The sequence below is a fragment of the Actinomadura decatromicini genome (assembly GCF_008121305.1).
GTDB classification, from domain to species: Bacteria; Actinomycetota; Actinomycetes; order Streptosporangiales; family Streptosporangiaceae; genus Spirillospora; species Spirillospora syzygii.
This window is the reverse complement of record NZ_VSRQ01000009.1, coordinates 115,343-173,013: the sequence shown is the minus strand read 5'-3', so window position 1 is coordinate 173,013 and position 57,671 is coordinate 115,343. Positions and strand designations below refer to the sequence as shown.

The window sequence follows — 57,671 nt, the reverse complement described above, 5'->3', positions numbered from 1 at the left end:
CGCGTCCTGAACGCCGAGGTTGAGGCCCTGGCCGCCGATCGGCGGATGGATGTGCGCCGCGTCGCCCGCCAGCAGGACCCGTCCGACCCGATACCGTTCGACCAGCCGGGTGGCGTCTCCGAAGCGGGACAGCCAGCGCGGGGAATGCACGCCGAAATCGGTTCCGGCGATGGCGCGCAACTGCCGCTTGAAATCCTCGAGCGTGGGCGGTTGCGCGCGATCGCTGACTCCCTCGGCGGGGACCACGACGCGGTAGACCTCCTCGCCGAAGGGCGCGAAAATGAACGTCCGGTAGGTCTTGCGGACGTCGGCCACCTTGGCGGCGATCTCCTCCCGCGGAGCTCCCACTTTCAATTCGCCCATCAGCGTCTCGGTGCGGGAGGGCTCGCCGGGGAAGCCGACGCCGAGCAGTTTCCGCACCGTGCTGCGCGCGCCGTCGCAGCCGACGAGATAGCGCGAACGCAGCCGTTCCCCGTCGTCCAGTTCGACGGTCACGCCGTCGTCGTCCTGCTCGAAACCGGCCACCGCGCAGCCGTGCCTGACTTCCGCCCCCAGTGCGATCGCGTGTTCTTCGAGCAGGCGGACGATGACCGGCTGCGGGATGCCGAGCAGATAGGCGTGCGCGGAGTCCAGGCTCTCGGGCGCGGGTTTGTCGATGGCGGCGAAGAATCCGCCCGCCGGGCGCCGCCTTCCGTGTGGGAGGACGCGGTCCAGCAGGCCGCGCATCGCCAGCAGTTCGAGGCTGCGAATGTGCAGACCGACTATGCGGACGAACGACCCGGGCTCGGTGTCCTTCTCCAGGACGAGGACCCGCACATCGTGCAGCCGCAGTTCGGCGGCCAGCATCGCGCCGGTCGGCCCGCAGCCGACGACGATCACGTCGTAGTGCAGAGAGTGCATAGATGGTGCCTTTCGGGAGTGCCTTGTTGTCGAGGCGCTCCCGGCGACACCTATGTCGATCGCCGACCATGACGGGAACGAGGAGCACCCACGTCGATAGCGTTCATGGGTCTCACCTCCTCGGACGGCGTCACGGCCAACGGCAAGCTACAAGCCCGGCCACCGTCCCGTCCAACCTTTTTCGCCGAGGCGGCTCGGCGGGCCCGCGAAGCCGGATGCGAACGGCTGCACGTCGACTTCGAGGACGCCCTCCGGCGGTTCTCCGTCGACGCCTGCGGCTCCGACCCGGCACCGGCAGGTCTCATCGCACTGTGACCCGGCCTGCCGGGTTTGCGAACCCAGGAGTATTCCCTACTTAATTGGTATATATAGTTCTATCACTGCCGAGGTCCACGGGGAGGACGCGATGGCTCTGCCGGACTTTCTGGTGATCGGTGCTCCGAAGGCCGGGACGACCGCGCTGCACGCGGCGCTGACCGGTCACCCTGAGCTGTACCTGTCGGAGGTGAAGGAACCCAAGTTCTTCCTCACCGACGGCGCGCCGCCGACGCGGGGCGGGCCGGGCGACGCGCAGACCTACCGCGAGCACGTCTGGCGCAAGGCGGACTACGAGGCGCTGTTCACAGGCGCCCCGCCCGACGCGCTGCGCGGGGAGTCGACCCCGTTCTACCTGTACGACCGGGCCGCCCAGCGGCGCATCAAGGAACTGATCCCGAAGGCCCGGCTGATCGCCGTCCTGCGGGATCCGGTGGAGCGGGCCCACTCCAACTGGACGCATCTGTGGTCGGCCGGGCTGGAGCCCATCGACGACGTGGTCCGCGCCTGCGAGGAGGAGGAGAGGCGGATCGACGCGGGGTGGGCCGCCTTCTGGCACTACGTCCAGCTGGGCCGGTACGGCGAGCAGTTGGAGCACCTGTACGGGTTGTTCCCCCGCGAGCAGGTCCTGGTGTTCCGGTATCGCGAGCTGCTGGAGCGCCCGGGGCCGACGCTGGACCGCATCTGCTCGTTCCTGGACGTCGAGCCGGGCGTCCTCACCGAGGTGCCGCGAGAGAACGTCACGGTGCATCCCGGCCGGACGGTGCGGCACCGCGTCCTGTCGCGGGCGCTGCGGACCGGCGTGGCGGCGGGCGCGGCGCTGCCCGGCGACCTGTCCGCCCGGGTCACCGCGCCGCTCGAACGCGCGCTGCAGCGCAACGGGCCGTCCCGGCGGCCGCTGACCTGGGAGCAGCGCCAGGCCCTCATCCCCCTGTTCGAGGACGACATCAAACGGCTGGAGGAGGTCACCGGCGAGGACTTCGGCGACTGGCTGGAGCCGAAGGCTGCGTCCGGCGGACGGGTGGGCGCGAGGCCGAGCGGGCAGCGCCAGGCCCGCAACGGTCGTCCGCGTTCACGCTGACGACGCGGGACGGGTCAGCGCAGCTCGGTCCGCAGCTCGTGTGCTCCATCGGCGCGGGTCACCTCGTAGAACAGGCGGAGGCGGCCGTCCTGGGTGGGCAGGAAGTCCAGGTAGCGGAACCCGCCGCCGTGATGGGGCGAGAAGGCCCACGGGTCGGAGCCGACGGCCGAGAGCGCGGCGGGGTCGTCGCCGATGGCGAAGCCGGTGCGCTCCTCGAAGTTCTCCGCCGCGTTGGCCCGTCCGTCGTAGGCGGCCACGATCCCGTCGGCGGTGAAGCGGACCGCGCTGACCCGCACGCCCCGCGCGTCCCAGTGGCCGGGACGGGGCGTGAGCGCCGTCCCGTGCCAGACCCATTCCAGGCCGTCCGCGCTGGTGGCGTACTCGGTGGTCATCTGGTCGGCCTCGGCGGGGACGGCCAGCGGATGGCACGAGGCCCACAGGTGCCAGCGGCCGCCGTGCCGGACGATTACCGGGTCCTTCACGCCCGTCTTCTCGTCGCCGGGCAGCACGACCCGCCGGTCGCGGGGGCTGAACCCGTCCGGGGCGTCGGACTGGAGCACCTCCACGCGCCAGTGCTTGGTGCCCGGCGTGGCGCAGCTCAGGTAGAGCCGCCAGGTTCCCTCCGGCGTCCGGACGAGGGTGGGCCGCTCCAGCGACTCGGCCTCCATCGCGTCCTTGCTGATCACCGACAGCGGCTCGAAGCGCTCCCCGTCGGCGGAGCGGGCGACGACCACCGCGTACCCGCGTCCCTTCCCGATGGGCCGGCGCAGCCGGTAGGCCAGGTAGATCCATCCTTCGCTCTCGACCGCGCTGGGCGCTCCGGCCCAGTACCCGTCGCCGTCGCCCGGCGGTTCGACGACGACCACGGAACGGTCCGGACGTGGAAGCAGCGCGGCGACCCGCCGGTCAAATTCCCCCAATTCCATGTCGGAATAATAGGGCACGACGCTCCGGGTCACACGTCCGCCGTCCGGCGCGTCCGGCCCGCTTCCGGATCAAGCCAGGTCAGCCGGGGCGGCCGGGCAACTTGGCGCCTGACGAACCCCCTGGTCTACACGCGGCGCTGGGCGTGGCCGTTCGAGCGGACGGTGGGCGAGTCGGCGTCCGGGATGAGCAGGCGCGGCGGGGTGCCGCGCAGGGACGTCACCCAGACGTCGGCGTTGCGCCCGCCCGCGCCGCCCTTGGGCACCGCGTACATCACGTCGTCGTCGTCGAGCCACGCCGCCTGGTCGTCCACGCTGCGGGTCTCCGCGAGCGGGGTCTCGATGCCGGTCGCCAGGTCGAGGACGTGGAAGCGCCACACGTCGGAGTTGGACCCGGTCCGCTTCTTGTAGACCAGCCGCCGGCCGTCCGGGGACAGCGACGGGCATTCGACGTTGTCGCGCACGGCGGTGAGGGTGCGCCGCCCGATGTCGCCTTCGACGAGATATCTGCGGTTCTGGGTGGCCACGGTGGCGAAGAAGCGTTCTCCGCCGGGGACGAACGTCACGCCCCACACGTTGCGGTCCACATTCTGGGTCGGCTGGCCGTTCAACAGGAACGTGAATTCCTCGACGTTGCCGACCGGGTCGCCGCCGACCCGGCCGATGACCGTTTCGGTGGAGAAGCCGTCGGAGAGATAGGAGTGCCCTGTGACGAAGGTGGTCGTGGCGTAGTAGCGGCCGTCCGGGGAGACCCGGGCGCGGCTCGGGATCCCGTTGACGGGGACCTCCTTGCCGGGCCGGAACCGTCCGTCCAGGAGGACGGCGGAGTAGAGGTGCATCGGGTTGCGCGTCTGGCGCAGGCAGAGACCGCCCTTGGGCGAGGCGGCCGTCCGCTCGCAGCGGGTCGAGAGGACGGTGCGCTCGCGCCGCACGTCGGCCGCCGGGAGGACGGCGATGTGTCCGAACGCGGGTCCCGGGCGCAGCGACCGGAAGACGACCTGGCGGCCCTCCGGCAGGTCCGCCGAGCCGCCGCCCTCTCCGCCCGTCGTGCTCGCGCGCAGCGCCGAGGAGGCGACGCAGCTCGCCGCCACGGCCATGACGAGGACGGCGATCCCCAGCATGATCCTGCCGTCGTTCAGTCTGCGCGGGTCGAGGCGGATCATCGGACCTCCGTTCGGCGGACGCGGGCTCGCGCGATCAGCGGCGCCGCCGCGAGCAGGGCGGCCGTGAGGGCGGCGGCGAAGGCCCACACGGCGGCGTCGCCGTCGGCGGCGGACCAGACGACGCCGAACGCCACCGCCCCGAGCGCCCGGCCGGCCGCGACCGCCGCCTGGACGATGGAGATGCCGGTCGCGGTGAGTTCGGCGGGGAGCAGCGGCGCGGCGGCCGCGGGCAGGACGCCGTCCGTCGCCGCGTAGTAGGCGCCGAGGAACACCAGGCACAGCACGGCGCCGGAGGCCCCGCCGGTGAGGATCGCGGCGAGGTACGCGCACAGCAGCAGGCCGTACCCGAAGGTGAAGACGCGGTGCCTGCCGAACCGGTCGGAGACCCGGCCGAACGGCACGGCCAGGGTCAGGTAGACCAGGCTGGTGCCCAGGAACAGCAGCGGGAACCAGCGGGTCCCGACCGAGTCGTTCCGCAGCAGGACGAGGTAGAGGAAGCTGTCGCTGATCGTCGCCGCGGACAGGACGGCCGCCGCGCCGAGCAGCCGCCGGAACCCGGCGATCCGCAGCAGGGCCGCGACGTCCTCAATGGAGATTGCCCGCGCGTCCGGTCGCTTCTCCGGCGCGTCAGCGGCGGCCGTGCCGCGCCGCGTCTCGCTTTCCGGGACGCGGTTGACGAACAGCAGCACGCCCAGGACGCCCGCGCAGAACGAGACGACGAAGACCATGTCGAAGTCCCCCGGCGCGAGCGCGAGGAGGCCGAACGCGACGACCGGGCCGAGCAGCGCGCCGGTCGCGTCGAGGGCCCGGTGCACGCCGAAGGCCCTGCCGAGCCGGTCCGGCGGGGCCGCCGTGGCGATGAGCAGGTCGCGCGGCGCGGTCCGCAGCCCCTTGCCCATGCGGTCGACGGCCACCGCCGCCGACAGCGCCCCCGCGCCGCCCGCCGGGAGCAGCAGCAGCTTGGCGGCGGCGCCGAGGGCGTAGCCCGTACCCGCCATGAGCTTCGGACGGCGCAGCCGGTCCGCGAAGAAGCCGCCGACCAGCCGCATCAGAACGGTCGCGGCCTGGTAGAGGCCGTCCAGCAGCCCGTACGCCGCGGGCGTGAGCCCGAGCGCGAGGGTCGCGAACAGCGGCAGGACGACCGTCACCATCTCGGTTGAGATGTCGGTGATCAGGCTCACCATTCCGAGGACGACCACGACCCGCGGTACCCGGACCGCCGACCTCGTCCCCTGCGGAATGCCTCGTACCGATATGTACACGTCAGCCGGTGCCCGGAAGCGGCTTGTCGGTGGCGAAGGCTCTCAGGACGTTCCCGGTGATGGTGGAGATGTCGTTGTCGTAGTGGTTGTAGAACAGGCAACCGGACCAGGCGATGGAGCTGGCCGAGAAGACCGCCCCTCCGTGCGGGTACTGGGTCAGGGCGACGTCTCCGCGGACGAGCCAGTTGACGGTGCCGCCTTCCATGAGGTTGGCGGTGTTGTTCTCCTCTTTGACGAACATGTACTCGTCGCCGAAGCCGGTGCCCGAGCCCAGCACGATCGTGTTGTCGGCGGTGCCGAGGGCGTAGTCGGCGCGGTCGAGTTCCTCTCCCATGGGACCGCCCGGACTCTGCAGGGTGTCGAAGTCGCCGATGGGACCCGTGGCCTTGACGCCGTCGAAAACCCAGGCGGCTCTCGGATCACGGCTCTCGGCCGAGCGCTCCAGGGGCCGGTTGTAGAGACCGGTGCCGAGGCGGGAGCCGAAGCTCTGCGCGGTGAAGCCGACGCCGACGAGCTGCTGCGGGGGCCGTCCGCGGAACCGCCACAGCCCGCCGAACTCGCCGGTGAGGTCGTGGTAGTACTCGCCAGGCGCGCTCTGCCAGGCTTCGGTGCCGTCGTGGCGGCGCAGCTCGGTGTAGTTGCCGGTGCGGTCCAGCGGGGTGACCCAGTAGAAGCCGTTGCCGCCCAGGTACATCAGGCGTCCGCCGTCGTTCAGCCAGCCCTGCAGGGCGTCGAGCATGGGCTCGGACGTGTACTCGGGATGGCTGCCGGTGACGACGACCTTGTAGTCGTCCAGCAGTTTCCTGCCCTCGCGATGCAGGTCGTGGTCGGTGATGTAGTCGACGTTGTGGCCGGTGGACTCCAGCCAGTCGAAGATGTGGGTGTCCGCCTCGAACTGCCACGGTCTGCCCTGCCCCTTCGGGCCGGTGGCGAGCGGACGCAGGTTGGTGATCGGGCGGAGCCCCGACGAGTAGACGACGCCGCTTCCGTCGGAGTGCCGGGAGTACTGGCTCAGCCCGCTCTGCAGGCTGCCCGTCCAGCCGTAGGCCAGGTAGCTGAACGTCGGGACCAGCATGGCGATCTTCGACGTGGGCTTGCCGCGCTTGGGCCGGACCACGAAGGTCGCGTGGTAGACCTGCCCGTTCGCCTCCAGCTTGGCCGCGTAGACGCCGCTGCGCGCGTCGGCGGGCACCCGCCAGGTGAAGCTCGGCTTCCATGCGGCGTCGCTCACGTCGTCGTCGTGGAAGTACATCGCGCCGTACTGCCCCGGCGCGCGTGTGAAGTTCTGCTCGTCGGCGCGCCAGTTGTGGCCGGTGACGGCCCGCACCGGCAGGTTGACCGCGCGGCCGCGCAGCCCGTTGCCGGACGTGTCCACGACCTGGTCGGTGCCCATCTTCTTGGAGAAGTCGAAGGCCGCCGCCGCTCCGGAGGCCGGGCCGCCGAGCCGCAGGGCGCGGATCTCGCGGTCGTCCAGCGCCCGGTCGAACACCCGCGGGGCGTCGATCTTGCCGTTGTAGAACCCGGTGGGCCGCCGGTCGGCGCCCTGGTAGGCGGCGATCAGCAGCGGGGAGGCGGCGTTCTTCAGCCCGTGGGCCCCGGTCGACCGGGTGACGACGGCCTCGGAGGTGTTGGGACGGCCGCTCAGCGGCTGCTGGTACAGCTTCACCTTCCCGGTCCCGGCGTCGTAGGAGACGGCGGCGAAGTACCAGCCGGACGAGTTGACGTTCTGCGGCCGGACGGTCCCGCCGGGCTCGACCCCGCGCAGCGCCGGGGCCCACGGCTGGAGCTTCACGCCGCTGCTCACCGTATGGACGTTCCCGGACCGGTCGGCGATGCGCAGGCCCAGCCCGCCGTCCCGGTCCACGACCATGCCGTATCCGGCCTTCTCCGCGTCCGACCACTTGGTCACGATGCCCTGCACCGCTCCGGTGACGACCGGGGTCCGCTGGTAGGCGATGGGGTTGAGCTTGGAGCCGGGGACGGTGGTCGGCGCGATCCACGCCGTGATGGTGAAGCTTCCGTCCGGCCGGAGCTCGTCATCGTCGGGGACGGTCACATACGAGCCGGGCGGTAACGTCTGATATTGGCCCGGGTACTCCTTGTTGACGTCGGACGCGATGACCTGCTCCTTGAGCCCCGGCCCGCGCGGGTCCGCGTCTCCGTGCACCACCCGCACCATCGTCGCCCGGAACGACGGGCTCTTCGTGCTCGCCATGATCTTCACGGACTCGCCCGGCTGGACGCTCAGCCGGTCCGGGTATCCGCTGATTCCGAGGCTGTCCAGTTCCTGCTGGGGCGTCCTCGGGTCGACGGGAAGCGGCGGCGGATCGACCTTCGGGGTCATGGGCCATTCCGCCGCGGCCCCGACGTCCGTGGCCAGCGGACCCGACCCGCCGACCACGGCGACGAACAACGTGATCAACAGGGCCGTTCCCATGCGTTTGCGCGCGAACACTCGATCACCTCTCCGTCGGTCCCGAGCCCTGGCCGCACAGGAGCGACGCGCCGCCCCACCGGACGCTCCGACCGCGCGCTGCCACACCCATGACTTGCTTCAAAGTAGAACAAGAAAGGGGATCATCCCAGAGCCGCGATCACGCGGGCATTTGACCGAAAGCGGACCCGATTCGCGAGGTTTATGGCCGCCACCTCGGAAGATCACTGTGCGTCGTTCCGAGCGGGGCGGGAGCGCGCATTGCGCGCGGACCGCAAAGATCATTTCTGTCGGCCGCTCCCCGATGGCCGAATGACCCGCATGGGGTGAAACACGGAACAGGTGAGCGTGGACGATTTCGTCCACGCTCACCCGTGCGCCGCGCGCGGGGGGAGCGCAGGCGCGGCCCGACGAGCCTGGATCAGCGCGCGCTCGCGCACTTCTTCCAGGCGAGGTGGTACACGGTCTTTACGCTGCCGTCGGCGGAGTCGAAAGCCATGAAACTGGTCTTCGACTTGTCCGATCCGGCGGTCACGCGAAGCTCGGTGTTGATGTTGAGGTTACGGTTCTCGCCACACGGTCTCCAGACCAGCTTGGCCACCGGTGTGCGGTCGGTGAACTGCCAGTTCTTGGAGTACTTGCCTTTGATCGTGTGCTTTACGGCCGTGGTCCGGGACTGGCCCTGGTGGTAATAACTGGCCTGCTCCAGACCGGTGGCGCCGCCGGCCAGGCTCGCGAAGCCGCGGTAGTCCGCGCTGGCGATCGCGTAGGTGAATCCTTGCGGAATATGGACGGCCAGGCTGAGCTGGCAGTTCTTCCGGAAATCGGTCGGCTTGGACTTCCCGCCCGCCTGTGCCAGATAGTCACTGTAGGTGACGGTGAAGGCGGTCTTGTCCTTCGAAGGGGCGACAGCGGCGGTCCCGGCCTTGCAACCCGAACCGTTGACGGTGACGACCTGCAAGGTGATCTTCCCGGGGGGCGGCGGGTCGGCCGTCACGGCCTGGGCCGTACCGGTCGTCAGCGCCAGGCCGGAAAGACAGGCCGCCGCGGCGGTCGCTCCTTTGCGCATGGATCGTTCTCCTTCAGAATTGTCGCGCGTGTTACGGGCAGGTCTTCCACGCGAAGTGGTAGATGGTCTTGATGGAGCCGTCGGTGGAGTCCATGGAGATGAAGCTGACCTTCGCGGGGTCCGAGGTCCCCTTGTCGACGCGCAGTTCGGTGTTGATGTTGAAGTTGCGCTCCTCGCCGCACTTCTTCCACACCAGCTGGGCCACCGGAACGCTGTCGCTGAACTGCCAGTTGTCGTTGAGGGGGCTCTGGATGGAGTGCGTGGCGCTCGCCGTCTGCGCGTTCCCCTGGAAGTAGTAGCTGGCCTTCTGGGTGCCCTTGGCGCCCTTCTCCAGATAGCCGAACCCGCGGTAGTCGGTGCTCGCGATGGCGTAGGTGAAGCCCTGCGGCACGTGGACCTTCAGGGCCAGCTGGCAGTTCTTGCGGGCGTCGGTGGCCTTGGAGTCCCCGCCGGCCTGCGCCAGGTAGTCGCTGTAGGTGACGGTGAACGCTTCCTTGTCGGGCGACACGGCGACGGCGGCCGTGCCGATCGGGCAGCCGGAGCCGTTGACGGTCACGACCTCGACCGTGACGCCGTCCGGACCGGGGACGAACCGCGGGGCGGACGCGGACGCCGGGACGGCCGGCGCGGCGGCCATGGAAACGGCGGCGACCGCCGCGGCGGCAAATGCGATGCCTTTGCGCATGGGAATACCCTTCGCTGGGACTGAACGCCATTCTTCGGAGATCGAAGAGGCGGCTGCCCCAGCGGTTCGGCTTCTATCGGAGGCCCACCATCGGGGCATGTTTGAGAGCTGAATGGAGCGTAACTATCGAACTGGGAACGGTCAATCACCAGTTTTTAACTCTTCGATACTTGCGCGAATTCAACAAACCGGCGGGCGGGGTTCTATCTGGTCGCGGCCAATCGAATGGCGCGGTTGATTTTTTGACAAGGACCGTTCCACGGCCCGGCCGCGGAATCCCGCGCGCGGCGGACGGGTCAGTTGGCGTCGCGGTCTCGCGGCGGCGTGCGCGGCGTGTCGGGCCCCGTGCGCGTGGCGTGGTGGGCCTGGATCGCGACCTCGGCCGTGCCGTAGATGGGGAAGACGCGGGTGAGCTGGGTGACGCGCAGGACCTCGCGGATGCGCTGGTTCACCGCGGCGAGGACGATCGATCCGTGCCGACCGGCCAGGTGGTGGTGGAAGGACAGCAGGACGCTCAGCCCGCTGGAGTCGATGAAGGCGACCGCGCCGAGGTCCAGGATCAGGTGCCGGGCGCCCAGCGCGACCAGCCGGGCCAGGTCCTCGCGCAGCCCGGCGCTGGTGGCGACGTCGATCTCACCGGCGAGGACCACCACGGCGAGGTCGTGGTCGCAGCGGTGTTCCAGCGTCAGGGGCATGGCGGTCGTCACCCCTCCTTCCAGATGCTCGTCCCTTACCCGGGTCGTCCCTCGACGGCGGCCGACCGGCGCCCGGGAGCCGGCGCGGACGCCTCCATCCTCTCGCGAGCCGCCCCGGTTCCGCGCACCGCACACGCCATCGCGCGGTCAGGACGGTTCGGACGGGGCCCGGAGCGTGTCCAGGCGGCGGGCCAGTTCGTCGCGTTCGCGCGTGACCTGGGCCAGTTCGTGCTGGAGCTCGAAGATGCGGCGGATGGCGGGGAGCGTCATTCCCTCGTCCATCATGACGACGACCTGCTGGATGCGGCCGATCTCGTGCCGGGAGTACCGGCGCTGTCCGCCCGCCGACCGCTGCGGCGAGACGACCTGGTGGTCATCGATGCGGCGCAGGAACGCCTGCCGCACGTCGAGCATGTCGGCGACCTGCCCCACCGTGAACAGGGCCGCGTGCTCGTCGTCCATGGGCAGCGTCACGTTCTCTCCATTCGCCTGCGGGAGGTACGGGCCGGTGGCGGGACCGGACGCGCGCGGCCCCGCTCCGGGACGAGGGCGGCGTGGCGTGCCGTCCTCCCGCCGGAGCGGGGCCGCGCGGACCGGCTCTGGCACCGGGCCGACTCACCCGTCGGCCGGTGTCGGGCGCCGGTCAGGCCCGGATGGACTTGCGGGTGCCGCCCGTCTGCTGGACGGCGACCTTGCGGGGCCTGGCCTTCTCCAGCACCGGGATCCGGACGGCGAGGACGCCGTTCTCGTAGGCGGCCTCGATCTTCTCGGCGTCCAGGTGGTCGGAGAGGTAGACCCGGCGGGTGAAGGAGCCCATCGGCCGTTCGCGGACGAACACGCGCTCGTCCTCGCCGAACTCCTCCTCGCGCCGCGCGCTCACCGACAGGACGCCGCGGTCGACGGTGACCTCGATCGAGCCGGGGTCGATGCCCGGCAGGTCGAACCGCAGGACGACGTCGTCGGCGCGGCGGATGCCGTCCATCGCCATGCCCGCGCCGTTGCCCTGCCCGGTGACCTGCCGCACCGCCCGGTCGAACTGGCGCTCGAACTCCTGCACGAACGGGTCGATCGACGTCAGCAGCATCGTCGCTTCACCTCCGAGGATCCCCGGGACCCTCCATGCCCGGGACGTTGACCTGTACAGAGAGGAAACCTGCAACTCAAAGTATAGGTAACTGGATACGCCGACTGTCAAGCCTTGCGGCGGCACTCCACCGCTTCCCGGGTCACGCGACGGCGTCGGTGGGTTCTTTCCGGCGTGACTTGATCTCGTAGGCGAGGAGCGTCCCACCGACCGCCACGGCGACCGCGCCGACGACCGGGAGCGCTTCGGCGGACGACGCGACGGCGGCGAACGCCAGCACCAGCAGCGCCACCACCACGCGGCTCAGCCAGGGGAACCCCCACATCCGCAGCCGGAGCAGCTCGGGCGACTCGGCCTCCATGCGGCGGCGCAGCCGCAACTGGCTGAGCGCCACGAAGACGTAGAGCAGCAGGACCAGCAGTCCCGCGGTGTTGATCAGCAGGTCGAAGGCGTCGTCCCCGGCGGCGAACGCGGCGGTCATCAGGACCAGCGCGAGCGCGGCGCCGCCGAGCAGCGCGGGCGCGGGGACCCCGGACGGGCGCACCCGCGCCGCCGCGGCCGGGGCGTCGCCGCGGGCGGCCATCGCGCCGAGGACGCGCGACGCGGCGTACAGCGCGGCGTTCATCACCGACAGGACCGCCACCAGGATGACCCACGTCATCAGGGTCGCCGCGCCGGGGACGCCGAGTTCAGCGATCGCCGTAGCGAACGGGCTGTCGGTGCCGTTCGCCGGGACGCGGTTCCACGGCACGACCGCCAGGATGACCAGCACCGAGCCGACGTAGAAGATCAGGACCCGCCAGACCACCCGCAGCGTGGCCCGCGCGACCTCCTTCGCGGGTTCGGCCGATTCGGCCGCCGCGATGGTGACGATCTCCGCGCCGAAGTAGGAGAACAGCACCGTGACGAGGGCGGTGAGGACCGCGCCCCAGCCCTTGGGGGCGAACCCGCCGTGGTCGGTCAGCGCGCTGAGCCCGGCGCCCGCGCCGTCGGACGGCCACAGCCCGAGGACGTACAGCGCCCCGGCGACGAGGAACGCGACGATCAGCGCGACCTTGGCCGAGGCGAGCCAGAACTCGGTCTCGCCGAACAGCCGCACCGAGACGAGGTTGGCGGCGGTGAGCGCCGCCAGCAGCGCGACGGCCGTCGGCAGCACCGGGACGTCCCCGGACAGCGAGTGCAGCAGCTTCGCCCCGGCCACGCCCTCGAACGCGACCGCGACGATCGCGAAGAGCCAGTAGCACCAGCCCACGAGGAACCCGGCGCGCGGGCCGAGCGCGGTACCGGCGTAGTCGGCGAACGAGCCCGCCGAGGGCCGGGCGGCGGCCATCTCGCCGAGCATCCGCATCACCAGGATGACGATCAGACCGCCGAGGACGTAGGCGACGAGCGCCGCCGGGCCGGTCTCGGCGATCACCTTGCCGCTGCTGACGAACAGGCCGGCGCTGATGACGCCGCCGATCCCGATCATGGTCATGTGCCGTCGTTTGAGTCCGCGGTGGAGCGATCCCCCGCTGTCGTGCCCGGTCATGGCGTTCGGCTCCCTGCTGTCTCGGGGAAAGGGGAGGTCGGGACCCGGCCCATGAGCGGGCCGGGCCCTCGTTGATCGCGGGGGGCGGGAGCGGACGGCGGCGGGCGCGGGCGGCCCGCCGCCGGGACGGTCAGGCGCCGCGGTAGACGGCGGGGCGGCGCTCGACGAAGGAGCGGACGCCTTCGAGGACGTCCTGGCTGCGCAGGCAGGCCAGCAGCCCCTCGGTCTCCAGGTCGAGCACCTCTTCCAGGTCCAGCTCCCAGACCCGGTGCATAGCCTCCTTGATCAGCCGGATCGGGGTGGGCGCGGCGACGGCGATGCGCTCGGCCAGCTCCAGCGCCGTGTCGAGCAGCTCGCCGTCGGGGACGAGTCTGCTGACCAGCCCCGCGCGGTACGCCTCGGCGGCGTCGATCGTCTCGCCGGACAGCAGCAGGTCCACCGCGCGGCCGTGGCCGACGAGGCGAGGCAGCGAGTACAGCACGCCGTTGCTCGGGAACAGGCCGCGGTGCACCTCCTTGAAGGCGAACGAGGCGGCGTGCCCGGCCAGCCGCAGGTCGCTGGCGATGGCCAGCTCCACGCCGACGCCGACCGCGATCCCGTTGACCGCCGCGATGATCACCTTGGGGTGGCCGGTGAAGCGGCGGGTGAGGTCCTGGAGCGCGGCGGTCCGCTCGACCAGGTCGGCGTCGGTCCCGGCGGCCAGTTGCGCGCCCGCCTCCTTCAGGTCGGTGCCCGCCGAGAAGGCCCGGCCGGTCCCGGTGAGGACGACCGCGCCCACCTTGTCGTCGCGGGCGGCCTCGTCCAGGGCGGCGACCAGCTCGCCGTAGGTGCGCTGCCGGAAGGCGTTGAGCACCTCGGGACGGTCGAAGGCGACCACCATGGTCGAGCCCTCGCGGCGTACTCGCAGATCGGTGCTCATCGGGTTCCCTCCCGGGCGTCGTAGGCGCCGTCCCGTCCAGCGGGCAGCAGATGTTTGGCGATGCGTTCGGACGGCGTCATCGGGAACTCCTCGACGAACTCCACGAACCTCGGCGTCTTGAAGTCGGCCAGCCGCGCGCGGACGTAGGCGACCAGCTCCCCCGGCTCGACGGGCCCGGCGGGCTGGACGAACGCCTTGACCTCCTCGCCGAACAGGTCGTCCGGCACCGGGACGACGGCGGCGGCGCGCACCGCGGGGTGGCCGGTCAGGACCGCCTCCACCTCGGCGGCGGCGATGTTCTCGCTGCCGCGCCGGATCATCTCCTTGAGCCGTCCGACCAGGTGGTAGTGGCCGCGCTCGTCCCGGTAGCCGAGGTCGCCCATGGGGTACCAGCCGTCGCGGAACAGGGGCTCGTCGCGGTTCCAGTAGCCGGTCAGCGTCGGCTCGCCGCGCGCGACGATCTCGCCGACCTCGCCGTCGGCGGCGTCGGTCCCGTCCTCCCGGACGATCTTGGCCTCCTTGCCGGGGACGGGCCGTCCCATCGCGCCGGTGCCGACGCAGGCGGTGTCCTCCGGCGGCACGGCGAGCACGACCCCCGCCTCGGTGCTGCCGTACGCCTCCCGCCACGGCGCGCCCCAGCGCTCCTCGATCGTCGCGTGCAGCGCGGGCGTGATGCCCGAGCACAGGACGAGCCGGACGCGGTGGGAACGGTCCAGTTCGGGGTCGGGCGGCTGCTTGAGCAGCAGCAGCGGCATCGTGCCGAGGACGTAGAAGAAGGTCGCGCCGTGCTCGCGGACGGACGGCCAGAACCCCGACGCGGAGAAGCGCGGCAGGATCACCAGCGGGATCCCGGTCAGCAGGCACAGCACCGTGTTCCACTGCGGGTCCATGTAGTAGAAGGGCTGCGCGGTGAGGTCCACGTCGTCGGTCGTGACGGAGGCGATGTCGGCCGCCAGTTCGGCGAGGTGGAGCCAGTAGCGGTGGGTGAGCATGCAGCCTTTGGGGAACCCGGTCGTGCCCGACGTGTACTGGAGGTTGACCAGGTCGTCCCAGCTGATGTCGGGCAGTTCGCGGGCACCGGACACCTCAGCCGTCTCCGCCCCGGCGTCAAAGGCGCCGGCGGCGCGGGCGGCCTCGGGCGCGGGTCCCGCGTCGGCGGGGTCGAGCAGCCCGACCTCGCCGAACTCCAGGGCCAGCAGCGCCTCGGCGGCGGCCGCCGTGCCAGCCAGGGCCAGCACGGCGCCGGAGTCGCGGACGACGTGGGCCAGGTCGGCGCTGCGGTAGCCGGGGTTCACCGGGACGATCACCGCGCCGAGCTTGGCGATCGCCAGCCACGCGACCGGGAAGCCGACGCCGTTGTCCAGCATCACCGCGACCCGGTCGCCGCGCCGGACGCCGTGCGCGGCCAGCACGTCCGCGAGCCGGTTGGTGAGGTCCTCGACCCGCGCGACGGTCGTCTCGGTTCCGGCGAACCGGAACAGCACCCGGTCGCCGTCGGCCTCCGCCCGGGCCCGGAGCAGCCCGCCGAGGCCCCCGGCGATCCGCACGGCCGTCCGCCCGCCGTCCGGCGGCGCGGCGGTCACGCGCGCCGCCGGGTGGCGAGGTCGAACATCGTCACCAGCTCGGCGGCGCAGTCGGCCAGGTCGATGGCCTCCTCGTCGAAGACCCATTGCAGCATCACGCCGTCGATCGCGCCCTGGACGGTGGCGGCCAGCGTGCCCGGCGCGAAGTCGCGGAAGTCTCCCTCGGCCTGGCCGCGCCGCAAGATGCCCTCCAGATGGTGGCGGCACGGGTCGTACATGTCGGCGTTGAAGCGGCGCTTGGCCTCCGGCGACCCGAAGCTGCCCCAGATGTCCACCAGCGCGACGAAGTTGGCGCGGTTGGCCGCCATGAACTCGAAACTGGCCTCGATGAAGGCGCGCAGCCGGCGCGGGGCGTCCGGGGCGCGGTCCACCCTGGCCTTGATGAACCGGTTGGTCTCCGCGAACAGCGCGTTGACCACCTGCTCTATCAACTCGTCCTTGCCGGCGAAGTGGTAGGAGATCACGCCCTTGCTGACGCCGACGTCCTGGGCGATCCGGGCCAGCGACGCCTGAGGCAGCCCGGCGGTGGCGATGGTGGAGATGGCGCCCTCCACGATCTGCCGCCGCCGTGCCTCCTCGATGAACGAGGTCTTCCTCTGGCCGTCCTGATCAGTTTTTGACCGCATGGCCAGAATTCAATCTTGCCGGACGGCCGTGCGGCAAGCCCCGGTCAACGACCGTACGGTTTCCCCCACCCCGCGCCCGGCCGGTCGGCGGTCCCCTCGCCGGGGCGGCCGTTCGCGGCGAGGTAGCGCAGCACCGCCAGCACCCGGCGGTTGCCGGACGCCGACGCGGGCAGCCCGAGCTTGGCGAACACCGCGGTGACGTGCTTCTCGACCGCGCTCAGCGACACGTACATCCGGTCGGCGATGCCGCTGTTGGACCAGCCCTCGGCCATCAGGGCGAGCACTTCGCGCTCTCTCGGGAGCAGGGAGTCGTCCCAGCCGGAGTCGGGCATGGCGGCACCTCCTTGGTGCGGGAAACCGCAGAAATCGCGAGGACCTCTTGTCTCACTCATACCATCCGGATTGGATTCTGGCCATGCGGTCAAGAATCAGCCAACATGGCCAGAAGACCCGGATGCTCGGCGCCGTCCTGGCCGGTGCGGTGCTCGGCGGCGGCCTCGCCGTCCCGGCGCTCGCCGCCCCGCCCCTCCCCCACACGGCGCCCCTCCCCCACACGGCGCCGCTCCCCGCCACGGGGCGGGACGCCACGAACGCGCGGCTCCGCTGCGTGCTGGACGGCGTCATCGCTCCGCCCATCCCCGGCGCGATCCTCGCCGTGACCGGGCCCGGCCGGAGCTTCCAGGGCGCGGCCGGGGTCTACGAGCTGGGCGGACGTCCCTTGCGCACCTCCGACGCCTTCCGGACGGCCAGCGTCACCAAGACGATGACGGCGGCCGTCGCGCTCAAGCTCGCCGAACGCGGCGACCTGCGCCTGGACGCGCCCATCGGCGCGTACCTGGACCGGAAGCTGGTCGCGCGCATCCCGTACGGCTCGCGGATCACCGTCCGGCAACTGCTGAACCACACCGCCGGGGTGTACGACTACGTGCAGGACGACGCGTGGTTCCAGTACGTGCTCGACCACCCGTACAAGACCTGGAAGCCCCTGGAGCTCATCGACTGGGCATTGCGTTCGGGCAAGCCCTACTTCGCACCCGCGCAGGGCTACCACTATTCCGACACCGGTTATGCCTTGGCCGGGCTCGTCATCGAGAAGGCCGCCCGCGAGCCGCTGCACCGGCTGTACCGGTCGCTGCTGCTCCGGCCGCTGGGGATGGACCGCACCTACCTCGAATGGTGGGAGCCGTCCCGCGGCCCGCGCGCCCACAACTACCTCGGCGACCGCGACACCTACGACTACAACCCGACGTTCGACACGTTCGGCGGAGGCGGCCTCGTCTCCACGGCGTCCGACCTCAACCGGTTCATCCGCGGCCTTTTCGAGGGGCGGGTCTTCAAGCGTCCGGCCACGCTCCGGACGATGCTGCAGGTCAGCCCGCAGAGCGTCGAGCAGGGTTCGCCGTATGGCCTGGGCATCAGCCGCATGGACGTGGCGGGCGGCGAGACCGCCTACGGGCACGGCGGCTTCTTCGGCGCGTTCCAGCTCTACGTCCCGGAGAAGCGGGTCGCGGTGACCGGCACCATCACCCAGGCCGAGATGGTGGTCAAGAAGGAGTGGAGCGACTTCATCGAGAAGGCGGTCCTGACGAGCATCGGCAGGCCGTCCGCCGAACCCTGCGAGCGCCAGACCAGCTAGGACGTGTCCCGAGCCGGTTCAGGACGGCACCGGGCCCGCACGCCCGGCGCCGTCCGGTCCCGCTCCCGCGGACTCGCCGATCAGCCGACGACCGAGGCGACGAAGGCGTCGAGCTTCGCCCTGATGCGCGCGATCTTCTCCTCGAGCGGTACGCCGTCGTCGTGGCCGTCGCCCAGCAGGGTGTGCTTCTTGCCCCGCACGTACAGGGAGCAGGCCAGGTCGGTGCACAGGTACTGCCCGACGGTGTTGCCCTGCTTGCCCGCCTCACCGCTGCGCCGCGCGCTCATCAATGCGACACCGCCGCCGGTGTGCACGGTCTGGCAGAACGAGCACAGGCTGGTCGAGTTGAACCCGCGCGCCTTGCCGGGCGTGGACGCGAACCGCAGCGCGATCCCGGTGAGCCGGTCGCCGGTCTCGGTGACCAGGTAGGCGCGCTCGGGAGCCTTGGGGTCCCGCCAGCCGAGGAATTCGAGGTCGTCCCAGGGCGACTCCTCGAAATCCCTGGGGAGGTTGAGGCGCTTGGCGTCGCCCTTGGAGCAGTTGACGAAGCAGGACCGCAGCTCGCGTTCGCTAATCGCTCGCATGGGTCGCGAGCTTAGGTTCGCCCCCGCGACTAGGGCAAACGGTTATCGACGCGCTCACGGTCGAAGGTGAGGAAGCCTCCGGCGTTCAGCGCACCGTCCGCGGCGAGGCTCGCGATCGCCGCCTCCCCTCCTCGGGACGGGGCGTGTAACCCGCACGCATATGTGTAGTTGCAGAGGTTTCACACGTCGGGCAGAGGAGGTTCCGATGAGGACACGTGTCGCCGCGGAAACGATGTCGGCCGGTACGCCGACCGCCGCCGGTCACCGGCGAGGAAGAAGTCGTGGGCGGCGCCGAGTACGGGCTCTCGCCCTGGGTGCGCTGCTCGCCGCACTCCTCGGATTCGCCACGGCGATCGAATACGGCCTCGCCGTCAGCCATGACCAAGCCGCGTCCGCTTCGGACGCCCCCGCCGCCGGACACGGATCCGTCGTCACCAATGGCGACGGCGGGGCCATCGGCATGGGTCGCTACTAGGTCGAAGCCGGATTGCACAACACATTTTTCCGGCGGTGTGAAAACTGGTCGCCGATCTCGTCAACGAGATCGGCGACCAGTTTTCACAAACCCGCGATACGAGGGCTCCGGGCGTCCTCCGTCAGGCGCGCTGCGGCCCGCTGACCAGGGCGCGCACCGCCCGCGCCAGCACCACGATCGGCACCACGAACACGTAGAAGAAGATCTCGTACGAGCCGCCGTCGAAAATGAAGCCCAGGTAGACGCCGTAACCGAGCATCCCGATGCCCAGCGCGACGTACAGGAGCCGCTCCGTGACCTTGGAGCCGGGCAGCGCCGCCGCCGCGGCCATCAGCACCCCGGACGCCATCAGCGCGATGACGTACCAGGAGAACAGGGGCTCGGCACTGAAATCGAGGTTCATCTGCTTCCTTGCGCGGGGGATGGATAACCGAAAACGGCAGGACTATAGCGCAGGGAAGATCGATGAGTTGCAGGAATTTCGCAGAATCCCCGTTTCGGGGTCGATCAAGCCGAAGGCCGTTTCCGGTCGGCGACTATGACTCCTTCGGCTTGTCGCGAAGGCCGGCGACGGGATGGGCGCCCTCGGTGGTGAGGCGGTACTCGTCGCCGAACTTGTCGCGGTGCTCGTCGATGACGCGCTCCTGCGCGCCCCGCTCGGCGTTGATCCTGTCCTGGTACTCCTCGAACCGCTGGTGCGCCTCCTGGACGTAACCGGTGCCGAGCGTGGTCCAGTCGATCTGGGTGCCCAGCAGTTCGCGCACGAGCTGCTTGTTCGGCTCGAACGTGACCGGCTCGGGCAGCGCGGGGGCGAGGACCGACTCGGGGTCGCGGCCGTCGTGCCGGCGCATCAGGTCGCAGGCGATCCGCAGATGCTCCAGCTCCATGTTGAGGTGCAGTTCCCAGATGCCCTTGACGCGCGGGTCGGTCTCGGTCTGCATGAACGAGTAGTACAGGTAGCACTCGTTGTACTCGTGGTTGACCAGCCGTTCCCACCACGTTTCGCCCGGGTCGACGAGCGACTCGTAATGCGTGACGTGCTCTTCCTCGACCAGGCCGATCTCCTGGTAGAGCTGCCGGGCGATCGGCTCCATGTACATCGGGCCGACGTTCATGTAGAAGTTCATCGTCTGCTGCTCGGCCGACATGATGGTCAGCGCGTGGAGCTTGGAGATCGGCGCGGTCGCGTCCTTGTCGTAGGGCTCGCGGACGTTGTCGACGGCGTCGCGGTGCTGGAGGTAGCCGGGCCGTCCCGGCATCACCTCGGTGAGCTGGTCGATGACCTTCTCCGCCTTGCGGTGCTCGATGATCTCGTACAGGTTGGCGTACCGGTACAGGTGGTCGAAGTCCTCCAGCAGGCCGAACTGGTAGGCCTGCTTGAGGTAGGGGTCGGGTTCCATGCGGGCGACCCAGCCGGTCAGGTCGACGGCGACCTGCTCGTAGCTGATCGTGGTCTCCAGGACCGACGCCTGCCCCGGCAGCAGCCAGTTCACCACCTTCTGCTGCTGCGCCTCGATGTAGCGGACCTTGGCCAGTTGCTGCTTGACCTCGATGTCCGGACAGACGCGGGCGAAGTGGTGGCTGAACATGATCGCCTCCACCTCGATGCCGTTCATCGTGATGATCCGGCATTTGGTGTAGGGATCGGAGCGGTCGGGGTCGACGGGGGCGACGTCGAGTTGACTCCAGTTGCGCAGTTGGTCGTCCAGCGGGATACCGCGGTGTTCGAGCGGGTTGAACGCCACCGGGCTCACTCTCCTCGTGAATTCTGACGATGATCTCGGACGTCTCGGCGGAGCCGCCCCTACCCGAGGAGCCCGGTTCCGCACATCGGGTGCCGGATCGCGGACAAGATCTTTGCCGGTCCCCGGCGTCCGGCCCGCTTAGCCGCCGCGACGCCGGGTAACTGACGCCGCGTCACGCACCCGGTGGCCCGCCGCTCGGACGGGCCGCCGCGGACCGCGCCGACCACCACGGGGCCGACCACCACAGGGCCGAAGGGCCGACCACCACAGCCAGGAGGGCTCATGCGGACCACACCCGCCGACGCTCGGACGACCGAAGACGTGATCGACCTGCTGCGCGCCCAGCACGGCCGCATCCGCGACCTGTTCGACCAGGTCATGAGCACCGAGGGCGAGGAGCGCGCGGGCGCCTTCCGGGAGCTGGTGCGGCTGCTGGCCGTCCACGAGACCGCCGAGGAGGAGATCGTCCATCCGATGGCGCGGCGGCTCCCCGGCGGCGACGGCATCGTGGACGACCGGCTCGCCGAGGAGCGCGAGGCCAAGGAACTGCTCTCGGAACTGGACGGCATGGACACCGAGGACCCGCGCTTCCTCAAGTCCGTCGACAAGCTGCGGATCGAGGTCCTCACCCACGCCCGCGCCGAGGAGCGCTACGAGTTCGACCGGCTCAAGGACCAGTTCAGCCCCGCCCAGCTCAAGGGCTTCGCCGCCGCCGTCCGCGCCGCCGAGGCCACCGCTCCCACCCATCCCCATCCGGGCACCGAGTCCGCCACCAAGAACATGCTCGCGGGGCCCATGGTCGCCATGGTCGACCGCGTCCGCGACATGATCCGCGACGCGCGCGACAAGGGCTGAGACACCGGCCGGAGCGGGTGCCGGGCTAGGTGGCGTCGGCGTCCGAGTCGGCGTCCGTCCCGGTGTCCGTTTCGGTGCGGGTGTCGATCCGGTAGCCGACGCCGGGGACCGTGGCGATCAGCCACGGTTGGCCGAGTCGCTTGCGCAGCGCCGAGACGGTGATGCGGACCGCGTTGGTGAACGGGTCGGCGTTGGCGTCCCAGGCCCGTTCCAGCAGCTCTTCGGCGCTGACGACACCTCCCTGGGCGGCGACCAGGACTTCGAGGACGGCGAACTGCTTGCGGGTGAGGGCGACGTAGTGCCCGTCGCGGAAGACCTCCCGGCGGAACGGGTCCAGCCGCAGGCCCGCGATCTCGCTGACCGGCGGCCGGGCGTACGCGCGCCTGCGGTCCAGCGCCCGCAGCCGCAGCACCAGTTCGCGGAGCTCGAACGGCTTGGTGAGGTAGTCGTCGGCGCCGAGCCCGAATCCCGACACCTTGTCGTCGATGCGGTCGGCGGCGGTGAGCATGAGGATCGGGATGCCGCTGCCGGACGCGACGATCCGCCGGGCGACCTCGTCGCCGGACGGGCCGGGGATGTCGCGGTCGAGGACCGCGAGGTCGTAGGAGTTGACGCTGAGCAGTTCGAGGGCGGAGTCCCCGTCCCCGGCGATGTCGGCGGCGATCGCCTCCAGCCGGAGACCGTCCCGGACGGCTTCGGCCAGGTAGGGCTCGTCCTCCACGATCAGCACGCGCATGGCTCAAGCCTAGGCAACCCGGCATATCGCCGGCGTATGCAAAGGAGTGAGACCGGCAGCCGCCTCACCTGCACGCGAGCGGGAAAGCGATCTTAAGAACGCACCAGCAGTGCACCCTACGCGCCGTTGTCGGCCTCCTCGACGATCTCATAACGCGTGGGGTCGAGCAGCAGGATGCGCCCTCGGCCATCTGTTCTGGGCCCCACCAGGCCGCTTCGGCGAGGCCGCCTTCCGCGCCGCCTTCGCAGAGGGCGCCGAAGCCCAACGGCCCGCTGAAAACTCACCTTTCTGCAGGACCTTCCTGAGGCCGCAATCGGCCAACTCGACGACCGCCTTTCCGATTCACTTCGCCCTTTCCAGTGATCATCTCAGCACCACATTTTCTTCCCACCTGGCGATCATCGAGCGGGCCGCTTGTCAGCAGATGCCAATTGAGTCGGCCGGGCGCCCGTACCCGCCTCACAATTGGGGTCTGGGTACGGACCATCGGCCGACGTAACCTCCCGGAAACCACACCTTGGAGGAATAATGCGAAGGTCCACCGCCGGCCTCGTCGTCGGCTTCGCCGCTCTCCTGGCTACCTGCCTCGTCCCGGCCAGTGCGTCCGCTCAGCAGACGACATGGACGGTTACCCCAGGTGGCACGTTCACCGCCGAAGGAAGCGTCCGGCTCAACGAGCTGGACTGCTACGTGCGCTTCAGCGGCGATTTCCTCGACAGTTCCGGGCAGGGCCGGATCGACAAGGTGACGGTTCACGGCTGCTCCAGCACGAACTACCTGGGCTACCCCACCTTCCGAGTTCCGATCACCATGACGGCCACCCGGTACCTATCGTCCATCGACACGGTGGCCGCATCGCTCTCCCCCCTCGTCATCGACATTGACGGACGGTGTCCGATCAGGATCGGCAGCCCTAAGGATCGCGTGGGTAAGAGCGAAGTCCTTTACCGGAACCAGAGGGTTGAACTGTGGTTGAGCACCGGCATCGGCGGTGGCCTGGATGTCTGGGACCCCCATAACTGCTACGAGCCGGAAACCGTGTCCATCAACACCGGTCTCGCCGTGACCCCGGCCCAGACGATCCGCCCCGCCGAATAGGACCGCCCCCCAGCGGCAGTGCTCGGCCGTGCGCGACTTCCGTCACGTGCTCACCGCCACCGCACCCGAACCGGCGCTGCTTCAAGGGTCCTGAGCGCTGTGCGCCCGTCCTCCTCGCGAGGACGGGCGCCGGTCCGCCTCTGCTCAGCCCGCGCAGGAGCGTCCCGCGGCGGGCGCGGCGTGAGATCCGGGTCCGTCGGCGCCCGACGACGACCGCCAGTACCGGCGGGACCCCAGCGCGGCCAGTCCGGCTCCGGCGGCGTTGAGCAGGACGTCGTCCACCGAGGACACGCGGTCCAGCCACAGGACGTATTGCGCGGTCTCGACCAGGACCGAGCAGCCCGCCCCGAGCACCAGGATCCGCGGCACCGACGCCAGCGCCGGGAACCGCAGCGGGGCGAGGAACCCGAGCGCCGCGAACACCAGCAGGTTGCCGACGATCTGGCCCGTCGGCATCGTGGCCAGGTCCCGCAGCGGCACCAGGCTCACCCGGCCGGGGACGATGCCCGCCCCCGGACCCGGCAACAAGATCAACCAGATTCCCGGGGCCGTCCCGTAGACGATGCCGACGTCCGCGAGTGACGTTCGCCACGCCCGGGCGGACGTGGCGCCGGTGGCTTTCCGGCGGTGTGCCAGCGCCCACACCGTCAGCACCACCAAGGGCAGTGCGGCCGCCGTGATGAACACGACGCCGGTGAACGTCCCGAGCAGGCTCTGCCATCCCCTGATCACGCTGCCTCCGCTTCCGTCTCGCCCCATTGAAGACGGTGGGCCGTCGCGGCGGCGTATGCGGTTTTCGATACGCCCGCGATACACGGCATCCCGGGGCCCTAGTCGCGCCGAGGGGCCTCCAAGACAATCATCGGGTGACTCCCGGCATCCCCGCGAGCCGTCGGCGCCGGCGCCGCGGCCCGGCCGGATCTCCTATATTCCTATAGGAATAGTAGAGTTTGCGAAGGAGTGCTCCCCATGCGAAGAACCCCCCTCCTTGCCGTCACGGCCGCCGCCACCGGCGTCGTGCTGTGCGCCACCTCGGCCCTCGCCGCACCCGGGCCGGGCGCGCCCGGGATCGGCGACCCGTACTACCCGGACTACGGGAACGGCGGGTACGACGTCGGCCACTACAACCTCGACCTCAAGTACCAGCCTGCCACCGACACGCTCCAGGGCACCGCCAGGATCACGGCCCGGGCCACCCAGGACCTCAGCCGCTTCAACCTCGATTTCCTGCTCGATACCCAGAAGGTCAAGGTCAACGGTCGCAAGGCGGCGTTCGCCAAGTCCGGTGCGCACGAACTGGTGATCACGCCCGCGCGCGCTCTGCGCAAGGGCTCGCGGATCGACATCACGGTGACCTATTCGGACGTGCCGTCTACGAAGAAGTACAACGACTACGTCGGATGGGTCAGGACGCCGGACGGCGCGGTCGCCGCCCAGGAGCCGGAGAGTGCCTGGTGGTGGTTCCCCAGCAATGACCATCCGCTCGACAAGGCCAGGTACGACATCAGGATCACGGTTCCCGAAGGGCTGCAGACGGTCAGCAACGGCGAGCCCCGCCGCAGCCGCACGTCCCACGGCTGGACGACCACCTCCTGGCACGAGGCCAAACCGCAGGCGACCTATCTGGCCACCCTCGCGGTCGGGAAGTTCGAGGTCCACCAGGGCCGCACCGAGAGCGGCCTGCCGGTGATCACCGCCTACAGCCCCGACGTCGCCCCGGCGCTGCTCAAGGCGGCCAAGGCGAGCATCGACCTCACCCCGGAGATCGTCGACTGGGAGAGCACGGTGTTCGGGCCCTACCCGTTCACGTCGATCGGCGGCTACGTCCCGAACGTCAAGTCGCGCTTCTCGCTGGAGGAGCAGACGCGGGTCTTCTACAGTCCCGCGGCGTTCACCTCGGGCGTCCGGCCCTATCTGATCGTCCATGAGAACGCGCACCAGTGGTTCGGTGACAGCGTCTCGCTGACGACTTGGCGCGACATCTGGCTGAACGAGGGGTTCGCCTCGTACGCCGAATGGCTGTGGTCGGAGAAGACCGGGCAGGGAACCGCCGCCGAGGTCGCGAAGAAGACCTACGACAGTTACCCGGCCGACGACCCGTTCTGGAAGGTCAAGGTCGCGGACCCGGGGCCCGGCGAGAACCAGTTCCATGACGCCGTCTACGACCGCGGGGCCCTGACCCTCCAGGCGCTGCGCGCGACCGTCGGCGACGCGAAGTTCTTCGCCATTCTCCGCGCCTGGGTGGCGCGCCACCGTTACGGCAATGCCACCACGGCCCAGTTCGAGGCCCTTTCCCAGAAGATCTCCGGAAAGGACCTGCACGGCCTCTTCCAGACCTGGCTTCACACGCCGGTGCGTCCCGCCTCGCCGCCGCAGCGCGTCGCGGCCGCGTCGACCCCGCGGAGCTGGAAGGAGATCCGGCAGACCCGCACGCTGGAAGGCCGCTGATCGTCCCCCGGCGGTGGCCATGCGCTCCGCTCGGAAAGCCGCATGGCCACCGCCGGGGAACGGCTCCTATTCGGACGCGCGCTTGCTGCGCAGGACCACTCGGCGGATGAGCTGCACGTCGGTGAGCGCTCCCGTGGACGCGGCGAACCCGAATTTCACGGTCGCCGGAAGGGGCCGAGGGGCGCGGAACCTCAGCACTTCCTGGAAACCGTCGTCGTCCTCGAAATCGATGTCGACGGTGACGACGGGGTTGGGGCCGGGCGACACCACGACGCGGACGGTCCGCTTCACCGGGTCGAGCAGCTCTTCGGCCCGTTCCGCCGACACCCTGGCGGGCATCTTCTTCAGGTCTCCGTGGAGTTTCCCGGGGAGCGCAGAAGACCACCGGCCGCTGCTCGACCTGTCCTCGCTCGTGGCGGCGAGCAGGCAGTAGCCCTGGACGCCGTTGCCGGGGCCGCGGGCGGTCACGAAATTGGGTCCGGGGGCGGGCGGACGGGACGACGTCCCCGCCGGGGAACGGCGGTCGCAGCCATTCCCGCGCCCTTCCCCGTCGCCGAAGTATTCGCCGAGCGCGTCGAGACCGATGCCGAGGTATCCGCCGTCGACGCCCGGCACGAACTGGGCGTCGGACCGGCCGGCCGGCCGTTTCTGGGCGTAGCCGAGGCTGCCGCCGAACGCGCCCGGCGTCGTGAGGCGCCGCGATCCGTCGGTGAGGAAGAACGAGATGCCGTCGGCGGGCGACCGCGTCGTGTTGCCGTACTGCCATTGCTCGAAGGTCGCCTCGATCCCGTCCCGCGCGGAGAGCGGCGAGTCGAAGAGCACGGCGCCGGTCTGCTCGGGGTGGGCGTCGGTGAGCTGGAGGTATCCGTGCCGCGCCGCGCCGCCGGGCGGCACCGGACCGGCCGGGTCGCGGCGGCATCCGCGCAGCGGATGGTTCGAGCCCTCGGCGGGCGCCTTTCCGCGCGCCGCGCCGGTCAGGCACGCGGATCCGTATCCGATGAAACGCGAATCCGCGGTGGCTCCGGTGAACGACTCGTTCAGCAGAGAACCCGGACGCCTTGCCGCCTCCGAAGCGTTCCCGGGCAGCGCGTTCCCGGGCAGCGCGGCGGCGACCACGGCCGCGCCGAACCCGATCGACGCGACCATTCGAGTGAACCCATGCCTCATGTCAGTTGGCTCTTCCTTCGCGAGTCCGCCGCCGTCACTCCACCGCACTCATATGAACCCGAAGCCGCGACCGGAAACGCGCGGTGCCCCTCTCGTGGAGATCTCCGCGACAGATCATTACGGAACCCCATGTGATCACCCGTCATGGTCACATGCCGGTCTGCGACGATCGGCCGACGCGGCGCCCGCGCCCGCGATCGTCCGGGCAACCGTTCCGGGGGTCCAGCCGGTACTTGTCGGCAGGAGATCTGCTTGGAGGGTGGATGCGGGAGCAACCGGACTACGTGGCGTACGTGAGGGAACGGTCGCCGCGCCTGCTCAGAACGGCCTATCTGCTCTGCCGTGACTGGGCGCTCGCCGAGGACCTGCTGCAGACGGCGCTGGTCAAGGCGTGGCGGGCGTGGCGGCGGATCGAGGACGACCCCGATCCGTACGTCTACCGCATCCTCGTCAACACGCACGCGTCCTGGACTCGGCGGCGCTGGCGGGGCGAGCGTCCCACCGAGCGTCCGGCGGACGGGCCGGACCCGGCGGACGGCATCGGCGCGGCCGAGGACAAGGCGGTGCTGTGGGATGCGCTCGGGCGGCTCCCCCACCGGCAGCGCGCGACCGTCGTCCTGCGCTACTTCGAGGACCTGTCCGAGTCGCAGGTCGCGGCGGCGCTCGGCTGCTCGGTCGGGACCGTGAAGAGCCAGACCAGCAAGGCCCTCGCCAAGCTCCGGGTCGATCCGGGCGTCCTGGCCTCCGCGTCGCGGGAAGGAGAGTGACCATGCCGTACACGATGCAGGACCTGGTCGAGGTCATGGAGGACGAGAGCGCGCGCGGGACGCCGCCGGCCGACCTGCTGGACGGCGTCCGCCGCCGGGTCCGGCGGGGCAACCGGCGCCGGGCCGCTGCGGGCGCGCTCGGGGTGGCGCTGGCGGCCGCGGGCTCGTTCGCGGTGGTCGCGCGGCCGGACGGCGGGGGCCCGCCGCCGCCCGGGGCCGAGCAGCGGGCGCTCGCGGCGGCGATGCCCGGCACGCCGAACGAGACCTTCCGCGACGGCCCTCAGGTCGAGGGACTCCGGCCGCTGAAGGAGGTCCGCTTCACCCAGTTCGGACGAATGGCGCGCGTCACGTTCACCCCGACCGAGCCCTTCACGATGTACACGGCTCATTGCGCGGAAGGCAGGTCGTTCTCTACGACGCGCGGGACGCTCGGGAGCGGTGACTGCGGTTCGACGTCGTATCTCAAAACCACTCCGGGAATGCCCGTCACCGTCCAGATGACCGTCCTTCCCGTTGATCCGGGGCGGCGGCTCAGCGACACCCTCGTCACCGGAGGCGGCGTGTCCGGCCTTTACCGTTATCTGAATTCGCACCCACCGACGCCGGGAAACTGGAGCATTCGGATCTACAACGGGAAATGCGATTCGATGTGCAAATGGATGGAGAATCCCCGGGGCGCCCGGCGGCAGCCGTCGGTGGAGGGGTTGCCGCTGCTGGCACGGGTGACGGGAACGGCCGACGGGCGGGTCCGCCCGGTCGAGCTCAAGCGGCCGGGCACCTCGCTGCGCATGCGGGTGACCTGCCTGGACGGCGCGGCCACCGCCGCCGTCCAGTACGGGACGCACGCTCGCGTCATCGGCTGCGAGGCGGCCGAGTCGAAGGGCGTCGTCCGGGACGTCCGGATCGAGGCGGACGCCACCCTGATGGTCGCGGTCCTCCCGGCGGAGGCGAACAAGGTGCGGGCCACCGATGACGCCGCGCTCGCGGAATTGATGAAAGGCGTCAAGCCCGCCGGGAAATGGACGCTTGAGGTCTACGCCCGCTGAGTTCCCGGGTCAGGCGTGATCGGCGCAGCATGGTGTCGGATCGGGCACCTCGAAGGGCACGAGCACGCCGCCCGCGGCGGGCATGGCGGCCAGCACGAGAACGCCGTCCGCCCATTCGGGACGGACGTGCCCGCGAGTGTCGAGCACCGTTTCACGCGCGGGCGGCTCGGACGTGGCGAGGACCCGGACCCGTTCGATGGCCGACCATTCCAGGACGTCGCCCACGGTGAGCGTTCCGGTGAGCCGCTCCGCCCCCGGGAAGAGGACGGCGCGTCCCGACCGGCGGGCGGCGTGCTCCCCCGCCGCGGCCGCGGCCCACCCGGCGAGGTCGGCCGGGCCGCGGCGGCTGTCGAAGGAAATCCCGGCATCGTCCGGGAGACCATCGAGGTCGGTGGCGGCGGGCACGTCCAGTGAAACCGCGACGTGCGGGTGCCCGTCGCGGATGAAATGGGTGCAGGCGGTGGCGCCGTCCTGGAGGCCGAGCACGGTGACCAGATCGCGGATCAGGTGCTCGGCCTCCTGGAGGGTTCTCGTGCCGGTGTCGACGCCGAGGACGCGCGTCGCGGGCGTCTCCGGCGGCGCGGCCGTCTTCGGCGGCGGACCCGTCATCGGCCGGGGAGCACCCAGATGGGGTTGCTGTAGAACCAGAGGTCCTTCCACGGGTCGGCGTTGCCGACGACGTCCATGGCGGGGCCGTTCGGGTCGACGTCCTTTCCGCGCAGTCCGGGGGCGGTCCGGTTGCCGTCCGTGCCGCGCAGCCGCAGGTAGACGGGCTTGTCGACGGCGCCGAGCGAGTAGACCAGCCGGACCGAGCCGGAGTTCCGCCCGACCTCGAACGACTTCACGACCTTGGTGTTCGGTGTGGTGAAGGCGTCCTTGTCGGACACGGCCCCTGTCACGTCGCCCTGGACGACGTCCACCCGCGCGAGCGTCGGGACGAACTGCGCCCAGTTCGGGCCGTTCGCCAGGTCGATCTCGATGACCAGCTCCACCTTGCCGCCGCGCCGGACGTGCAGGACGCCGCCGAGCGGCACGCCGCGCTGCCCGGTCCCGGTCGCCCTTGCCCGGACGTCCAGGCCGCTGATCAGGCCGCCATGGTCAACCCAGACTCGCCCCTCACGGATGGCGTTCATGACGGCGGCGTAGGAGAACGACGTCGCGCCCACGTGCGTGCGGCTGTAGTAGCCGGGCCAGAAGTCGCCGTTGGCGAGGTTGACGTCCCCCGCGTAGACGGGGTCGTTGTAGTAGCCGTTCTTGTTGAAGTCGCTGTCCGGGCCCCGGGTCGCGGTGTCGGTGTAGATGGCGTGCGAGTCGGAGTTGGCGGTGATCCACCACGGCTTGCCCTCCGCGAGAAGGCTGTCCCAGAGGCCGCCGACGGTGGCGGTCATCCAGTCGAAGCCGCCGAACGTCCGGTAGCTCTCGGCGGGATATCCGGGGAAGGAGTCGGCGCTCGGGTTGTTGTCGTAGTAGCCGCGTCCGGAGCCGGGGCCGTGCGGCTTCGGGATCCCGGCGGCCTGGTGGCCGGGCGCGCCCTCCATGCCGACCGCGATGCGGGGCTGGGCGTCGCGCCAGCCGCGGATCTCGTGCGGCGAGTCGATGCCCTTGCGGGCCGGGTGGTTGGCGAGGAACAGCGCGTCCGTGACCTTGCGGCGGCGGACCGCGTCCGCGAGGAAGTTCACGCCCGCGATCGCGAGCGCCTCGTTGGCGGGCGTGCTGGCCGTCGCGTTCTTGACCACGCCGTCGAAGGAGTTCTCGAACTCCTTCAGCACCGCTACCTCGCTGCTTCCCGGGTGGACGAACACGGTGCCGTGCTCGGCCGCCGGGATGTTCCATTCGAGCCCCTGGAACACCAGCGTGTCCTCGACCTCCGAGCGCGCGGCCCGGATGTCGGGGTTGACCTTCTCGACGCCGATCTTGGCGTGCTGGACGCTGCCGTGGTCGGTGATGACCATCCAGTCCAGCCCGAAGGCGTTGGCGTGCCGGACGTGGTCGATGACGCGGTACTGCCCGTCCGGGCTGTACTGGGTGTGGATGTGGTGGTCGCCCGCCAGCCACACGTACCCGCCACGCGGCTCCCGGCGGCCCGCCCGGGCCTGCGCCGCCGCGGCCGTCCCCCCGCCGCCGAGGACGCTCCCCGCGGCGAGTCCCGCGCCGAGCAGTCCGCTGCCGCGCAGCATCGAGCGGCGCGACACCTCGGCGGGCGACAGCGCCTCGTCCGGCACGGCCGCGTCCAGGACGGGCGGCAGTTCCTGACGCTCCCCGTGCGAATGGTGATGGTGGTGATGGCCCATGCCGCCTCCTCGCTGACGCGCCGACCCCCGGCCGGCTCCGCGAAGCACTTTGACCAGCAAACATGAACATCACGGAACACCCGGATGATCAATGCCCGACGAAAGTCCTCAGGTGAGCTGCCGATCGAGGTCGTCGGCGTCCTGAACTTCCGTTTCGGCTTCGCCGGAGTCCCGTTTCCCGGCGCGGAGGGCGGACAGCGCGAGCCCGACCGCCGCGCACGCGAACGGCATGGCGGGGACCACGTACCGGTAGTCGAAGTCGGCGCTGGCGATGGGGAACACCAGGAGGGTCGTCCCCGCGCCCCAGGCGAGCAAGACCTCCCTGCGGCGCCGCCGCGCCGCGGCCAGCCCGAGGACGCCGAGCGCGAACACGCCGCCGAGCGCCGGGCCCGGCAGGTGGTACCGCTCCTGATAGGCGATCATGCGGTCCGCGTAGGGGTGGACGACCTGGCTCGGCTCGTCGGTGCGGCCGTAGCTCATGGCGTCCGAGAGGACCGTCCCGCCGCGCCGCCAGCTCCGTCCGCCGGGGAAGATCTGCGTGCTTTCCGGGAAGTGGTACAGCGCCTCGGTCGAAGCGGTCGGACGCGGGTAGCGGTGCGGGCTGAACGCCAGGCGGAGGTCGTGTCCCACCGTGCTCAGGTAGGCGCGGGGCTGGGCGAGGATCGCGCGGATCGCGAAGTCGCGCAGCGTCGCGTTGGACTCCGGTGACACGACGTTGTCGAGACGCTGCCGGGGCGGGACGTCGGCACGCCAGATCAGGTGGCCCGGCGGGTCGTGCTCGGCCTTGGTCTTCGCGTCGAGGCAGAGGTCGCGCTCGTCCGGCGGGGGATGCATCTTCGCGCAGTCGGCGAAGCCTGCCGTCCGTCCCCACAGGTAGATGCCGTCGGCGGTGGTGAGGCCGTAGGTGCCGCGCACGGAATGGAACCACATCGCGTAGGCGGCCAGCGGGATCGCCGCCGCCGCGCCGAACGCCAGCGCCGGACGCCAGTCCGGCCGCGCCTTGGGCAGCAGCCTCGGGAACAGCCGGGCCCTGCGTCTCCTCAGCAGGAGGACGAGCAGGATCAGCGGGATCAGCGGAGCGCCCGCCGACCGGACGAGCACCGCCGAGCCGAGCAGCAGCCCCGCGGGCAGCGCGAGCCACCACGACGCCGGGCCCGGACGGTCGTCCCCGCTCCGCCACAGCAGCAGCGTCAACCCGGCGGCGATGAGGAACGTGAACAGGGCCTCCGACATCAGCAGGTGCTCAAGCTCCACCTGGTAGGCGTCGAACAGGACCGGCAGCGTGACGACGGTCGCCGCCCATCCGGGCAGCCGCGCGCGGACCAGCACCGCGTACAGCATCGCCGCGACCGCGAGTCCCATGAGGTGCTGCACGACCATGACGGCGGTCAGGCTGTGCAGCGGCTCCAGCAGGCGGAGCAGGAAGGAGTATCCGATCGTCTTGCTCGGCGACGGCTCGGGACGCATCGCGTACCCGAGGTAGAAGTAGGAGTCGCCGGTGAACCAGAGGCCCTGCGGATAGGCGCGGATGGCGGTCCAGCGCAGCAGCGCGCCGCCGAGCAGTGCCAGCAGGAACGGCCCGTGCCGGAGGAGAGGGACGAGACGCCGTCCGAAACCGGGAAAGGCCGCGATCAGCCCAGGGGGCACGCTTGCTCCGCCCTATCGTTCTCGATAACAGAAACGATCATGATAAGCGGGCCCCGTGGCCGGACGGTGAACACCAGGTTGCGGGCATCAGGGCCAACGAACGTCAAACCCGGCGAGGTCGAGACTTCCGGACGTCCGAGGTTCACGTGGGTCTGGGCTCGCGGGGTCAGGCTCGGGAGGTCAGGCTCGGGAGGGCAGAGTTCGGCGGGGGTCAGGGTTTGCGGGCTAGGCCGCCTGAGCAGGCGACGCGGGGGGCGTTCTCGTGGCCCGGGTCGGGGCGCCAGTCCGTGACCGGGACGACGCCCGGTTCGACGAGGTCGAGCCCGTCGAAGAAGCGGGCGATCTGCTCGGGATCGCGCGGGTTGTACGGGGCGGCGCCGCTGCCCGCGTTGTAGGCGCTGATCGCCTGCGTGTAGGCGGGGTCGGCGGTCGTGCCGTCGTAAAGGGCCAGGTAGCTGCCGGACGGCAGCGGCGCCATGAGCCGCGCCACGATCGAGCGCGCCTCGTCGAAGTCGCCGACCAGCCCCATGATGCCCATCAGCATCAGCGCGACCGGCTGGGCGAGGTCGAGCGTCCGGGCGGCCTCGGCCAGGACGGCGTCGGGGTCGTGGACGTCCGCCTCGATGTAGTCGGTTACCCCCTCGGGCGTGCTGGTCAGCAGCGCCCTGGCCTGCGTCAGGACGAGCGGGTCGTTGTCGACGTAGACGATCCGGGAGCGCGGCACCAGGCGCTGGGCGATCTCGTGCGTGTTGTCCATGGTGGGGAGGCCGGTACCGATGTCCAGGAACTGCTCGACGCCCGCCTCGCCCGCCAGGTACCGCACCACCCTCCGCAGCATCTGCCGGGACTGCTGGGCCATGTCGACCATCCCCGGGAAGACCGCGATGACCTGCTCCCCCGCCCGCCGGTCGACGGGGAAGTTGTCGGTGCCGCCCAGCAGGAAGTTCCAGACCCGCGCCGAATGCGGGACGGAGGTGTCGATCTTGTCCGCTTTGTCCATGGTGAAGGGCTACCCACACACCGCCGCGCCCGTTCACGGGGAGCGCCACCGGAACACAGGCGCGGGAGGTCTTTTGCCCCGCCCTCAACTTCGGCCGGTGTCGATGACGCAGAACCGGTTTCCGTCAGGGTCGGCGAGGACGATGAAGTCCGGGTCGTCCGGATAGAGGTCCCAGTCGACGTGCTCCGCGCCGAGCGACACCAGCCGCTCGACTTCGGCGGCCTGCTCGGCCGCGCTGTCCGCGTACAGGTCGAGGTGCACGCGCGGATGCTCCTGGACGGGTGACTCGCTCAGGCCCAGCGCCACCTGGACGCCGTTCCCGTCGGCGGGGAGCAGGACGGCCCAGCGGTCGTTCGCATCGTCGCGGGGGACGTAGCCGAGGGCCCGCGTCCAGAAGGCCACCGCGCGGCGGACGTCCGACACGCCGAGCACTACAGATCCGATAGTCAGCACGGACGAAAGTGAACCAGGACCGTCCGACGGCCCGACGTCGCCCCGCCGCGCCGCCTCCCGGTCCCTCAGGACGGCCCGATCGGCGGCGCCGGACGCGGGGTGGCCGAGTCCTCGACGCTGAAGATGACGTGCGGGCGGTTGTGCGCGTGGTTGAGCGCCCACAGGCCGATCGCGTCGGCGGCGGTGAAGATCACGGCGATCAGGATGTAGAGGACGAGCCGCCGCCGCCTTTCCCTGCGCCGCCATTCGCGCCGGACGCGCGGGTAGGCGTCCGGGTCGGGCGTGACGCCGCCCGCGAGGGCGTCCAGCGCGTCGCGCAGGCGGTCCTCGGTGTCGTTCATCGTCGCTCCCGCAGGATCTTGGTGAGCGCGGCCATTCCCCGCGAGGTGTGCGCCTTGACCGCCCCGGCGGAGATGCCCATCGCGTCGGCGATGTCGCTCTCGCGGAGCCCGAGCCAGTAGCGCAGGACGAGCGCCTCGCGCTGCCGCGCCGACAACCGCCGCAGCCCTTCGATCAGTGCCCGCTGGTCGTCGTGCAGCATCGCGACGCTCTCCGCGGACGCCTCCGTCTCGGCGGACCAGTCGGTGTGCTTCCGGACGACCTGCAGGTGCCGGAGCCGCATGCGGGTCAGGTTGCAGACCACGGACCGGAGGTAGGGCAGCGCGGACTCGGCGGTGCGCAGCCGGTTCCAACGCCGGTGGAGTTGGCAGAACGCCTCGGCGACGATGTCCTCCGCATCGTCGGCGCCCAGCAGCACCGCGAGGCGGAGCAGCCCGGCGTAGTGCGCCCCGAACAGCCGGGTGACAGCGGTCTCCCGATCGACATCGCGCAGGTCACCCGTCATCTCCCCCACCGAAGACCCCACCGCGGACTCCCCCAAGGACTCCGCCCGGGACTCCACCGAGGGCTCCACAAAGGACCCCGCCGCGGACTCCATTGCGGACTCCGACAGGGGCTCCACCCGAGACATCGCCGGGGACTCCGCCGGAGACTCAGGCGAGGATTCGGGCGGGGAGTCCGCCGGAGACACCGGCGGGGACTCCCCGGGGGGTGCCGCCGGAGACACCGGCGGAGACACCGCCAGGGCCTCTGCCGGGCCCTCGGGCAGGGACTCAGGCGGGGGCTTGGGCAGGGACGCGGGCGGAGAGGCGGGCGGTGACGCAGGCGAGGACGGGGGCGAGGACGCGGGGACGGCTGCCTTGCCGGAGGCGAAATGTCGGAAGGAGACGCCCGGCCGGAGGGCGCTCATGCGATCGTCTCCGTTCTGCCGCCGAGGGGCGGCGGGACCGGCGGGACCGTCCGCGGCCGGGGGCCGGTGCCGCGCGGGACGCCCAGCCGGTCGAGGACGGGGGTGAGCGTCGCGACCACCAGGAGGTTCGCCGCGAGCGCGATGAGCGCGGTATAGGCGTTGACCTCCCAGCCGCCGACGCCGATGGGCGCGACCGAGGAGAACCCGCTCCGGACGACGAGGATCGTCCCGGCGACCATGCCCGCGGCCCATCCGGTCAGCAGCGCGCGGGGGTGGAGGCGGCGGCTGTAGAGCCCGATCGCGACGGCGGGGAAGGTCTGCAGGATCCACACCCCGCCGAGGAGTTGCAGGTTGATGGCGTCCTGGTCGCGCAGCCCGAAGACGAAGACGATCGCGCCGACCTTGGCCACCAGCGAGACGAGGCGCGCGATCCGCGTCTGGTGCCGGGGCGTGGACGTCGGATGGAAGTAGGGAGCGTAGATGTTGCGGACGAACAGCGTCGCGACCGCGATCGACATGATCGCGGCGGGCACGAGGGCGCCGACCGCGAGGGCGCCGAACACGAGCCCGGTGAGCGCCGCCGGCATCAACTCCCTGACCAGCAGCGGGACGGCGGCCTCGGCGGCGCCCGGCGGTGCCCGCACCCCGGCGGCGAGCGCGGCGACCCCGAGCAGCGCGAACAGGCCGAGCACGGCCGTCCAGGCGGGGAGGCCGATGGACGCGCGGCGCAGCGTGTCAGGGCTCTTCGCGGAGAAAGCGGCGGTCAATACGTGCGGGTACATCAGCAGCGCCATCGCCGAGCCGAGGGCGAGCGTGGCGTAGACGGCGAACATGCCCGGGCCGAGGGTCAGCGAGGCGCCCGGCGCGCCGTGGACGGCGAGCGCGCGTTCCGCGCCGTCGAACATCGGCCCGGGGCCGCCGAACCGGTGCAGGACGACCGCGGTCACGGCGAGCACCGAGCCGAAGATCGCCGTGCCCTTGGCCAGCGAGATGATCGCCGGGGCGCGCAGCCCGTGCCGGTAGGTCGCTAGGGCCAGGAAGGCGAAGACGCCGACCAGCGCGAGGTCGCCCGCGGCGCCGCGCGGGTAGAGGCCGCCCGCGGCGAGCACCGCGCGGATGCCGAGGAGCTGGAGCGCGATGTACGGCATGGTGGCCAGCACACCGGTGATCGCCACCACCAGCGCGAGGCCGGGCGAGCCATGGCGGGCGCGGACGTAGTCGGCCACCGTGACGTGCCCGCCGCGGCGCGCCTCCGTCCACAGCTTGGGCAGCAGGACGAAGGCCAGCGGATAGACGATGACCGTGTAGGGCAGGGCGAAGAAGCCGAGCGAGCCCGTGCCGTAGACCAGGCCCGGGAGCGCGGCGAACGTGTAGGCGGTGTAGATGGTGCCGCCGAGCAGGAACCAGACGGTGGCCGTCCCGAACCGGCGGTCGGCGAGCGCCCAGCCCTCCAGCGTCGGCAGCTCGGGCCCGGGCCGGAACCAGCGCGCGGCGAACGCCAGCAGGGAGGTGCAGCCCAGCACCGCGACGAAGGTCGCCGCGCCCATCGGCTCGATCATCAGATCACCGCCAGTCATCGCCTGATCTCACTAATGTTGCGCGGATCACGGCATCGGTTGACAGCGGATTCCCGCGAATCTCGACCGATGTCCGTGTAAACCGATCCGGCGGCGCCCGCAACTCTGCTCCGACGACAACCCCTCGGAGGCCCCGATGAACGAGTCGAGCGCCGCACCGAACGACCTGCCCCACCCCGCACAAACGCCACACGCAGCACTGCCTAATCAATCGGCCACATCGACTCGAACGGCACAACCAGCGCGGTCGGGACGACGGTGGGCGGCGGGGGTCTGTTTGGCGGTGCCGGTCGTGGCGCTGCTGGGCGTGCCCTGGTACGCGGGGACGGACGTCCATCTCGCGGGTGTGCGGCTCTTCTACTGGTACCAGTTCGCCTGGGTGCCGGGGAGCGTCGTCTTCATGGTGGCCGCCTATCTGCTGCGGGGAGGCCGCGACCATGAGTGACCCGTGACGGGCGCGTAGCGTCCTCCGCCTTTCTCCTCCGTCCCGAAGGACATCGGGTCGCGCAGTTCAGCACCGGGCGCGCTTCCGCGCTGCCCCCATCCCGGAACTCAGGAGGTTCCCCCATGCCTGGATCAGGCTCCCTAGCCTCACGGGTGACCACCAGATCGGTGCTCGTCTGGGGCGCCGTCTCGCTCGCGGGCGCCGTCGCGTGGGGCGTGCTGGCCCTGTCGCGCGGCGAGCGGATCTCCGCGATCTGGCTGGTCGTGGCCGCGCTCGGCTCGTACGCCATCGCCTACCGCTTCTACTCGCGGTTCATCGCCCGCCGGGTGCTGAAGGTGGACGACGGCCGCGCCACCCCCGCCGAGCGGCTCGACGACGGCGTGGACTTCCAGCCCACCGACCGGCGCGTCCTGCTCGGCCACCACTTCGCCGCCATCGCGGGCGCGGGCCCGCTGGTCGGCCCGGTGCTCGCCGCGCAGATGGGCTACCTGCCGGGCACCATCTGGATCATCGTCGGCGTCATCTTCGCGGGGGCCGTCCAGGACATGGTCGTCCTGTTCCTGTCCATGCGCCGGGACGGCAAGAGCCTCGGCCAGATGGTGCGGGACGAGATCGGCGTGGTCGGCGGCGTCGCCGCGCTCGTCGCGGTGTTCGTCATCATGGTCATCCTGCTGGCGGTGCTGGCGCTCGTGGTCGTGAACGCGCTGGCCAAGTCGCCGTGGGGGACGTTCTCCATCGCGATGACGATCCCGATCGCCCTGTTCATGGGCTTCTACCTGCGGACGATCAGGCCCGGGCGGGTCATGGAGACGACCGTCATCGGCGTGTCGCTGATGCTGCTCGCAATCGTCGGCGGGGGCTGGGTGCAGGAGTCCGCGCTGGCCGGCGCGTTCACGCTCAGCCCGGAGACGCTCGTCATCTGCCTGGTCGTGTACGGCTTCCTGGCGTCGGTGCTGCCGGTGTGGATGCTGCTGACCCCGCGCGACTACCTGTCCACGTTCATGAAGGTCGGGACGATCGGCCTGCTCGCGATCGGGGTCCTGGTCGTCGCGCCGTCGATGAAGACCGAGGCGGTCACCAAGTTCGCGGGCAGCGGCGACGGCCCGGTGTTCGCCGGGTCGCTGTTCCCGTTCGTGTTCATCACGATCGCCTGCGGGGCGCTGTCCGGGTTCCACGCGCTGATCTCGTCCGGGACGACGCCGAAGCTGATCCAGAAGGAGTCGCAGGTCCGGCTGATCGGCTACGGCGCGATGCTGATGGAGTCGTTCGTGGCGATCATGGCGCTGATCGCGGCGTGCGTCCTCGACCCGGGCCTGTACTACGCCATGAACGCCCCGGCCGGGCTGCTCGGCGCCACGCCGGACAGCGCCGCCGCCGCGGTCACCCACCTCGGCTTCACCATCACGCCGGACGACCTGCGAAGCGCGGCGTCCGCCATCGACGAGAACAGCGTGGTCGCCCGCACCGGCGGCGCGCCGACGCTCGCCCTCGGCATGTCGGAGATCCTGTCCGGCGTCATCGGCGGGTCGGCGCTCAAGGCGTTCTGGTACCACTTCGCGATCATGTTCGAGGCGCTGTTCATCCTCACCACGGTGGACGCCGGAACCCGCGTCGGACGGTTCATGCTGCAGGACGCCCTCGGCAACGTCTGGAAGCCGATCGGCCGGGTGAGCTGGAAGCCGGGGCTGTGGGGCACCAGCGCAGTCGTCGTCCTGGCCTGGGGCTACTTCCTGTACGTCGGCGTCACCGACCCGCTCGGCGGGATCAACCAGCTCTTCCCGCTGTTCGGCATCGCCAACCAGTTGCTCGCCGCCATCGCCCTCACCCTCGCCACCACGCTGCTCATCAAGAGCGGACGGCTGCGCTGGGCCTGGGTGACCGGCATCCCGCTCGCCTGGGACGCCGCCGTCACGCTCACCGCGAGCTGGCAGAAGATCTTCGCGGACGACCCGAAGATCGGCTTCTTCGCGCAGCGGGACAAGTTCTCCGCCGCGATCGACGCGGGCAAGGTGCTGCCGCCCGCCAAGAACCTCGACGACATGCACACCATCGTCCTGAACTCCACGGTGGACGGGGTGCTCGCCGCGCTGTTCGCGATCCTGGTGCTGCTGGTGATCGGGAACGGGGCCGTCGTGTCGTGGCGGGCGATCCGGGCCCGGAGCCCGCTGCCGACCGCCGAGGCGCCGTACACGCCGTCCACGATCGTCGCCCCCGCCGGGCTGTTCACCACCCCGGCGGAGCGCCGCGAACTCGCCGCCGCGGGCACCGGGCCGAGCGAGGACGCGGAGCCGCTCGCGTCGTGACCGGCACGCCGTCCGAGCGGCTGCGGCACGTCGTCAGGTTCGTCCGCTGGTACCTGCGCGAGATCACCGGAGACGCCGCCTACGAGCGGCACGTCGCACGACACCCCGGCCGCGCGCCCACCCGCCGCGAATACGAACGCCACCGAGCCGCCCACCGAGACCACAACCCCGAAGGCCGCTGCTGCTGACCCCACCACGTCCCCGGCCCGATCCAGCACCCGCACCAAAACGCGCCCGTGCCGGATCGGGCCCAGGCCCCTCGAGCGACGGCCTTGATGGCCGCCCTCCCACCCAAGGCCGTTCGTCACCCCAGGCCAGCCCACCCGAAACCGGCGCAGGCTGACCCCAGGCGACGTGCCTCGCCCCAGTACGAGCCGACCACAGTGATCGGTGGGAGTGGCTTCGGGGCGGGTGGGTTGGTTAGAGCCAGTCGCGGCGTTTGAAGATCAAGTAGAGGGTCAGGCAGGTGCCGAGCATGAGGGTCAGGGCCACGGGGTAGCCCGCGGTCCAGTGGAGTTCGGGCATGTGGTCGAAGTTCATCCCGTACACGGTCCCGATCAGGGTGGGGGCGAACAGGATGGCCGCCCAGGCGGAGATCTTCTTGATCTCCTCGTTCTGGGCGTAGCTGGCCTCGGTGAGGTTCTTCATCTCCTCGTTCTGCGCCTGGGAGACCAGGGTCGCGTTGACGGTGAGGATGTCGGTCAGCATCTGCCGGAACCCGGTGACCCGTTCCACGACGGTCGTCGCGTGGTCGGCGACATCCCGCAGGTAGCGGCGCAGCTCCTCGTCCGTGCCGTACTTGTCGAAGCCGGCGATGAGGCGGTCGAGCATGGCGAGCAGCGGGATCGTGGCGCGCTGGAACTCGATCACCTCTCGGGACAGCTCGTAGATGCGCCGGGACACCTTCGGGTCGCCGCCGAAGACCTCCGTCTCGATCTCGTCGATGTCGTTCTGCAGCCCGGCGACGACGGGGGCGTACCCGTCCACGACGGCGTCGAGGATCGCGTACAGGATCGCTTCGGTGCCGCGCTTGAGCAGGTCGGGGTCGTCCTCCAGGCGGCGTCGGACGACGGCCAGGTCGGGCGCCTCGCTGTGCCGGACGGTCAGCACGAAGTCGGGTCCGAGGAACACGTGGAGCTCACCGAAGTCGACCTCCTCGGTCTCGTCCAGGTAGCGGGCCGAGCGCAGCACCACGAACAGGGTGTCGCCGTAGCGCTCCAGCTTGGGACGCTGGTGGGCGACGATGGCGTCCTCCAGCGCCAGTTCGTGCAGCCCGAACTCCTCCGAGAGCGCGAGCAGCTGCGTCTCCACCGGGCGGTACAGGCCGATCCAGGCGAGGCCGCCGGTGGTGGCGCGGAGCCGCGTGATGGTGTCGGCCAGCGTCGCGGGCGAGTCGACGCGCCGTCCGCCGCGGTAGAGGGCGTTGTCGATGACGCGGTTGTCCATCGCGGAATCGGCGATGCGGGACCGCGGGTCCATCGACTCCTCCGGCGCGACGAGCTCGTCGTCGGCGGAGCCGCGGCCCGGGTCCTGCGCGCGTTTGAGCGGACGCAGCGGACGCAGCCTGCGCTCGGCCATCCCTCGCACCTCCTCGGTTCGGATCGGGGTCGATTGTGCCCATGATGTCCGGGTCGCCATCCCAGCCGGGTCGCCGTCCCAGCCGGGTCTGCCGTCCCAGCCAGGTCGCCGTCCCAGCCGGGTCGCCGTCCCGGCCGGGTCGGCGGCCGGTGGGTCGGCGTGCCGTGACGGCCGCCGCCACAGCGGCCCGGCGGACCCACCACCTACAGTGACATCCCGGCGAAACCGGCGAGCAGGCCGGGGTGTCCCCCGCCGCCGTCCGCAGACCGCCGAGCGATCGCCGCTGCCGTCGCCCCAGAGTGAATGGACGCCGGGCGGAAGTGTGAAATGGCGATTGCCCAACGTGACCAATTTCGGCTCGACCAGGAGAGGTTGGTCGCCGCCGAAACGGGGTGGCTCACCGGGCGGCGCCGAGATGGGCGGCGGACGCGAGCACCGCCATTCGGCCTGCACATGGCGGGATCATGAAATCTTGTCGGGTTTACTCGGCGTAGTGATCAGCACGTGATAGAACGCGAACGTTATTCACACCTGCGGGTGGCTGATCGTGGAAGCCGCCAGTCATTCCGGCTTCGGCGGCACCCCGGGAACGGCGCGGCGAAACCGCTCGGCGCGGCAGCCGGAATGCCCGCCGGGCACGGACCCGCCGCGCCGCCCGGCACCTGGAATCGGCCTCTCCGCCTGTCATGAATGTGCCGAGGCGACCACCCGTGACCGCGACGGCGCCAATGGCGGTGACAATGCCGCGCGGGCCGCGTCCGCGCACACCTCGACTTCATGGGACATCCTGCCGCGCCCATCCCGGAATCACCCTCACCGCGAATCGGCGGCGCGGAGCTGCGCCCCTCGGCCGTCCTCCCGTCCGGTGACGCCCGCGCCTTGCCGACGTCCCACCCAAAGGGAGACGCAAGGACGCTGACCTTCGCCGATGCGGTGGCCGGTCCCGGCCACACGAGCCCGCGGTAAGCCTGCCGGAACGCCGCCCGCGAGCCCGAATCCCCTGTTCACAGGCCACTTTCGCGTCGGCGGCGGCACCCGGCCGCGCCCGCCGCGGGCGGAGCACGTGGCCGGGAGGTTAGCGACCGGTAAGCGAATGTCGGAGACGATGACCGCATGCTCCCCGGCCACAGAGGTCATCGCCATGATGCGCTCGCGTTCGCCGCGAGGCGCCGGCCGCGTCCCTCGTCCCCGCTCGGTCCCTTGAGGGCGTGTCCCGGCGCCAGGACAGACGGAGCCTTCCGCCCACCACACGTGTAAACAGCCGACCCCCGCGCGGCGCCACCAGATCCTGGAAGCCTGTGAACGGGGGTTGAAATGCGGACCACAAGGGCTCCGCACCAGCGATGCACCGCGATAGTGCGTCGCTTTTACGTGTTTCCGCGATGAAAGAGGTGCGCGCATCCGCGCAAGCGCCGCGCGCAATATTTCACCTGCTATTTAATCGACCGTTCCCTACCCGTCCGAACCGCCCGCACGCCCCTACTAATTCGTAGATGCGCGAATACCGAACGTAATGCCTACCGGCCGGTTTTCACGCCGTGCGAATGCCTGCTCACAGGTCGTGCAGATCCAATGGGGGGCGGCAAAGCAATCGCACTTGCCAGCAGTCGTGATCACGTTCTAGAAAATAGGACTAGGGGGAGTCTAGGGGTCCCCACCGATTAAGGGGCCCAATAGGCTGGCCGAGATGCCGTGCCCGGAATGTCCCGAGGGCTCCGGGTGCCCGGCCAGAGATCCGGATAGACGAACGACAGTCGACCGAAAGTGAAAGCAACGGGGATGTGGACTCTGGCGGGACGGACGGGCAGCACGCCGGCACCCGGCGCGCACGACACGAATGACACGCACGACGCGCGCGCCACGGCCGGACGAAACCGGCACGCCGCGGGGCGAACCGGCCTCGCGACACCGCTGCTTACAAAGGGGGAAGCTCAGCGGATGTTGGTCAGAAGAGCAGAGACTCTTGAGAACCTCAACGACCTACTGATCAGTTCCGCCCGGGGGGACGGGGCCGTCGCCGCGATCAGCGGCCCGACCGCGATCGGGAAGACCGCCCTGCTCAACGCCGTCGCGGAACGCGCGGCGGGATCGGGGAGCCTGGTGCTCAGCGCGCTCGGCTCCTGGGACGAGCGCCATGTGCCCTACGGCGTGCTCGGCCAGCTGTTCCCGTCGATGGAACTTGGCCGGTCGAAGCCGCGACGTCCGGCGAAGCCCTGCTCGGGGGCGGGCACGCCGGACACGGGCGACGACGACACCGCCGCCCCGGGCGCCCGCGGTCCCGACGACAGCGCCTCGGACACGAGGGACACCTGGAACAAGGACACTGGAAGCAAGGAGCCGAACGACGGGGATCCGCTCGCGATCGCCCGTGCCGCGCACGAGATCATCACGCGGCTGACGCGGCAGCACCATCTGCTGATCACCGTGGACGACGTCCAGCACGCCGACGCCGCCTCGCTCTGGTGCCTGCGGTACGTGGCGCAGCGCCTGTCGCCGCTCTCGCTCGCCCTGGTGTTCACGCACGGCGCGTCCATCGAGGAGAAGCCGCCGAGCATCCTGCACGACCTGCTCTACCGGCCGAACGTCCGGCGCTTCCACCTCGAGCCGCTGTCCCTGGACGACATCGCCCACCTGGCCGAGGACGAGGGCCGGACGTCGTGCGCCCACACGCCCGACCTCGTCGCGGAGATCCACGCGCTGACCGCGGGGAACCCGCTGCTCGTCGAGGCCCTGCTCGAAGAGCACCGGGTCTGCGGCGAGCCCGGCGCGGACGACGCGCGCAGCCTCGGCACCGGGCCCGGCCTGCCCACCGGGCACGTCTTCCACCAGGCGGTGCTCGCGTGCGTGCACCGCCTCGGCCCGAGCGCGGTCCGGCTCGCGCACAGCATCGCGCTCCTGGACGACTCGGCCAGCACCCTCCTGCTCAGCCGGTTGAGCGGCATCGACCCGGACCTGGTGGACCGGCTCGTCCGGATGCTCACCAAGATCGGCGTGCTGGACGGCCCGAGGTTCCGCCGCGTCGCCGTCCGGCAGGCGGTGCTGCACGAGATCCCGCCGGGCGACGGCGCGGACCTGCGGCACCGCGCCGCCCGCCTCCTGCACGAGGCCGGGGCGCCCGCCCGGGTCGTCGCGCCGCACCTGCTCGGCGCGGGTCCGCTGCGGGAGGACTGGGTGCTGCCGGTGCTGCAGGAGGCCGCGCACGAGGCGCTCGTCGACAACGACGTGACGCGGGTCATCCGGTACCTGGAGCTCGCCAACGAGTGCTGCACGGACGAGGCGCAGCGCACGGCGGTCAAGGTGCAGTACGCGGGCGTCCAGTGGCAGCTCAGGCCCGCCGCGTCGGCGCAGCACTTCGCCGCGCTGAAGGCCCCGCTGCTCGCCGGCCGGCTCCCCGCCGACGACACGCTCCAGCTCGCGCAGGGGATGCTGTTCCACCTCGACTTCGACGACGCCCTGGCGGTCATCGAGCATCTCGGCACCGGGGAGCAGACCGACTGGGAGTCCGACATCGAGCTGTACGGCACCCGGCTGCTGCTCGCCGCGGAGTATCCGGGCGTGCTGGAGCGGATGAGCCGTCCGCTGCCGGGCGTCGAGGTCTCGGTGACGTCGCCGTCGGGGCTGCGCGCCTGGCACGCCCTCGTGCGGATCCTCGAACGGGGCGCCGACGAGTACGCGATCGCCACGGCCGAGCAGGTGCTGCAGAGCACCGAGAAGCGGCCCCCGGCGATGACCAGGGGACGCCGCCTCGCCGCGCTGCTGTCGCTGATCTACGCCGACCGGCTGGACGCGGCGGGCGACTGGTGCGAGCGGCTCACCGCCGAGATCGGCGAGCACGACGCGCCCGCCGGGCGGGCGGTCATGGACTGCGTGAGCGCGCTCGTCGCGCTCCGCCGCGGCCGCCTCGCGCACGCGGTGGAGGAGGCGACGACGGCGCTCGCCGTCCTGTCCGGGCAGAAGTGGAACGTCAGCGGCGCGATGGCGGTCGCGATCCTGGTCGAGGCGCACACCGCGATGGGCGATCACCAGGCGGCGGCGCGGCAGCTGACATTAGAGGTGCCGCCGGAGCTGTTCCTCACCCGGGCCGGTCTCCACTACCTGTACGCGCGCGGGCGCCACCTCCTCGCCACCGACAACACCTACATGGCGCTGTCGGACTTCATGAAGTGCGGCGAGCTGATGCGGCGCTGGAACATCGACACTCCGGCGCTCGTGCCGTGGCGGCTCGGCGCGGCGGAGGCGTGGCGGCGGCTCGGCGACCACGAGCAGGCGACCCGGCTCGTCGAGGAGCAGCTCGCCCGGGCCGACACCGGCCTGCGCCGGTCGCGCGGGATGGCGCTGCAGTCGCTCGCCTCGGTGCGGACGGCGGCGCAGCGTCCCACCATCCTGCAGGACGCGCTGCAACTGCTGGAGGCCAGCGGCGCCCGGTACGAGACGGCCGGGGTGCTCGCCGACCTGAGCGGCGCGTACCAGAAGCTCGGCGACAAGGCGAAGGCCCGCCGCACCGCGCGCCGCGCCTGGCGGATCGCGAAGAGCTGCAACGCGGAGGCGATGTGCCAGGCGCTGCTGCCGACCGCGTCGCCGCAGCCCACCGGGACGAGCTCCGCCGGCGGCGACGGCGCCGCCGCGGGGTACGACACGTTCGCCCGGCTGAGCGACTCCGAACGGCGCGTCGCGATGCTGGCGGCCCAGGCGTACACGAACCGCGAGATCGCCGACAAGCTGTTCATCACGGTCAGCACCGTCGAGCAGCACCTGACCCGCGTCTACCGCAAGATGGAGATCAGAAACCGCGAGCAGCTCCTCGCGGCGATCCACATCGACAACTCCCAGGCCGTCTGACGGACCGCCCGACGGCCCCGAACCCCCAGTTCCCCGACCCCGGCCACCAAGCCCGCCGATCGCAGCCCCTGCCAGCGCCTCCCGAGCGCGGCGGGGGCCTTCTCATCTGTTCGCCCTGCGCTCACATCCGGCCGTCGGGGTCGGTGTAGCGGCGGATGTCGATGACGTCCGCGCCGGAGACCTCCGCGTCGAAGAAGGGCAGCAGGAAGTCGGTCACCGTGTTGACCACCTCGGCGAAATGGCCGTCCAGGATCGGCGGGCCGCCGGTGAGGATCTTCGTCTGGAACTCGCCGTCGGTGTGCGCGCCCCAGTCCAGGACGTCGCTGACCGGGACGCCGCGGTCGGCGTCCCCGCCGAGCGCGACGATGGCGGACCGCACCCGCGACCGCCGGGCCGGCACCCGCGACGCGAGCGCGAACAGCGCGACCGGGTCGACGCCGTACTCCTCCTCCAGCCGCAGCGCCATCTCGAACCCGAGGACGGCGCCCGCGCCGTCCCCGAAGAGCGCCACCGGACGGTCGATGTACTCGCTCACCCCCTCCAGGACGCAGTCCGCCTGCTCCCCCACACTCTCCGGCGGGGACCGGCGGGGCGCGCCGCGGGGGCCGCGGTACTGCACGGCGAGGACGCCGACCGACGGCGCGAGCGCGTCGGCGAACGCCGCGAACGAGTCGGGCCGCCCGTTCGCGCGCGGCAGGCACACCATCAGCACCTTGCAGCCGGCGAGCGGCCGGAACTGGCGGATCCAGAGTCGGGCGGGAGCTGGGCCGGGCATGTCGGCGCGATCCTCACAGGGGATGGAGCCCGCCACGGCGGCGGTGGTCTCGGGGGAGGCCGGGCGGGGGGTCACTCCGAAGTCCAGGCCCTCGGGGCACGGTACGGGCGCGGGACGCGGCGCCGGGGCGGGCGGCGCGGCCGCCCGGCGGCGGTCGCCGGGGCGGCGCGGGCGCGGAGCACGGCGAGCAGCACCGCGGTGACGGCCGCGAGCTCCGCGTCGGTCGGCGCGCCGCGCACGACGCGCAGGACGGGGGCGGTCGCATGGTCCACCGGGCACCTTCTCTCGGCCTCGCGCCTGTCGGCGTGATGTGTGGCGGGGTCACATCGGCTGGTTGCCGTGCTTGCGGGACGGCATGGGCGCGTCCTTGGCGGCCAGCATCGCGAGGGCGTCGATCAGCACCGCCCGCGTGTCGGCGGGGTCGATGACGTCGTCGACGAGCCCGCGCTCGGCCGCGTAGTAGGGGTGCATGAGCTCCTGGCGGTACTCCTTGATCCGCTGCCGCCGGGCCTCGTCCGGGTCGGGCGCGGCGGCGATCTCCCGCCGGAACACGACGTTCGCGGCGCCCTCGGCGCCCATGACCGCGATCTCGTTGGTGGGCCAGGCGAACGACAGGTCGGCGCCGACCGACCGCGAGTCCATCACGATGTAGGCGCCGCCGTACACCTTCCGCAGGATCACCTGGATGCGCGGAACGGTCGCGTCGCAGTACGCGTAGAGCAGTTTCGCGCCATGCCTGATGATGCCGTCGTATTCCTGGTCCTTGCCGGGCAGAAAGCCCGGCACATCGACCAGCGTCACCAGCGGAATGTTGAACGCGTCGCAGAACTGGACGAATCTCGCGGCTTTTTCGGACGCCTGGATGTCCAGCACCCCGGCGAGCGCGGCGGGCTGGTTGCCGACGATTCCGACGACCTGCCCGGCCAGCCGGGCGAAGGCGCAGACGATATTCGGCGCCCAGCGGGAATGGATCTCGAAGAAATCGCCGTCGTCGACGAACTCCGCGATGACCGCGCGCATGTCGTAGGACTGCCGGGCGTCCGGCGGGACGAGGTCGAGCAGCGCCTCGCAGCGCCGGTCGGGCGGGTCGCCGGACGGCTCGACCGGCGGCAGCTCGCGGTTGTTCGACGGCAGCAGGGACAGCAGGTGCCGGACGTCCTCCAGGCACTCCCGCTCGTCCGCGCAGACGATCGTCGCGGCGCCGGACACCGAGCCGTGCACGTCCGCGCCGCCGAGCTGCTCATGGGTGACCGACTCGCCGGTCACGGACTTCACGACGTCCGGGCCGGTGATGTACATCTGCGCGGTGTCGCTGACCATGAACACGAAGTCGGTGAGGGCCGGGGCGTAGGCGGCGCCTCCCGCGCACGGCCCGAGGATGACGCTGATCTGCGGGATCACGCCGGACGCGCGGACCGTCCTGCGGAAGATCCCGCCGTATCCGGCGAGCGCGGTGACGCCCTCCTGGATCCGGGCGCCCGCGCCGTCGTTCAGCGCGACCAGCGGCGCGCCGGCCGCCTCGGCGAGGTCCATCACCTTGTGGATCTTCTGCGCGTGCGCCTCGCCGAGCGAGCCGCCGAAGATGCGGAAGTCGTGCGCGAAGACGAACACGGTGCGGCCCATGACCTTGCCCCAGCCGGTCACGACGCCGTCGGTGGCGGGACGCTTGTCCTCAAGGCCGAAGCCGCTGGCCCGGTGCCGCCGCAGCTGCTCGATCTCCCGGAACGTGCCGGGGTCGAACAGCAGGTCGATCCGCTCGTGGACGGTCAGCTTCCCGCGCGCGTGCTGCCGCTCGGTCGCCGCCGCGGACGGACCCTCGCGCGCCATGGCCCGGGCCTGGCGCAGCTCCGCCACATTCGACCGCATATCGGCGGGCCCCGGGCGGCCCGCGGCGGTCTCCTCCCCGGCGGGCTCCCCGGCGGATTCGCCTTCCCCGGCCCCGGTCGCGGCAGCCGAGTCCGGACGGGCAATTATCGTCATACCGGCGCTCCTCCGCGATCTCTTGTCGCTGACAAGGTCACCCGGCGCGGCCGGAGAATTCAACCCCCGAGGATTCTCTTAGGGGAGCGTAGGGGTTGGGGCCAATTACCGCGCGGCGGCATCATGATCCGATGCCACTCTCCTTTCATTCGCGGGGAAGATGACGACGATGGCCCATTCGACCACCACCACCGGTTCGAGCACCTCCGGTTCCAGCACGGCCGGTTCCGAGAAGGCCGGTGACGCCTGGGCGCGGGCCTTTCACCCGGCGCCGGACGCCGCCGCGCGGCTCGTGTGCTTTCCGCACGCGGGCGGCGCCGCCAGCTTCTACTTTCCGGTCTCGGCGGCGCTGCGGCCGGAGACCGAGGTACTGGCCGTCCAGTACCCGGGCCGCCAGGACCGCCGCGCCGAGGCCCCGATCACCGACATCCAGGTGCTCGCCGACCGAGTGTTCGAGGCGCTGCGCCCCCGGCTCGCCGACCGGCCCGCGTTCTTCGGGCACAGCATGGGCGCGATCGTCGCGTTCGAGGTCGCCCGGCGGATGGAGCGTGCGGACGGCGTCTCCCCCGCCGTGCTGGTCGCGTCCGGTCGCCGGGCCCCGTCGCGGCGCCGCGCCGAGTCGGTGCACCTGCGGGACGACGACGGCATCGTCCGGGAGCTGAAGCGCCTGAACGGCACGGGCAGCGTCCTGCTGGAGGACGAGGAGCTGCTCCGCACGTTCCTGCCCGCCGTCCGCGGCGACTACCAGGCGATCGAGACGTACGAGTGCCCGGAGGGGCCGCCGCTGAGCTGCCCGATCACGGTGTTCACCGGCGACGACGACCCGCACGTCACGCTCGACGAGGCGCGGGCGTGGCGCGACCACACGAGCGGGGAGTTCGACCTCCAGGTCTTCCAGGGCGGGCACTTCTACCTGACGGCCCGGCCGAAGGAGACCCTCTCCCGCCTCACGGACGTGCTGTCCCGGTTCGCCTGAAACGGCCTTTTCCAGCCCGGTTCCTTTCAGATTCCTCTCACAGTGAGGGAGGCGCTCGGCGCCATGCCCAGTCAGTCCGGGACCAGTCAGTCCGGCCGTGCCCAGTCCGGCCGTGCCCCGTCCGGCGTTCCGGCGGCGGACCGCGAGGCCGTCGCGATCATCGGCATGGCGTGCCGGCTTCCGGGCGCGCCGAGCCCCGCCGCGTACTGGCGGCTGCTCCGCGCGGGGGCGGACGCCGTCACCGAGGTCCCCACCGGACGCTGGCCGGCCGACGCGCCGGGCCTCGACCGGCCCGGCGTCCGGTACGGCGCGTTCCTGGACCGGGTGGACGAGTTCGACCCGGGCTTCTTCGGGATCTCGCCGCGCGAGGCGGCGGCGATGGACCCGCAGCAGCGGCTGACGCTTGAGCTGGCCTGGGAGGCGCTGGAGGACGCGGGCATCGTCCCGGCGTCGCTGCGCGACAGCGGGACCGGGGTGTTCGTGGGCGCGATGTCGAACGACTTCGCGTCGCTCGTCCAGGGGCCGGACGCGATCAACGCGCACACGCTGACCGGCGTGCAGCGCGGCATCATCGCGAACCGCGTCTCCTACGCGCTCGGCCTGCGCGGCCCGAGCCTCACGGTCGACTCGGCGCAGGCGTCGGCGCTGGTCGCGGTGCACCTGGCCGCCGAGAGCCTCTGGACGGGACAGGCCGACCTCGCGCTCGCGGGCGGCGTCGACCTGAACCTCGTGCCCGGCGGCGCGGTGACGGTGGCCGAGTTCGGCGCCCTGTCTCCGGACGGACGCTGCCACACCTTCGACGCCCGCGCCAACGGCTACGTCCGGGGCGAGGGCGGCGGGGTCGTCGCGCTGAAGCTCCTGTCCCGCGCGGTCGAGGACGGTGACGACGTCCGCGCCGTGATCCTCGGCAGCGCGGTGAACAACGACGGGGCGACGGAGGGGCTGACCGTCCCGAGCGCGGCGGCGCAGGCCGACGCGATCCGGCTGGCGTGCCGCCGCGCCGGGATCGACCCGGGGACGCTGCAGTACGTCGAGCTGCACGGGACGGGCACGCCGGTCGGCGACCCGCTGGAGGCGGCCGGTCTCGCGACGGCGCTCGGCGACGCGACGCGGCGACCGCCGGTCGCGGTCGGCTCGGCGAAGACCAACGTGGGCCACTTGGAGGCGGCGGCGGGCATCGCCGGGCTGATCAAGGCGGTGCTGAGCATCCGGCACCGCGAGGTGCCCGCCAGCCTGAACTTCGAGACGCCGAACCCGCGCATCGACCTCGACGCGCTGGGCCTGCGCGTCCAGACCGAGACGGGTCCGTGGGCGCGGCCCGGCGAGCGGTTGCTCGCGGGGGTGAGCTCGTTCGGGATGGGCGGGACGAACTGCCATGTCGTGCTGTCCGATCCGCCGCCCGTGCCGGTCGCCAGGGACTCGGGGCCGGTTCCGGTGGAGGCCGTCCCGATCGTGCCGTGGACGCTGTCGGGCCGGACCAGTGCGGCGCTTCGCGCCCAGGCGGAGCGGCTGCGGGAGTTGTCGCTCGACCGTCCGGAGGACGCCGCCGACGTCGGCTGGACGCTCGCCACCGCCCGCACCCATTTCGAGCACCGCGCCGTCGCGCTCGGCGCCGATCGCGACGAGCTGCTCGCCCGCCTCGACGCCATCGCCGCGGGCACGGACTCCACGGGCGTGGTGCGGGGCGAGACCGGTGACGACACGGGCCGCGTCGTGCTGCTCTTCCCGGAGTCGAGCGACGGGGCGCGGTGGGACGTCGCGGCGCGCGACCTGCTCGGGTCGTCCGCCGTGTTCCGGGAGCGGATCGACGAGTGCGCTGCCGTGCTCGACCCGCTCACGGGCTGGTCGCTGCTGGACGTCCTGACCGGCGAGCCCGGCGCGCCGGACGCCGACGACGCGGCCGTCGCGGAGCCCGTCCTGTTCGCGGCCATGGTCGCGCTGGCCGGGGTGTGGGAGCGGCTCGGCGTGCGGCCGGACGCCGTCCTCGGCCGGGGGGCGGGGCGGCTCGCCGCCGACTGCGTCGCGGGCGCGCTGACGCTGGACGACGCCGCGCGGCTCGTGGTGTCCGGACGCGGGGACGCGGCCGACGCGGTGCCGTTCGAGGACGCCGTGCGCGCCCTCGTTCAGGACGGCCACGGGACGTTCGTCGAAGTCAGCCCGCATCCCGTCCTCAGCGGGATCGTGCGGGGAGTATCCGCGTCGTCGGTCGTCGTGGGGTCGCTCCGGCGCGGCACAGGTTCCTGGACGGCGCTGCTGGAGGCGATGGCGGAGCTGCACGTCCACGGCGCCCCGGTGAACTGGGCCGCCGTGTTCGCGGGACGGCGGCCCCGGCGCGTCGGCCTGCCCACGTACGCTTTCCAGCGGGAACGCTACTGGCCGGACGGCGAACCCGCACCGGCCCCCGTCGCACCGACCTCGGGCGCCGCGGAGCCGGGCGAGCTGCTCGGGCTCGTGCGGGCGCACGCGGCCGACGTCCTCGGCCACGCCACCGCGGACAGGGTCGACACCCGCCGGACCTTCAAGGACCTCGGCGTCGATTCGACGCTCGCCGTCGAGCTGAGCGAGCGGCTCGCGGACGCCACCGGCCTGCCGCTGCCCGCCACGGCCGTCTACGACCATCCGACCCCGGCGAAGCTTGCCGGGCACCTGCGCGACGCGCTCGCGTCCGGAGGACCCGTCGCGGTGACCGCCGCGACGGCCGCCGACGAGCCGATCGCCATCGTCGGCATGGGCTGCCGCTATCCGGGCGGCGTGTCCTCCCCCGCCGACCTGTGGCGCCTGGTCGCGGACGGCGTCGACGCCATCACCGGCTTCCCGGACGACCGGGGCTGGGACGTCGACGCCCTGTACTCGCCCGAGCCCGGCGTGCCCGGGAGGACCTACTCCCGGCACGGCGGTTTCCTGGACGGCGCCGACCGCTTCGACGCCGCGTTCTTCGGGATCAGCCCGCGCGAGGCGGCGGCGATGGACCCGCAGCAGCGCGTCCTGCTGGAGGTCGCCTGGGAGACCCTGGAACGCGCGGGCATCGACCCGCTGTCGCTGAACGGCACCGCGACGGGCGTGTTCGTCGGCGCGACGGCCCAGGAGTACGGGCCGCGCCTGCACGAGTCGCCCGAGGACGTCGGCGGATACCTGCTGACCGGCAACACGGCGAGCATCGCGTCCGGGCGGATCGCGTTCACGCTGGGGCTTGAGGGTCCGGCGGTGACGGTCGACACGGCGTGCTCGTCCTCGCTCGTCGCGATCCACCAGGCCGCCCAGGCGCTCCGGCAGGGCGACTGCGCGCTGGCCTTGGCGGGCGGCGTCACGGTCATGGCGACTCCGGGCATGTTCGTGGAATTCAGCCGCCAGCGCGGATTGGCGTCGGACGGACGATGCAAGGCGTTCTCAGCGCAGGCGGACGGCACCGGATGGAGCGAGGGCGCGGGGATGCTGCTCTTGGAGCGGCTCTCCGATGCTCAGCGCAATGGCCATCATGTCGTGGCCGTCATCCGGGGAAGTGCGATCAATCAGGACGGTGCCTCCAATGGGTTGACCGCGCCGAACGGGCCGTCGCAGCAGCGCGTCATCCGACAGGCGCTCGCCAATGCGCGACTGTCTGGAAGTGATGTCGATGTGGTGGAGGCCCACGGCACCGGGACCACTCTGGGCGATCCGATCGAGGCGCATGCGCTGATCGCCACTTACGGGCAGCGCGATGCCGAGCGGCCGTTGTGGCTGGGGTCGTTGAAATCCAATATCGGCCACGCCCAGGCGGCGGCAGGGGTGGGCGGGATCATCAAGATGGTGCAGGCCATGCAGCACGGCCTGCTGCCCCGCACTTTGCACGCGGAGGAGCCGTCGCCCCATATCGACTGGGCCGGTGGGGCTGTCCAACTGCTCACGGATGCGACGCCTTGGCCCGAGAGCGGGCGTCCGCGGCGCGCCGCCGTCTCTTCCTTCGGCATTTCCGGCACCAACGCTCACGTCATCATCGAGCACACGCCCGTCGCCGTTCCGCAGGCGGGTGCTTCCTCGCCGTTGCTGCTGTCCGGCAGGACGGAGACGGCGGTTCGGGCACAGGCTCAGCGGTTGCACGACGCTCTCACGGGCGCTGTCGAGCCGAATGTCTCGGGTGTCGCGTCTGCGCTGGCCACGGCCCGTGCGACGTTCGACCACCGGGCCGCAGTCACGGGCGAGTCCCGTGGGGAGTTGCTGGAAGGGCTGCGGGCACTGGCCTCCGGGCAGGCCCCCGTTCGCCATGTCGCGGGTTCCGGGAAACTGGCCTACCTGCTGACCGGTCAGGGCTCTCAACGTGCCCAGATGGGGCGGGAGCTTTACGACGCCTATCCGGTCTTCGCCGAGGCTCTGGACGAGACCATTCGCCATCTCGACCCGTATCTCCCCCACCCGCTCAAGCCCACCCTGTTCGCCGCACCCGACAGCCCCCAAAACCACCTCCTCCACCAAACCCTCTACACGCAAACCTCGCTCTTCGCCCTCCAAGTCGCGCTTCACCGCCTTCTCCAGACCTACGGAGTCGCGCCTGATTACCTCCTGGGGCACTCCCTCGGCGAACTCACCGCCGCCCACCTCTCCGGGATACTCACCCTCCCCGACGCCGCCACCCTGATCACCACCCGCGCCAAACTCATGCAACAACTCCCCTCCGGCGGCGCGATGCTGGCGGTGGAGGCGAGCGACCAGGAGATCCGGCCGCTTCTCGGTGACGGTGACGGCGTTTCGATAGCGGCGGTGAACGGGCCTCGATCCACCGTCCTCTCCGGCGACACCGACACCGTTCAGGCGATCGGAGCCGCGTTGGCGGAGCGGGGCCTCAAGACGCACAAGCTCCGCGTCAGCCACGCATTCCACTCCCCGCACATGGACGCGATGCTCGACGAATTCCGGCAGGTCGCGGAAAGCCTGGAGTACCGCCAGCCGGAAATTCCGATCGTCTCCAACCTCACCGGAAACATCGCCGGATCCGAAATCACCACACCCGACTACTGGGTCCGCCACGTCCGGCAAGCCGTCCGATTCCACCAAGGCGCGCAGACGCTCCACCGCGAAGGCGTGACCGCGTATCTCGAACTCGGGCCGGACGCCGTGCTGAGCGCGCTCGTGCGGGACGCGCTGCCGGACGCCGCCGCCGTCCCGGTCCTGCGGCGTGACCGGGCGGAGGCGGCGACGCTCACCTCCGCGCTCGCGCACCTCCACGTCGCCGGAGCCTCCGTCGACTGGACGTCGCATTTCCCGTCCGCGCGGCCGTCCGACGTGCCGACCTATCCGTTCGAGCGGCAGCACTACTGGCTCGACGCGCCGTCCTCCGGCGGCGCGGGCGCGGACGCTCACCCGCTGCTCGGCGCCGAGACGGCGCTCGCCGACGACCGCACCGCCTTCACCGGACGGATCTCCCGCCGCACACACCGCTGGGTCGCGGACCACACCGTCGCGGAAACCGTGCTGCTGCCGGGCACCGCGATCGTGGAAATCGTCCTCGAAGCGGCACGGCGGACGGGCCTCGACCGGATCGACGAGCTGGTGCTGCACGCCCCGCTGCCCGTCCCGGACGGGGCCGGGGTGGACGTGCAGCTCATCGTCGCCGCGCCGTCCGCCGGCGGCGCACGGGAGTTCAGCGTGCACTCGCGGCCGGTGCCCGGCGAGGGTATGCCGTGGACCCGCCACGCGACGGGCACGTTCGGCGAGGCCACGGACGCCGTCCCGGACGGACTCGGGCCCTGGCCCCCGAACCACGCGGAGCGCCTCGACCCGGACGGCCTCTACGACACGCTTGCCGACCGCGGCCTGGAATACGGCCCGGCGTTCCGCGTCCTGCGGGACGGATGGCGGGACGGCGACGACGTGTTCGCGGAGGTCGCGCTGTCCCCGGAACAGGAGGCGACGGCGGGACGGTTCAACGTCCACCCGGCCCTGTTCGACGGCGTCCTCCACGCGGCGCTCGGCGTGGACGGGACGTCCTCCCTCCGCCTCCCCTTCTCCTGGACGGGCGTCCAGTTGCACGGCACGGGCGTCTCGGCGTCACGCGCGAAGGTCACCCGAACCGGGCCGGACACGGTGACGCTGACCATGACCGACGACACCGGAGCGCCCGTCGTCTCGGTCGCCGGGCTGACGCTGCTCGCCGCTTCGGCGGACCGGATCTCGGCGGCCGCGAACGCGAACGGCACGTCGCTGTTCGAGGTCCGGTGGCCGGTGATCGACGTCGGCGGCGTCCCGGCGGAGGGATGGGCGGCGGTCGGCGCCGCCCTGGCCGAAGCCGCCCCGGACGGCGGCGTCCACGACGATCTCGCCTCCCTCGCTGACGGCGGGGCGGTGCCGGGGGTCGTCGCGGTCGCGCTGGCGTCGGACGTCGACGACCCGACCGAGGCCGTCCGCGCTTACGCGCGCCGGGCGCTCGACCTGGTGCGGGAATGGCTCGGCGACGACCGGTTCGCGTCGTCCCGGCTGGCCGTTGTGACGCGGGGCGCGGTCTCGACCGGAGACGGCGGCCCCGCCGACCCGGCCGCCGCCGCGTGCTGGGGGCTGGTGCGGTCGGCGCAGTCGGAGAACCCGGACCGGATCGTCCTCGTGGACGTCGACGGCCGTCCCGCCTCGTACCGCGCGCTCCCCGCCGTCCTGGCCGGGGACGAGCCGCAGGTCGCCCTCCGTGACGGCCGGGCGCACGTGCCCCGCCTCGCCCGAACGACGGTCACGGCCGGCGGCCGGGCGCTCGACCCGGACGGGACCGTCCTGGTCACCGGCGGCACCGGGGGCCTCGGACGCCTGGTCGCGCGGCATCTCGTCGAGCGGCACGGCGTCCGGCGGCTGCTGCTCGCGAGCCGCCGCGGACCGGACGCGGACGGCGCGACCGAACTGGCGGCGGAGTTGTCCGCGCTGGACGCCGACGTGGCGTTCGCCGCCTGCGACGCCGCCGATCCCTCCGCGCTGGCCGGGCTGGTCGCCGCCGTGCCCGCCGCGCATCCGCTCACGGCGGTGGTGCACGCGGCGGGCGTGCTCGACGACGGCGTGGTCACCGGGCTGACCGGGGAGCGGCTCGACGCCGTCCTGCGGCCGAAGGCGACGGCGGCCTGGCACCTGCACGCGTTGACCCGCGACCTGGACCTGGCGGCGTTCGTCCTGTTCTCCTCGATCGCCGGGACGATCGGCAGCCCCGGCCAGGGCAACTACGCGGCGGCCAACGCGTCCCTCGACGCGCTGGCCCAGCACCGCCGCGACCTCGGCCTGCCCGCCGTCTCCATCGGCTGGGGCCTGTGGGACGGCGGCATGGCGGACGGTCTGGAGGACGCCGAGAAGGCGCGCTGGTCGCGTGGCGGCGTCGTCCCGCTGCCCGCCGACGAGGGGCTGGCGCTGCTCGACGCCGTCCTCGGCGGCGACCGGGCCTCGGTCGTCGCCGCGCGGCTCGACCTCGCCGCGCTCGGACGTGCGGGCACGCCCGGTCCTCTGCTGCGCGACCTGGTCCGCTCCCCCGTCCGGAGCCGCGCGAAGGGCGGCACGTCCCTGCGCGGGCTGGACGGCCTGACCGACGCCGAGCGCCGGGCGCGCGTTCTCGACCTCGTCCGGACGAGCACCGCCGCCGTCCTCGGGCACGGCCGCGCCGACGACATCGACACCGAGCGCGCCTTCAAGGAACTCGGCTTCGACTCGCTGACCGCCGTCGAGCTGCGCAACAGCCTGAACGCCGCGACCGGGCTCAGTCTCCCGACCACGCTGCTGTTCGACCATCCGAGG

The 57,671-nt window shown here is 71.5% G+C and carries 48 protein-coding genes (2 of these 48 running past the window's edge); 15 read left to right on the top strand and 33 right to left on the bottom strand.

Annotated features, from left to right (window positions below):
* Nucleotides 1-900, bottom strand: the 5' portion of a protein-coding gene (rox, locus tag FXF68_RS35345; RefSeq protein ID WP_148767149.1) for a rifampin monooxygenase. It extends 537 nt beyond the left edge of the window; 900 of the gene's 1,437 nt are visible here — the first part of the coding sequence; its start codon is at nt 898-900; the stop codon falls past the left edge of the window.
* Between the two features lie 105 nt (nt 901-1,005).
* Between rox and FXF68_RS43455 the strand changes: the two genes are divergently transcribed.
* Nucleotides 1,006-1,215, top strand: a complete 210-nt coding sequence (locus tag FXF68_RS43455) for a hypothetical protein (RefSeq protein WP_222870238.1) — start codon at nt 1,006-1,008, stop codon at nt 1,213-1,215.
* 91 nt (nt 1,216-1,306) lie between these two features.
* The gene (locus FXF68_RS35335; protein ID WP_148767147.1) at nt 1,307-2,296 is read left to right on the top strand and encodes a sulfotransferase family protein; all 990 of its coding nucleotides are present in this window, start codon (nt 1,307-1,309) and stop codon (nt 2,294-2,296) included.
* A gap of 14 nt (nt 2,297-2,310) precedes the next feature.
* Here the strand turns inward: FXF68_RS35335 and FXF68_RS35330 are convergent, their stop codons facing one another.
* The 14 genes from FXF68_RS35330 to FXF68_RS35265 form a co-directional block, all read right to left on the bottom strand.
* Entirely contained in the window at nt 2,311-3,222 is a 912-nt protein-coding gene (locus FXF68_RS35330; RefSeq protein WP_148767145.1) for a glycoside hydrolase family protein, read from the bottom strand.
* 125 nt (nt 3,223-3,347) lie between these two features.
* Nucleotides 3,348-4,382 carry a TolB-like translocation protein gene (locus FXF68_RS35325; protein ID WP_148767143.1) on the bottom strand — a complete coding sequence of 345 codons (1,035 nt, stop codon included), beginning with the start codon at nt 4,380-4,382 and terminating at the stop codon, nt 3,348-3,350.
* Entirely contained in the window at nt 4,379-5,566 is a 1,188-nt protein-coding gene (locus FXF68_RS35320; protein ID WP_425458653.1) for an MFS transporter, read from the bottom strand. Before FXF68_RS35320 ends, FXF68_RS35325 begins: the two co-directional genes overlap by 4 nt.
* Nucleotides 5,567-5,645: 79 nt before the next feature.
* Nucleotides 5,646-8,099, bottom strand: a complete 2,454-nt coding sequence (locus FXF68_RS35315; RefSeq protein WP_148767139.1) for a LamG domain-containing protein — start codon at nt 8,097-8,099, stop codon at nt 5,646-5,648.
* Between the two features lie 400 nt (nt 8,100-8,499).
* Nucleotides 8,500-9,147: a DUF4360 domain-containing protein gene (locus tag FXF68_RS35310; protein ID WP_148767136.1), complete on the bottom strand. Its 648-nt coding sequence runs from the start codon at nt 9,145-9,147 to the stop codon at nt 8,500-8,502.
* 31 nt (nt 9,148-9,178) lie between these two features.
* Nucleotides 9,179-9,832 (bottom strand): DUF4360 domain-containing protein, encoded by a 654-nt coding sequence (locus tag FXF68_RS35305; protein WP_148767134.1) that lies wholly within the window; start codon nt 9,830-9,832, stop codon nt 9,179-9,181.
* A gap of 296 nt (nt 9,833-10,128) precedes the next feature.
* Entirely contained in the window at nt 10,129-10,527 is a 399-nt protein-coding gene (locus FXF68_RS35300) for an STAS domain-containing protein (RefSeq protein ID WP_148767132.1), read from the bottom strand.
* A gap of 147 nt (nt 10,528-10,674) precedes the next feature.
* Nucleotides 10,675-11,001: a MerR family transcriptional regulator gene (locus FXF68_RS35295; RefSeq protein WP_148767130.1), complete on the bottom strand. Its 327-nt coding sequence runs from the start codon at nt 10,999-11,001 to the stop codon at nt 10,675-10,677.
* Between the two features lie 169 nt (nt 11,002-11,170).
* Nucleotides 11,171-11,611 carry an Hsp20/alpha crystallin family protein gene (locus FXF68_RS35290; protein WP_148767128.1) on the bottom strand — a complete coding sequence of 147 codons (441 nt, stop codon included), beginning with the start codon at nt 11,609-11,611 and terminating at the stop codon, nt 11,171-11,173.
* Between the two features lie 142 nt (nt 11,612-11,753).
* Entirely contained in the window at nt 11,754-13,088 is a 1,335-nt protein-coding gene (locus FXF68_RS35285) for an amino acid permease (RefSeq protein WP_187438268.1), read from the bottom strand.
* A 184-nt stretch (nt 13,089-13,272) separates the two neighbouring features.
* The gene (locus tag FXF68_RS35280; RefSeq protein ID WP_148767124.1) at nt 13,273-14,061 is read right to left on the bottom strand and encodes an enoyl-CoA hydratase/isomerase family protein; all 789 of its coding nucleotides are present in this window, start codon (nt 14,059-14,061) and stop codon (nt 13,273-13,275) included.
* On the bottom strand, nt 14,058-15,644 hold the full coding sequence (locus FXF68_RS35275; protein WP_246179110.1) for an AMP-binding protein: 1,587 nt from the start codon (nt 15,642-15,644) through the stop codon (nt 14,058-14,060). The genes FXF68_RS35280 and FXF68_RS35275 overlap by 4 nt, the downstream gene beginning before the upstream one ends.
* Complete coding sequence (locus FXF68_RS35270; RefSeq protein ID WP_148767120.1) at nt 15,641-16,270, bottom strand: TetR/AcrR family transcriptional regulator; 630 nt, start codon at nt 16,268-16,270, stop codon at nt 15,641-15,643. The genes FXF68_RS35275 and FXF68_RS35270 overlap by 4 nt, the downstream gene beginning before the upstream one ends.
* A 44-nt stretch (nt 16,271-16,314) precedes the next feature.
* Nucleotides 16,315-16,602, bottom strand: a complete 288-nt coding sequence (locus FXF68_RS35265; protein ID WP_425458640.1) for a response regulator transcription factor — start codon at nt 16,600-16,602, stop codon at nt 16,315-16,317.
* Nucleotides 16,603-16,685: 83 nt separating this feature from the next.
* Between FXF68_RS35265 and FXF68_RS35260 the strand changes: the two genes are divergently transcribed.
* A complete protein-coding gene (locus tag FXF68_RS35260) occupies nt 16,686-17,906 on the top strand; it encodes a serine hydrolase domain-containing protein (RefSeq protein WP_148767116.1) in 1,221 nt (406 codons plus the stop codon).
* 80 nt (nt 17,907-17,986) lie between these two features.
* On the opposite strand, the gene FXF68_RS35255 is transcribed toward FXF68_RS35260, so the two are convergent.
* Nucleotides 17,987-18,490 (bottom strand): FBP domain-containing protein, encoded by a 504-nt coding sequence (locus tag FXF68_RS35255; protein ID WP_148767114.1) that lies wholly within the window; start codon nt 18,488-18,490, stop codon nt 17,987-17,989.
* 205 nt (nt 18,491-18,695) lie between these two features.
* Here FXF68_RS35255 and FXF68_RS35250 point away from each other — a divergent pair, with 205 nt between their 5' ends.
* Nucleotides 18,696-18,965, top strand: a complete 270-nt coding sequence (locus FXF68_RS35250; RefSeq protein ID WP_148767112.1) for a hypothetical protein — start codon at nt 18,696-18,698, stop codon at nt 18,963-18,965.
* A gap of 121 nt (nt 18,966-19,086) precedes the next feature.
* Here the strand turns inward: FXF68_RS35250 and FXF68_RS35245 are convergent, their stop codons facing one another.
* Both FXF68_RS35245 and FXF68_RS35240 read right to left on the bottom strand, forming a co-directional pair.
* Nucleotides 19,087-19,368, bottom strand: a complete 282-nt coding sequence (locus tag FXF68_RS35245) for a hypothetical protein (protein WP_148767110.1) — start codon at nt 19,366-19,368, stop codon at nt 19,087-19,089.
* A gap of 133 nt (nt 19,369-19,501) precedes the next feature.
* On the bottom strand, nt 19,502-20,710 hold the full coding sequence (locus FXF68_RS35240; RefSeq protein ID WP_148767108.1) for a hypothetical protein: 1,209 nt from the start codon (nt 20,708-20,710) through the stop codon (nt 19,502-19,504).
* A 282-nt stretch (nt 20,711-20,992) separates the two neighbouring features.
* On the opposite strand from FXF68_RS35240, the gene FXF68_RS35235 reads away from it, so the two are divergent.
* Nucleotides 20,993-21,565: a hemerythrin domain-containing protein gene (locus FXF68_RS35235; protein WP_148767106.1), complete on the top strand. Its 573-nt coding sequence runs from the start codon at nt 20,993-20,995 to the stop codon at nt 21,563-21,565.
* Between the two features lie 25 nt (nt 21,566-21,590).
* On the opposite strand, the gene FXF68_RS35230 is transcribed toward FXF68_RS35235, so the two are convergent.
* Nucleotides 21,591-22,301: a response regulator transcription factor gene (locus FXF68_RS35230; RefSeq protein ID WP_148767104.1), complete on the bottom strand. Its 711-nt coding sequence runs from the start codon at nt 22,299-22,301 to the stop codon at nt 21,591-21,593.
* 528 nt (nt 22,302-22,829) lie between these two features.
* On the opposite strand from FXF68_RS35230, the gene FXF68_RS35225 reads away from it, so the two are divergent.
* Nucleotides 22,830-23,399 carry a hypothetical protein gene (locus FXF68_RS35225; RefSeq protein WP_148767102.1) on the top strand — a complete coding sequence of 190 codons (570 nt, stop codon included), beginning with the start codon at nt 22,830-22,832 and terminating at the stop codon, nt 23,397-23,399.
* A 144-nt stretch (nt 23,400-23,543) separates the two neighbouring features.
* On the opposite strand, the gene FXF68_RS35220 is transcribed toward FXF68_RS35225, so the two are convergent.
* Nucleotides 23,544-24,131, bottom strand: a complete 588-nt coding sequence (locus FXF68_RS35220; RefSeq protein ID WP_222870237.1) for a VanZ family protein — start codon at nt 24,129-24,131, stop codon at nt 23,544-23,546.
* A 237-nt stretch (nt 24,132-24,368) separates the two neighbouring features.
* On the opposite strand from FXF68_RS35220, the gene FXF68_RS35215 reads away from it, so the two are divergent.
* Nucleotides 24,369-25,847 (top strand): M1 family metallopeptidase, encoded by a 1,479-nt coding sequence (locus tag FXF68_RS35215; protein ID WP_148767098.1) that lies wholly within the window; start codon nt 24,369-24,371, stop codon nt 25,845-25,847.
* A 66-nt stretch (nt 25,848-25,913) separates the two neighbouring features.
* Here the strand turns inward: FXF68_RS35215 and FXF68_RS35210 are convergent, their stop codons facing one another.
* Nucleotides 25,914-27,014: an L-type lectin family protein gene (locus tag FXF68_RS35210; RefSeq protein ID WP_148767096.1), complete on the bottom strand. Its 1,101-nt coding sequence runs from the start codon at nt 27,012-27,014 to the stop codon at nt 25,914-25,916.
* Nucleotides 27,015-27,277: 263 nt separating this feature from the next.
* On the opposite strand from FXF68_RS35210, the gene FXF68_RS35205 reads away from it, so the two are divergent.
* Together FXF68_RS35205 and FXF68_RS35200 are read left to right on the top strand one after the other, a co-directional pair.
* The gene (locus FXF68_RS35205) at nt 27,278-27,781 is read left to right on the top strand and encodes a SigE family RNA polymerase sigma factor (RefSeq protein WP_148767094.1); all 504 of its coding nucleotides are present in this window, start codon (nt 27,278-27,280) and stop codon (nt 27,779-27,781) included.
* Between the two features lie 2 nt (nt 27,782-27,783).
* A complete protein-coding gene (locus tag FXF68_RS35200; protein WP_148767092.1) occupies nt 27,784-28,827 on the top strand; it encodes a hypothetical protein in 1,044 nt (347 codons plus the stop codon).
* A gap of 9 nt (nt 28,828-28,836) precedes the next feature.
* Here FXF68_RS35200 and FXF68_RS35195 read toward each other — a convergent pair whose 3' ends face one another.
* The 8 genes from FXF68_RS35195 to FXF68_RS35160 form a co-directional block, all read right to left on the bottom strand.
* Nucleotides 28,837-29,436, bottom strand: a complete 600-nt coding sequence (locus FXF68_RS35195; RefSeq protein WP_148767090.1) for a hypothetical protein — start codon at nt 29,434-29,436, stop codon at nt 28,837-28,839.
* A complete protein-coding gene (locus FXF68_RS35190; protein ID WP_148767088.1) occupies nt 29,433-31,118 on the bottom strand; it encodes a PHP domain-containing protein in 1,686 nt (561 codons plus the stop codon). The genes FXF68_RS35195 and FXF68_RS35190 overlap by 4 nt, the downstream gene beginning before the upstream one ends.
* Before the next feature lie 108 nt (nt 31,119-31,226).
* On the bottom strand, nt 31,227-32,765 hold the full coding sequence (locus FXF68_RS35185; RefSeq protein ID WP_148767086.1) for a phospholipid carrier-dependent glycosyltransferase: 1,539 nt from the start codon (nt 32,763-32,765) through the stop codon (nt 31,227-31,229).
* A 211-nt stretch (nt 32,766-32,976) separates the two neighbouring features.
* The gene (locus FXF68_RS35180; protein ID WP_148767084.1) at nt 32,977-33,765 is read right to left on the bottom strand and encodes an SAM-dependent methyltransferase; all 789 of its coding nucleotides are present in this window, start codon (nt 33,763-33,765) and stop codon (nt 32,977-32,979) included.
* 84 nt (nt 33,766-33,849) lie between these two features.
* Complete coding sequence (locus FXF68_RS35175) at nt 33,850-34,218, bottom strand: VOC family protein (RefSeq protein ID WP_148767082.1); 369 nt, start codon at nt 34,216-34,218, stop codon at nt 33,850-33,852.
* Between the two features lie 65 nt (nt 34,219-34,283).
* A complete protein-coding gene (locus FXF68_RS35170; RefSeq protein WP_148349874.1) occupies nt 34,284-34,559 on the bottom strand; it encodes a hypothetical protein in 276 nt (91 codons plus the stop codon).
* On the bottom strand, nt 34,556-35,062 hold the full coding sequence (locus FXF68_RS35165; RefSeq protein ID WP_222870236.1) for a sigma-70 family RNA polymerase sigma factor: 507 nt from the start codon (nt 35,060-35,062) through the stop codon (nt 34,556-34,558). Before FXF68_RS35165 ends, FXF68_RS35170 begins: the two co-directional genes overlap by 4 nt.
* Before the next feature lie 401 nt (nt 35,063-35,463).
* Entirely contained in the window at nt 35,464-37,044 is a 1,581-nt protein-coding gene (locus tag FXF68_RS35160) for a sodium:solute symporter family protein (protein WP_222870235.1), read from the bottom strand.
* Between the two features lie 283 nt (nt 37,045-37,327).
* Between FXF68_RS35160 and FXF68_RS43450 the strand changes: the two genes are divergently transcribed.
* The 3 genes from FXF68_RS43450 (at nt 37,328) to FXF68_RS35145 (ending at nt 39,980) form a co-directional block, all read left to right on the top strand.
* A complete protein-coding gene (locus FXF68_RS43450) occupies nt 37,328-37,489 on the top strand; it encodes a DUF3311 domain-containing protein (protein ID WP_246179128.1) in 162 nt (53 codons plus the stop codon).
* Nucleotides 37,490-37,641: 152 nt separating this feature from the next.
* Entirely contained in the window at nt 37,642-39,792 is a 2,151-nt protein-coding gene (locus FXF68_RS35150; RefSeq protein WP_281292253.1) for a carbon starvation CstA family protein, read from the top strand.
* Complete coding sequence (locus tag FXF68_RS35145; protein ID WP_222870233.1) at nt 39,789-39,980, top strand: YbdD/YjiX family protein; 192 nt, start codon at nt 39,789-39,791, stop codon at nt 39,978-39,980. The genes FXF68_RS35150 and FXF68_RS35145 overlap by 4 nt, the downstream gene beginning before the upstream one ends.
* Nucleotides 39,981-40,212: 232 nt before the next feature.
* Here FXF68_RS35145 and corA read toward each other — a convergent pair whose 3' ends face one another.
* A complete protein-coding gene (gene corA, locus FXF68_RS35140; protein WP_148767074.1) occupies nt 40,213-41,370 on the bottom strand; it encodes a magnesium/cobalt transporter CorA in 1,158 nt (385 codons plus the stop codon).
* A gap of 1,938 nt (nt 41,371-43,308) precedes the next feature.
* Between corA and FXF68_RS35135 the strand changes: the two genes are divergently transcribed.
* Complete coding sequence (locus tag FXF68_RS35135) at nt 43,309-46,209, top strand: helix-turn-helix transcriptional regulator (RefSeq protein ID WP_148767072.1); 2,901 nt, start codon at nt 43,309-43,311, stop codon at nt 46,207-46,209.
* 121 nt (nt 46,210-46,330) lie between these two features.
* On the opposite strand, the gene FXF68_RS35130 is transcribed toward FXF68_RS35135, so the two are convergent.
* The 3 genes from FXF68_RS35130 to FXF68_RS35120 all read right to left on the bottom strand — a co-directional run bounded on the left by FXF68_RS35130 (nt 46,331) and on the right by FXF68_RS35120 (nt 48,964).
* Nucleotides 46,331-46,984 (bottom strand): thioesterase II family protein, encoded by a 654-nt coding sequence (locus FXF68_RS35130; protein WP_148767070.1) that lies wholly within the window; start codon nt 46,982-46,984, stop codon nt 46,331-46,333.
* 71 nt (nt 46,985-47,055) lie between these two features.
* Nucleotides 47,056-47,256: an acyl-CoA carboxylase subunit epsilon gene (locus FXF68_RS35125; protein WP_148767068.1), complete on the bottom strand. Its 201-nt coding sequence runs from the start codon at nt 47,254-47,256 to the stop codon at nt 47,056-47,058.
* A 49-nt stretch (nt 47,257-47,305) separates the two neighbouring features.
* A complete protein-coding gene (locus tag FXF68_RS35120; protein WP_148767066.1) occupies nt 47,306-48,964 on the bottom strand; it encodes an acyl-CoA carboxylase subunit beta in 1,659 nt (552 codons plus the stop codon).
* 169 nt (nt 48,965-49,133) lie between these two features.
* On the opposite strand from FXF68_RS35120, the gene FXF68_RS35115 reads away from it, so the two are divergent.
* Both FXF68_RS35115 and FXF68_RS35110 read left to right on the top strand, forming a co-directional pair.
* The gene (locus FXF68_RS35115; RefSeq protein ID WP_148767064.1) at nt 49,134-49,940 is read left to right on the top strand and encodes a thioesterase II family protein; all 807 of its coding nucleotides are present in this window, start codon (nt 49,134-49,136) and stop codon (nt 49,938-49,940) included.
* Between the two features lie 63 nt (nt 49,941-50,003).
* Nucleotides 50,004-57,671 carry the 5' portion of a type I polyketide synthase gene (locus FXF68_RS35110; RefSeq protein WP_148767062.1) on the top strand. 3,153 nt of this gene lie beyond the right edge of the window, so 7,668 of the gene's 10,821 nt are visible here — the first part of the coding sequence; its start codon is at nt 50,004-50,006; its stop codon lies beyond the right edge, outside the window.

Excerpts from the sequence above, each read along its gene's own strand:
- FXF68_RS43455 (WP_222870238.1), top strand. The coding sequence starts at position 1,006 with ATGGGTCTCACCTCCTCGGACGGCGTCACGGCCAACGGCAAGCTACAA.
- FXF68_RS35170 (WP_148349874.1), bottom strand. The coding sequence starts at position 34,559 with ATGAACGACACCGAGGACCGCCTGCGCGACGCGCTGGACGCCCTCGCG.
- FXF68_RS35180 (WP_148767084.1), bottom strand. The coding sequence starts at position 33,765 with ATGGACAAAGCGGACAAGATCGACACCTCCGTCCCGCATTCGGCGCGG.
- FXF68_RS35235 (WP_148767106.1), top strand. The coding sequence starts at position 20,993 with ATGCGGACCACACCCGCCGACGCTCGGACGACCGAAGACGTGATCGAC.
- FXF68_RS35130 (WP_148767070.1), bottom strand. The coding sequence starts at position 46,984 with ATGCCCGGCCCAGCTCCCGCCCGACTCTGGATCCGCCAGTTCCGGCCG.
- FXF68_RS35210 (WP_148767096.1), bottom strand. The coding sequence starts at position 27,014 with ATGAGGCATGGGTTCACTCGAATGGTCGCGTCGATCGGGTTCGGCGCG.
- FXF68_RS35255 (WP_148767114.1), bottom strand. The coding sequence starts at position 18,490 with ATGCGAGCGATTAGCGAACGCGAGCTGCGGTCCTGCTTCGTCAACTGC.
- FXF68_RS35230 (WP_148767104.1), bottom strand. The coding sequence starts at position 22,301 with ATGCGCGTGCTGATCGTGGAGGACGAGCCCTACCTGGCCGAAGCCGTC.
- FXF68_RS35165 (WP_222870236.1), bottom strand. The coding sequence starts at position 35,062 with ATGACGGGTGACCTGCGCGATGTCGATCGGGAGACCGCTGTCACCCGG.
- FXF68_RS35320 (WP_425458653.1), bottom strand. The coding sequence starts at position 5,566 with ATGGTGAGCCTGATCACCGACATCTCAACCGAGATGGTGACGGTCGTC.
- FXF68_RS35160 (WP_222870235.1), bottom strand. The coding sequence starts at position 37,044 with ATGACTGGCGGTGATCTGATGATCGAGCCGATGGGCGCGGCGACCTTC.
- FXF68_RS35135 (WP_148767072.1), top strand. The coding sequence starts at position 43,309 with ATGTTGGTCAGAAGAGCAGAGACTCTTGAGAACCTCAACGACCTACTG.
- FXF68_RS35120 (WP_148767066.1), bottom strand. The coding sequence starts at position 48,964 with ATGACGATAATTGCCCGTCCGGACTCGGCTGCCGCGACCGGGGCCGGG.
- FXF68_RS35330 (WP_148767145.1), bottom strand. The coding sequence starts at position 3,222 with ATGGAATTGGGGGAATTTGACCGGCGGGTCGCCGCGCTGCTTCCACGT.
- FXF68_RS35290 (WP_148767128.1), bottom strand. The coding sequence starts at position 11,611 with ATGCTGCTGACGTCGATCGACCCGTTCGTGCAGGAGTTCGAGCGCCAG.
- corA (WP_148767074.1), bottom strand. The coding sequence starts at position 41,370 with ATGGCCGAGCGCAGGCTGCGTCCGCTGCGTCCGCTCAAACGCGCGCAG.
- FXF68_RS35305 (WP_148767134.1), bottom strand. The coding sequence starts at position 9,832 with ATGCGCAAAGGCATCGCATTTGCCGCCGCGGCGGTCGCCGCCGTTTCC.
- FXF68_RS35325 (WP_148767143.1), bottom strand. The coding sequence starts at position 4,382 with ATGATCCGCCTCGACCCGCGCAGACTGAACGACGGCAGGATCATGCTG.
- FXF68_RS35270 (WP_148767120.1), bottom strand. The coding sequence starts at position 16,270 with ATGCGGTCAAAAACTGATCAGGACGGCCAGAGGAAGACCTCGTTCATC.
- FXF68_RS35115 (WP_148767064.1), top strand. The coding sequence starts at position 49,134 with ATGGCCCATTCGACCACCACCACCGGTTCGAGCACCTCCGGTTCCAGC.
- FXF68_RS35205 (WP_148767094.1), top strand. The coding sequence starts at position 27,278 with ATGCGGGAGCAACCGGACTACGTGGCGTACGTGAGGGAACGGTCGCCG.
- FXF68_RS35250 (WP_148767112.1), top strand. The coding sequence starts at position 18,696 with ATGAGGACACGTGTCGCCGCGGAAACGATGTCGGCCGGTACGCCGACC.
- FXF68_RS35215 (WP_148767098.1), top strand. The coding sequence starts at position 24,369 with ATGCGAAGAACCCCCCTCCTTGCCGTCACGGCCGCCGCCACCGGCGTC.
- FXF68_RS35280 (WP_148767124.1), bottom strand. The coding sequence starts at position 14,061 with ATGAGCACCGATCTGCGAGTACGCCGCGAGGGCTCGACCATGGTGGTC.
- FXF68_RS35200 (WP_148767092.1), top strand. The coding sequence starts at position 27,784 with ATGCCGTACACGATGCAGGACCTGGTCGAGGTCATGGAGGACGAGAGC.
- FXF68_RS35285 (WP_187438268.1), bottom strand. The coding sequence starts at position 13,088 with ATGACCATGATCGGGATCGGCGGCGTCATCAGCGCCGGCCTGTTCGTC.
- FXF68_RS35195 (WP_148767090.1), bottom strand. The coding sequence starts at position 29,436 with ATGACGGGTCCGCCGCCGAAGACGGCCGCGCCGCCGGAGACGCCCGCG.
- FXF68_RS35335 (WP_148767147.1), top strand. The coding sequence starts at position 1,307 with ATGGCTCTGCCGGACTTTCTGGTGATCGGTGCTCCGAAGGCCGGGACG.
- FXF68_RS35300 (WP_148767132.1), bottom strand. The coding sequence starts at position 10,527 with ATGCCCCTGACGCTGGAACACCGCTGCGACCACGACCTCGCCGTGGTG.
- FXF68_RS35190 (WP_148767088.1), bottom strand. The coding sequence starts at position 31,118 with ATGGGCCATCACCACCATCACCATTCGCACGGGGAGCGTCAGGAACTG.
- FXF68_RS35260 (WP_148767116.1), top strand. The coding sequence starts at position 16,686 with ATGCGGTCAAGAATCAGCCAACATGGCCAGAAGACCCGGATGCTCGGC.
- FXF68_RS35265 (WP_425458640.1), bottom strand. The coding sequence starts at position 16,602 with ATGCCCGACTCCGGCTGGGACGACTCCCTGCTCCCGAGAGAGCGCGAA.
- FXF68_RS35225 (WP_148767102.1), top strand. The coding sequence starts at position 22,830 with ATGCGAAGGTCCACCGCCGGCCTCGTCGTCGGCTTCGCCGCTCTCCTG.
- FXF68_RS35245 (WP_148767110.1), bottom strand. The coding sequence starts at position 19,368 with ATGAACCTCGATTTCAGTGCCGAGCCCCTGTTCTCCTGGTACGTCATC.
- FXF68_RS35310 (WP_148767136.1), bottom strand. The coding sequence starts at position 9,147 with ATGCGCAAAGGAGCGACCGCCGCGGCGGCCTGTCTTTCCGGCCTGGCG.